The organism is Promicromonospora sukumoe (assembly GCF_014137995.1).
GTDB lineage: Bacteria > Actinomycetota > Actinomycetes > Actinomycetales > Cellulomonadaceae > Promicromonospora > Promicromonospora sukumoe.
This window is the reverse complement of sequence record NZ_JACGWV010000001.1, coordinates 1,880,839-1,938,509: the sequence shown is the minus strand read 5'-3', so window position 1 is coordinate 1,938,509 and position 57,671 is coordinate 1,880,839. Positions and strand designations below refer to the sequence as shown.

Here is a 57,671-nt window from a genome sequence, read left to right as displayed (position 1 = left end):
CCTGTTCGTGGTGGTGGCCTCCGTCCTGCTGGTCGTCCTGACCGACGTCGAGGACCGGGGCCTCGCGCTCATCGAGCCGGTACCCGCCGGCCTGCCGGACCTCAGCCCGCCGCTGTGGGACGCGATCCCAGGCCTGCTCCCCGCGGCGCTGGCGATCGCCGTCATGGCCTTCCTGGAGACCGTCCTGGTCGCCCGCGCGCAGCGGCAGCGGTCCGAGCCGACCGTCGACAGCGACCAGGAGCTGCTCGCGGTCGGCGTCGCCGCCCTGGGCGGCGGCCTCACGCAGTGCCTCCCGCCCGCGGGCGGGTTCTCGCAGAGCGCGGTCAACCTCGGGGCGGGCGCCCGCACCCAGGTGGCCGGCCTCACGACGGCGGCGCTCGCCGTACTCGTCGCGCTCTTCCTGGCGCCCGTGCTGAGCGACCTGCCGACGGCCACGCTCGGCGCCCTGGTACTGGTCGCGGTGGTCGGGCTGGTGTCGCCGGCCGAGTACATGCGGCTGTTCCGCATCGACCGCACGGAGTTCTGGGTCGCGCTGGCCACGACGGCGATCGGGCTCACCGCCGGCCTCCTGCCGGCCGTCGGGGCCGGCGTGGTCCTGACGCTGTTCCTGGTGCTGCGCACGGTCAGCCGCAGCGCCGTCCGCCCGCTGTACGCGGCGCCCGACGGCGGCTGGACGCCCACCCCGCCGGAGAGCCCCCCGCCGAGCCCTCCGGCAGGCGGCGACGCCGCGCCCGCCGGGGTGCTGCTGCTGCACCTCGACCATTCGATCTTCACGGGCAACGCGCGACCGACGCAGGACGACGTCCTCGCGGCCGCCCTCGGCCACCGGCCCACGCCGCACGCCCTGGTGCTGGAGGGCACGGCGGTCCTCCGAGCCACCATCCCGCTGCTCGACGCGCTCGAGGCGCTCGACGCGGACCTCTCCCGCGAGGGCACGACGCTCCTGCTCGCGGCGTTCCCCCCGGACGTCCGCCGCCAGGCGGCGGCGTCCCGCTGGTGGGCCGGTGCGGAGCGCGACGGGCGGGTGGTCCCCACGGTCGACGCCGCAGTGGCCGCCGCTGTGGCCGCCGCGAGCGCCCGGGAGGCCACGCCATGACCGTCCCGGACGATCTGGCAGCCACCGCACCCCGAGGTGACGCCGCCTCCCGCCGCCCACCCCGGTGGCTGCCCCGGGCGCTGGTCCTGGTCGTGCTCGCCGTCTACCTCGGGGCGTTCGGCTGGTACGCGATGGGTGCTCTGCGCGGCCTGGCGGTGAACGTCCTGATCGCGTTTTTCCTCGCCCTGGCGCTCGAACCGCCGGTGGTCTGGTGCGTGCGGCACGGGTGGCGCAGGGGCGCGGCCGCGGCCACGGCGCTCGGCGGTTCGATCGTCCTCGTGGCGGTGGTGCTGGGACTCTTCGGCAACCTCTTCGTCCAGCAGCTCATCCAGCTCCTCGACACCCTGCCCGACGTGTACGCGGCGATCCAGGACCGCATCGCGGAGCAGTTCGGCGTCGCGCTCCCCGACTCCGACGACCTGGTGCGCGAGGTCCTGACGAACTTCGGCAACGACGTCGCCTCCGGCGTGCTGCTGGCCGGAGCCTCCGTGATCGGCGCGCTGTTCGCCCTGCTGACGATCCTCCTGGTGACGTACTACCTGCTGGCCGCGGGCCCCCGGCTCCGCGTCGCTGTGTGCCGGTGGCTCACGCCGGCCCGCCAGCAGGAGGTGCTGACCCTGTGGGAGATCACGCAGGTGAAGGTCTCGGACTTCATCAGCTCCCGCATCGTGCTCGCGTCCCTGTCGGCCGCCTTCACCCTCGTCTTCCTGCTGATCGTCCGCACCCCGTACGCACTGCCGCTCGCGGTCTTCGTCGGCGTGGTGTCGCAGTTCGTCCCGACCATCGGCACCTACCTCGGCGGCGCGCTGCCCGTCGCCGTGGCGCTGACGTCCCAGGGCCTGCCCCAGGCGCTGGCCGTCCTCGCGTTCATCATCGGCTACCAGCAGCTCGAGAACCTCTACTTCTCCCCGAAGGTCTCCGCGCGGGCGCTGGAGATGAACCCCGCCGTGAGCTTCCTCGTGGTGCTCGGCTTCGGCGCCGTGTTCGGCGCGCTGGGGGCGTTCCTGGCGCTGCCGATCGCCGCGACCGTCCAGGCGACGGCCAACACCTACCTGCGGCGGCACGACCTCGTCGAGTCGCACATGCTGCGCGACCCGGACGGGTGGCGGGAGGTGAACGGCGGCAGCGGGAAGCGCCGGGAGCACGTGGAGCCGGAGGCCTGAACGCTCGGGCGCCGGACACCTAGACGATCTTCGGAAAGGCAGCCAGGAAGCCGATGCCGAGCAGCAGGAGAACCCCTGCACCGGCCAGCACGGTCCACGACCTCGCCCGCGAGTCGAACCGGTTGGCGAGCGCCCCGAAGAACAGGACGAGCGCGAACAGCACGGTGAGCAGCGTGTAGTTGTCCCCGCGGCGGTTGTCCGTGAGCGCATCCTCGAAATACGCGTCGGCGCGGGCGTCGGCCTCCTGCGCCTCGACCTGGCCGGGCGGCACGTACGAGTCCAGCGCGAAGGGGCTCGCCGGCGCGTCCGGGTTCTGCAGCGGACGCGCCGCGAGCCACTCGTCGAAGGCGGGCGTGAAGTGCTCGGTGAAGCGCTCACGGGAGAACTCGGCCAGCGCCTGGTCGTCCTCGGCGGTCGCCTGGAGCCAGATGCCGAACACCTGCAGGTCGACCGCCCGCGCCGCCTCCGCGGTCGTCGCCTGGCGGGTGGCCTCGATGCGCTGCGTGGACGCCCGGGAGAACGCGATGGACATCTCCCCGCTCCACTTGCTGGCCTCGAAGCCGCTCCAGGCGGTGAGCACCGCGGTGATCGCGAGCAGCGCCACGGCGACGTTCTCCACGGACCAGCGGCGCGCGCCGTCGTGACCCTGCTCGCTCATGCCCCCTCCTTCGTGTCCCGGGTCGGGCAGGCCGCGCCCGGATCGGCGAGGCCGTCAGCCCAGCAGCTTGGCCTTGGCGGTCACGAACTCGTCCTCCGTGAGCACTCCCTTGCCGTGCAGCTCGCCGAGCTGCGCGAGCTGGGTCAGGAGCGCGTCGTTCGCGCCGTCCGACGGCGGCGCAGCGGGTGCCTGCTGCGCCGGCTCGTACTGCGGTGGCGCGGCCTGCTGGGGCTGGTACTGCTGGTTCTCGTACCGCTGGGCCTCGTACTGCTGCTGTGCGCGGCCTGCCTGCCGCCGGCTGATCGCGCCTGCGGTGGCCTGGGCGGTGCCGGCGATGACTGCCGTGCGCGCTGCCGTGCCGATGAGGCCGGGGCGGCCGAAACGTCGTAGAGGTGCCATGTCGCTGCTCCGTTCGGTGATGGTGCTGCTCAGAGGGGGGATGCGGCGGTGTCCGCCAGCGCGGCGATCTCGTTGACCGTCAAGGCGGGCACCCGTTCGTGCAGGATCACGTCGGCCTCTGCGGCGACCGCCGCCGTGACCAGCTCGCGCGACCACGTGTGCTCGATCGCTAGGACGAGCACGGAGGTGCCCGGTTCGACCGCCGAGGCGATCTCTCGCAGGTCCTCGTCGCCGGTCAGGCCCGACGCGGGCAGCTCCACGGCGACGAGGTCGATCTCGTCGCCGAGGTCCTGCGCCTCCAGGATCTCGATGTCGCCGGCCTCGTCGCGGCGCACGACGGCGAGGTCGAGCAGCGTGACGGCGCCGGTCGCTCCGACGTCGAGCACGGCCTGGGCGACAGAGGGCGGGATGCGCGGCGTGTCGAAGGCGAGCGCGACGAGCTCTACGGGTCCGAACGAGGATTCCATGACTACCTCCAGGGCGAGAAGACAGGTGCGACAAACAGTTGCGGTCCGGCGGATGCCGTCGCGACCGTTCTCGCGGCTTGAGCCGGCCCCGTGACCATGCGCGGCCGAGCCGGGCGGCATCCTCACCCTTTGTGGGTGAAACGGAGCCTCACCGCGAGCCCGGCCACGCTCGTCAGTCCATCCGGGTGGCGAGCCGGAGTCGGTCCATGCCCGTGGTTCCGTCGGGGGCCCTGAAGTCGAACGTGACTGACGTCAGGGTCCCGGTGAACGGGAACAGCCCACGGTCCGCGTACTCGTCGCACACTGGCGAGACGCAGTCAGCGGGCGAAGCCCTCTCGTTCCGGTGTTGTCCGCCCGGGTCGGTCGGGACGGGTGCGTCCCGACCGACCGGCTGCTACAGCGGGTAGTACTCGTCGAATGCAGCCGAGTCGAGCTGCCAGCCGAACGAGCGGCTGATCTTGTCGTCGGTGATCTCGTAGACGTACAGCCGCGGGACCACCAGTTCGGACTTTCCGGTACGCGCGTGCTTCTCGTGAACCAGGAGCGCTACGACCGCGTCGCCGGCAACCAGGATGGTCGGTGGTGCGGCGAAGGTGATGTTTCCGCCGCTGAGCTCCTGGAGGCGGCGCATGACCTGCAACGACTCCTCGGGGCTGTGGGTCTCTCCCGAGAGCGCGGAGTTACCCGCGGTATAGGACGGCTTGTCCTTGGTGTAGAAGTTCGCCATGCGCTCCAGGCCCGCGGGCCCGCCATCTCCGTAGGCTGCGTAGTAGTCCGTCAGCAGCTGGTGGTTCTGGGTTGCAGTCGCCAATATCTGCTCCTTACCGGTTGTCTCGGATGTGGTTGGTCGCGCAATCCAGCGCGGGTCAGATGTGCAACCCGCCGCTCACGTCGATCACGGCCCCGGTGATGTAGCTGGCGGCGGGGCTGGCGAGGAATGCGACGGTGCCGGCGACCTCGTCGAGCGCCGCTACGCGTGGGAACGCCTGCATGCTCATGATGAAGTTACGCGGCGGGAGCTTGTCGCGTACTTCCTCGGCCATGTCCGTGGGGATGACGGCCGGCTGGATGATGTTCACCGTGATGTCGCGCGGCCCCAGGTCGCGCGCCGCGCCCTTCGCATATCCGACGAGCGCAGCCTTGGAGCCGGCGTAGTCCGCGACACCTCGGAAAGGCACGCGGGTGCCCAGCAAGGAACCGAGGAAGATGATCCTTCCCCCGTCAGTGATCCGGGGTGCGGCCGCGCGCGTCATGGCGACCGTGCCCAGGGTGTTGACCTGCCAGAGGCGGTTGTACGCAGCCTCGTCGAGGTCGGGGTCGTCCACCATCTCGCCTTGGACGGCGATTCCTGCGTTGTTCACGAGGATGTCGAGCTTTCCCAGCTCGTTGATCACTGCGTCGACCGCCGGCCTGGCGCTGGCCAGGTCCGCCAGGTCGCTGTGGATCGCCGTCGCCCGCACCCCGTTCGCCCGCAGTTCTTCCACCAGGGCCTGTGCCTTGTCGACCGAGGCCGAGTACGTGATGGCGACGTCGGCACCACGGTCGGCGAACAGCTTCGCCGTATGCGCCCCCAGACCACGGCCGCCACCGGTCACCAACACGGTCTTTCCCTCGAATTCCCTTGCCAAGAGAGCGTTCCTTTCGTGGGTCCTCCTGAAGGAGGACAGTCATTCCGACGGCGCACGGCAGGCTCGCCAGATACGCCGGGTTCGAACGCCTTCAGCAGACCCCGGCGAGCACGAACCTAGAAAGGCTCCTGCGAATGCCCGGTAATGGCGGTACCTGGTAGTCGTAGCAGGGGTACTGACAGGGACCCCCTACGGCCGGCCTGTGGCGTGCATGCTGGGTGGCATGGTCGACAACGCGAACCACCTGGGTGAGTATCTGCGCGCCCGCCGGGCTCTCATCCCGCCCGAGGCGGTCGGCATCACCGAGCTCGGCAGGAGGCGCGTGCCCGGACTACGGCGCGAAGAGGTCGCCATGCTGGCCGGCATCAGCGCCGAGTACTACCTCCGGTTGGAGCGTGGCCGAGACCGCAACCCGTCCACGCAGGTCCTGGAGTCCATCGCGCGCGTGCTCGGACTGGATGATGACGGCATGAGCCACCTGCTGAGCCTGGTGGTGGACAAACCTCGACGACGACGACCCAGACCGCGGGCCGAACGGGTGCCGGACAGCATCGGTTCGCTCCTACCCACCTTCGTGCATCCCGCGTTCATCGAGGGACGGTATTTCGACATCCTGGCCACCAACGCCATGGCGGGTGCTCTCTCCCCGAGCATGTCGGTCGGGCGCAACCAGCTGCTGGACGTGTTTCTGGACCCGCCGGAGGAGGCACTCCACCAAGACTGGGACGGCATCACGGAGTGCTATGCGTCGAGTCTTCGCCAGGCGGTCGGCACCGACACAGAGGACCCACGCTTCATCGAGCTCGTCGGCCAGCTGTCTCTGGCGAGCCCACGTTTTCGAAAGTTGTGGAGCCGCCACGACGTGGGCGTCCAGCGCGGCAGCCTGACGCGGTTCATCCATCCCGAGGTCGGCGCGCTCTCGTTGCACCGGGAGCGGCTCGCGATCAGCGGCACGGACGGGCTGACCCTGGTCCTGTATCACGCTGAGGCAGGCTCGGAGTCAGCGGAAAAACTCGCTCTCCTGGGGTCGTCCGTGGCTGCCCCGGCGCAGAACTCGAACGTACCCACCGCCGGATCTCGTCCTCACCCCGGTAAGGCCCAGTCATGATCCAGGCCACCATGCGAAGAGCAGTCAGTCGATCCTGCTCTCGTGCCTGAGCTCGTTCTGTGCACGAAGAGTCGCCGCCCAGGTCGCGAGCATCGCGAGTGAGTCTGCACTCGGAGAGCCGGGAACCGGCGCGTACGCCACCATCACCAGGCCGGGTTCGGCCGGCAGCTCGAAGCTCTCGAAGTTCAGCTCGAGCTCACCCACGACCGGGTGGCGCAGGCGCTTGACGCCGCTGCGGTACAAGAACACGTCGTGGGCCGCCCAACGGACCCGGAACTCTTCGCTCCGGGTCGAGAGCTCACCGATCAGCTGGGTCAGGGCGGGGTCGTGCGGGTTGCGCCCTGCCTCCTGCCGTAGCGCCGCCGCGGTGTCCGCGGCGTTCTTCTCCCAGTCGAGCAGGAACTGCCGGGCCGCCGGGTCCAGGAACGTGAAGCGCGCCGCGTTGGCCGGGCGCTGCGGGGTCGCGAGCACCGGCTGGTACAGGGCCCGCCCGAGCTCGTTCATGGCCAGGATGTCCTGCCGGCCGTTGCGGATCCAGGCCGGTGCGTCGGTGATGGCCTCCAGGATCCGCTGGACGACCGGGCGGACCTGCTGCGGGGCGGAGCGCCGACGCCGGGGCGCGCGCCGGGGCGCCGCACGGGCGAGGTCGAAGAGGTGGGCGTGCTCCGCCTCGTCGAGCTGCAGCGCGCGAGCCACCGCCTCGAGCACCGCGTCCGAGACGTTGCTCAGGTTCCCGCGCTCCATCCGGGCGTAGTACTCGACGCTCACCCCGGCGAGCAGGGCGACCTCCTCCCGGCGGAGCCCGGGGACGCGCCGGGTCGACCCGAAGCTTGGCAGGCCGCTCTGTTCCGGGCTCACACGTCCTCGGCGCGAGGCGAGGAATTCTCGGACGCCGAGGCGCTGATCGGTCATGGATTCGATGCTAGGCCGCCTGCCGAGGAGCAGGGAGGAACTGCCAGTACGCCTCACGACAGTTCCTTCCCCGGCCGCCCGTGGCCACGTTGACTCACGGTCGTGGCGGCCGACCCGCCGTCACAAAGACACGAACGATTCCTTGAGGAGACAGAGATGACCGCCGACCCAGCCCTTTCGAGCCCGACCGACCAGCCGAGCACCTCGCTGGCCCGCACTGCGATGGAAGAGATGTTCGCCGCGTGGGGCGCCGGGGCGACGCCGGAGGAACTGGCCGAACGCTTCCACGAGGATGTCGACTGCTTCATCCCCGGCGACACCGAGACCGTGCCCTGGATCGGCCGGAAGGTCGGCCGGGCGGGGATCGCCGAGCACTTCGCTCAGCTCGCCGAGGGCGTCACGACCGAAGCCTGGGAAGTCGACACGATCATGACCCACGGCAACCGTGCCGTGATGCTGGGCAGCTTCCGCCCCCGGGTGATCGCCACCGACCGCGTCATCGAGAGTGAGTACGCCGTCGATGTCGCGGTCGACGAGGCCGGACTCATCACCCGCTACCACATGCTCGAGGACAGCTGGGCCGTCTCGGAGGCGGCCCGGCCGTAACCTCGGCTGCCGACAGTTTCGGTCGAAACGGTCTCCGCGGCGCTCATGCCGCTGCGGAGGCCGTTTCGTCAGCGTCCGGCGCTGACGCCTGGACCGGATCGTGTCCGGGCCCACGACCGGAAACAGCAGGGGACGCGAGCTCTCGGCGTCGGACCAAGAGCTAACAGCACCTGACTTGAGGAGAGCACGAAGATGTCATCGCATTCCCCGTTTCGCTTCGGCGCCACCGTCACCCACATCGAGTCTCGAGCCACTCTGCAGGAGCAGGCGCGCCGGCTGGAGGGCGAGGGATGGTCGACGCTGCTGATGCGGGACCACGTCGGCGCACCGTCGATGTTCGCACCACTAATGTCTGCCGCTGCCGCCACCGTCGACCTCCGCGTAGGCACCCTGGTCGCGAACAACGGCCTGCATCATCCGGTACGCCTCGCCCAGGAGGCCGCGACCGTCGACCTGCTCGTCGACGGCCGCCTTGAGCTCGGTCTCGGCGCCGGGTGGAACAGGCGGGAGTCTGACCTCCTTGGGATCACCCACGAAGCGTCGCCACAGCGAGTAACCCGCCTTCACAACTCGATCGCGACGATGAAGTCCGCATGGGCGGGCGACCTTCGGCTGCCCGCGGCTGACGGAACCGAGGGCGAGCGAGCTGTGCTCCCCGGGGTTCAACGGCCCCACATACCGCTGCTCATCGGCGGCCACGGCGACGCCATTCTGGCCCTTGCGGCTCAGGAGGCGGACATCGTCGGGCTGAATGGCCTCACGGTGGCCGGATCGACTGCGAAGCCTACCGGTGTCGGGTACGACGCCATTGCTGATCGTGTCCAGTTCCTGAGGGCGCACGCCGGAGAACGCATGAACGTCATCGAACTGAGCACGCTCGCACTGGTCACCTCGATCGATGGCGACACCGAGAGCACAGTGCGCGTTGTCGCGTCGGGACTTCAGATAGCACCGACCGTTGTGCGCGACAGCCCGCTGGTACTTGTCGGTTCGACGTCCGAAGTAGTCGACAAGCTGGTAGCTGTCCGCGAACAGCTGGGCATCTCCTACATCGTGGTCCGCGACACGGCGATGCACGAGATGGGCCCAGTAGTCGCGGAACTCGCCGGCACCTGACGCGAGCACCCAGTGTGAGGTCACCGTCTCTTGCCCCGGGTGTAGAGAACGCGATCTGGACGATGGTGACTGCGCGGACGGGACCATCGCCGTCCCCGTGACGGTCTGCGTCTACCGGGGACGGCGATAGTGCCGTTACCGGGCGGCGGGCCGTTGCCTCAGCGCGCCGGTACCAGGGTGCGGAGCTCGTCCAGCATCTCGATCTGGACGTCGATCTCCTCCGTCGACGGGAACGCGAACGTTACCGCGTCGATGCCCCGTCCGCGCAGCATCTCGAGGTCCTCGGCGATCTGTCGCGGGGCGCCCCCGAGGAACGGGCGGTCACCCCTGACCGGCGCGGCCGTCATCGGGGTGTTCGACTGAGCCGTCACCGTCAAGGGGGTCGGGTCCCGATCGAGCCGTTCGGCGCCCGCGCGGAACCTGGCGGCCTGCGCCGTGACGGCGTCCAGCGACATGGCCACGGGCGTGATGCCGTCGGCGATACGGGCCGCGCGGTCGATCCCGGCATCGGTGAAGGCCCCGATGACGATGGGGATGGGGCCGCGGAACGGCTTGGGATTGATCTCGGAGGCCTCGATCGAGTAGAACCGGCCCTCGTACTCGACGGGGTCGGGGCCCCAGACCGCGCGGACCGCCGCGACCATGTCGTCCATGCCGGCCCCACGGCGCTTCCACGGCACGTTGGCGGTCGCGAACTCCTGGGGGATGGAGCCCTGCCCGAACCCGGCGATCACCCGGCCGCCGCTGAACTGGTCGAGCGTGGCCAGACGGCGGGCCAGCACGACAGGCGTGTGCAGGAGTGCGCTGAGGATGCTGGTCCCAAGAGTGATCCTGCTGGTGATCGCCGCGACGTGACTCAGCGTCTGCAGGGGTTCGTAGGTGGTGCGGTAGATCTCCGGGGCACGCTCGAGGGTCCCGTCGGGGCCGGGCCAGAGCGGAGCCATCGGGCGGAGCAGGCGTTCGTACGTCCACAGGGAGTCGTAGCCGAGGCGTTCGGCGGCCTGCGCCATGGTGGCGATGTTGGCCGGTGACGCGTGCGGCCCTGAGACGGGCAGCATGATTCCTAGCTTCACGAGGACTTCTCTTTCTGCTGGAGTGCGTCGATCGTAGGAACACTTCAAGCTTGAAGTCAATGGCCCCGCGTCCCCACTCCGGTGAAGCAAGCATGTACGGAAGCGCTACGGCGCGGCGCGCCCGGCGTTCGGCGGCCAGGAGCGCTGCGGATCGACCTGGACGGCGATCTGGCGGCCGATGTCGCGCAGGTCAGTCACCTGGTCGGCGCTGAGCGCGTCGAAGACGAACCGTCGCACCGTCTCGACATGACCGGGGGCGGCCTGTTCGACCACGGACATCCCGGCGTCGGTGAGCGTCGCCTCGGTGACGCGACCGTTGTCCGCCGCCGGCTCACGGACAAGCCAGCCGCGCTGCTCGAGGCGCTTGGCCACGTTGGAGAGCCGCGACAGAGACCCGTTGGCATACTCCGCCAGCGCCGTCATCGTCATCCGCCGACCGGGCGACATGGACAAGGAACCGAGAACGACGTACTCGAAGAAGGTGATGCCGCTGTCCCGCTGCAGCTGCGCGTCGATCTCACCCGGAAGCCTGATCATCAGCCAGGACAGGGACATCCAGGCGTCGTTCTCCTCCGGGGAGAGCCATCGCACCTCGTTCGCGCCGACCACGGCGCCCACCCTACCGACCGGCACCGTTGTGTCCGGCTCGTCGCAGTACGGGCTGTGGTGACCGGGCTCGACCTGACAGTCGCCGGACGCGACCCCGAACGCGTCAGCGAGCCGGCGGACACTCACCCGGACGCGGTCATGGGTAGACCTGCACCTCGCCGCCGTCCACGAACAGTTCGCTGCCGGTGATGAAGCTGGACTGGTCGGAGGCCAGGAAGAGGACGGCGTTGGCGATCTCGGCGGGATCAGCGGCACGGCCCAGGGGTGTGCTCCCGGCCATGCCGTCGAGCATCGCGTCCGCCTGTCCTGGGTTCTTGGCAAGTCCGCGGAGCCCGGGGGTGTCGGTGGGTCCGGGCACCACGGTGTTGACGCGTAAGCCGCGGGGCGCGAGCTCAGCGGCCCAGACCCGCCCGAACTGCCGCAGGGCCGCCTTCGTGGCGGAGTAGACACCAAAGCCGACGACGCCGCGGCTCGCCGAGCTGGAGCCCGTGAGCACGATGCTCCCGCCATCGTTCAGCAGCGGAAGCGCTTTCTGGACCGTGAAGGCGGTTCCTCGCACGTTGATCCCGAAGGTGTGGTCGAAGGCTTCAGGAGTGAGCGATTCCAGGGGCTGGTCAGCCTCGCCGCCGCCCGCGTTCGCGAAGAGGATGTCGAGCCGGTTCCCGTCGTCAGCGATCCGCCGGAACAGCCTGTCGAGGTCGTCGAGGTCAGAGACGTCGTTCTGGATCGCAATCGCCCTGTCGCCCAACGCCTGGACGGCAGCTTCAAGACTCTGCTTGCGGCGGCCGGTGAGGTAGACGCGCGCACCCTCGGCGATGAAGCGCTCGGCGGTGGCGAGCCCGATGCCCGTGCTCGCGCCGGTCACCAGGGCGGTCTTGCCGGTGAGCTGTCCCATGAGTGTTCATCCCTTGTCGTGTGATGGTTCTTGACCGGTCGGTCCACCATAGGCATGGTGGACCGACCGGTCAAGATTCGTTAGGTTGAGGGCATGGCGAGACCCCGACAGTTCGACGAGGAGGCAGTGCTGCGCGCGGTGTGCGACCAGTTCTGGGACGCGGGATACGCCGCGACCTCGCTGCAGGACCTCATGCGGGTCAGCGGCCTGGGCAAGGGCAGCATCTACGCCGCCTTCGGCGACAAGCACGAGCTGTTCCTCCGGGTGCTGCGCCGGTACGTGGCGTCGCTCGAGCGCACGCTGCGCCGGTCGGTCGACTTGACCCCGCGGGCGCTCGACGCACTGCGCTTCTTCGTGATGATGCCGGTCGGAGACCCCGAGGGCGTGGCCGCCCGACGTGGCTGCCTGCTCGCCAACAGCACCACAGAGCTGGCGTCCGCCGATCCCGTCGTCGCTGCCGAAGCGCGACAGGCGTACGAGGGCATGACGGCGGTGCTCGCCGACGGCGTGCGCAGCGCGCAGGCCCAGGGCGACCTGAGCCCCTCCGCCGACCCGGTCGGCACCGCCCGTGCACTCCTGGCAGCACAGCAAGGCCTGACCTTCATGGGACGCACCGGCATGGACGTCGGAACGCTGGCAGCGACTGCCCGTTCGCTCGCGGCCCAGCTCCTCCCCACCCCCGGAGACGGTCACAGGAGCTGAGTTCCGGCCGATCGCTCAGGCAAGCCTGCACACGAGGTGTGCCGTCCCCGAGCCCACGCGGCACGGGCAGCTTCAGCCGATGATCGGGGCGCTCTCCGGGAGCCGGTACAGGCGCCGGTGCGCCCGAAGTGCCAACGCGGTGCCCAGGGTGATCGGCCCGAGGCGCCCGATGAACATCAGGGCCACGAGCACGATCTGGTGGTACCAGGCGAGCTGCGCGGTGATGCCGGTGGACAGGCCGGTGGTGCTGAACGCCGAGGTCACCTCGAAGAGGATCTGGTCCACCGTGAACGGCGAGAGCGCGGTGATCCACAGCGTCGGCAGCACCACGATCGCCACCGAGAGCAGCGCCAGCGTGAGCGCCTGCCGCTGGGTGGCGACCGAGATACGGCGGTCGAAGACGGCCGCGTCGGGGTCGCCGCGCAGCTCGGACCAGATCACCACGGCCAGCACGGCGAACGTCGTGACCTTGATGCCGCCCGCGGTGCCTCCGGAACCGCCGCCGATGAACATCAGGATGACGGTCCCGAGCCAGGTCTCGGTATGCATCTCCCCGGTGTTCACCGAGTTGAACCCGGCAGTGCGCGCCTGAGCGGACTGGGTGAACGACGCCAAGATGCGACCGCCGGTGTCGAGGGTGCCCAGGGTCGCGGGGTTGTCCCACTCCGCCAGCAGGAAGAAGCCGGTACCTCCGACCAGGAGCAGCGCGGTCATGAGGAGCGTGATCTTGGTGTGCACGCTCCACCGGCGCGGACGATGGCGTTCGCGCAGCACCTCCAGGATCACCGGCAGGCCGAGCCCGCCGACGATCGTCGCGACACAGATCGGCACGCAGACCCAGGGGTCGGCCACGAAGTCGATCAGCGACAGGGAGAACAGGGCGAAGCCGGCGTTGTTGTAGGCGGACACGGCGTGGAAGACGCCCTGCCACAGGGCCTGGCCGAACGACTCGTCGTAGGCCACCGCGAACCGCACGGTCAGGACCAGCGCCACGACGGCCTCGACGGCCAGCGCGAGCACCACGACGCGCACCAGCAGCCGGCGCACGTCGCCGAGGCTCACCGCCCGGGTCGAGGCGGCCGCGACCAGCCGCGAGCTCAGGTCCAGGCGGCGCATGACCAGGACGCCGAGCAGGGACGCCACGGTCATCACCCCGAGGCCGCCGATCTGGATGAGCACCAGGATCACGGCCTGGCCGAACCCGGACCAGAACACCGGTGTGTCGGTGACGATCAGCCCGGTCACGCACACCGCCGAGGTGGCCGTGAACAGGGCCTCCATGAAGGTGGCGCTCTGACCGGCGGTCGAGATCGGCAGCAGGAGGAGCATCGTGCCCACCGCGATCGCACCGATGAACCCGGTGATCACGAGCTGGCCGGGACGACGGCGCAACGGTGCGCCGTGGCCCTCCTCGCGGCCCGCCGCGCTGCTGAACCGCATCTGGTCCTCGTTCGCCTTTCGCTCGCCCGGCGCCCGGTGGCGGGCACACGGCGCGCCTGTCGGGGCCCCGGGACCCTCGACGGTCACCGTAGCCCGTCGAGGAGGCAGGTGCGGTGCCGTGCCCGGGGCCCTTCAGCGGGCGGCGCCTCACACGTTCGTGAGCCGCCGCCATGCCTGGACGACGACCACCACGGCCAGCGGGCCGACCGCGGCGGCAAGGAGCAGGTGCGGAGGCCTGACGGCGGATGCCGCCGCGGAACCGCCCATCCCCGTCCACAGTGATGGGGCTGCGTAGGGGAACCAGGTTCCCCCGCCCAGGAGCACCACGATCTGGGTGAGTGCGACCATGCCGACCAGGGCGCCGACGGTGCCGAGCTGGCTGCGCGTCACGGTGGCGACCCAGGCGAACGGCAGGGCCAGGCCGCCTCCGAGGAGCCCCGCGAGCAGGGCGGTCCGCGCTCCGGCCCAAGCACCCGCGAAGGCCGCGCCCTGCGCGGTGGTGACGGCCGCCGAGACCGCGAGGGTCAGACCGACGGTCAGCAGCACGCACCCGGCGATCCAGGCCAGGGCGACCAGGCACTTGGCCAGAGCGACCACGCCCCGCGGAACGGCCAGCCCGAACAGCGCACCGGCGGTACCGCTCTCGAGCTCGCGCCCGAACGACCAGGCGACATAGAACCCGCCCGCGGCCAGTGCGGCGACGGACAGGACCTGGGCGCAGACCACCAGGTGGGTCGTGGCGGGGTCGCCGGTGGCGTAGTCGGCGAGCTTGGCAGCCGTCGGGCCGACAGCCTGCGGGGAACGCGCGAGCGCGACCACACCCATCGAACCGAGCGGCACCAGCACCACGAGGAGCGCCGTCGCCATGCGCGCGACGACGGAGCGGCGCAGCTTCAGCGTCTCGACGGCGAGGGCGGCGCGCAGCGCGGCGAGGCCGGTCATGAGTGGCTCCGAGGTTCGGCGATGCGCTCGACGCGTTCGGCGTCGGCGTCGGCGTCGGCGTCGAGCACCATGGCGAAGAACCGCTGCTCCAGGTCGGTGCCACCGGGTTCCAGGCGGCCGACATCGCGCCCGGCGTGCAGCACCACGATCTCGTCCGCGATCCGCGCGACCTCGTCCAGGTGATGGCTGGAGACGAGAACCCCGGCACCGTCGTCGGCCAGACCGCGCACCAGGGCACGCACGAGGACGACACCCTGCGGGTCCAGGGCGCTGGTGGGTTCGTCGAGCATCAGCGCGCCCGGCCGGTGCAGCGTCGCGCAGCCGATCCCGAGCCGCTGGCGGTTGCCCGCCGAGAGCGTCGCGGCGCGTGCGTGCCGCCACGGGTCCAGCCCGAGCCCGTCGACCGTCGCGTCCGCCGTCGCCGCGGCCGCGGGGCGGGCCAGGCCGTGCAGCCGGGCCGCGCAGCGCAGGTTCTCGGTGACGCTCAGCTCCGGATAGACCAGCGGGGCGTCGACCACGTGGCCGAAGCGCGCGGCCAGTGACCCGGACAGGTGAACCGGGTCGTGGCCCAGGACGCGGGCGGTGCCGTGTCCTGGGCGCAGCCGGCCGGCGAGCGCGCGCAGGGCGGTGGTCTTCCCTGCGCCGTTGAGGCCGATCAGGGCCACGACCCGCCCGGGGCGGACGATGAGCGTGAGCCGGTCGAGGGCGGGCCGGCCGCCGAAGGTGTGCGAGACGCCGTCGAGCATCAGGGCCGGAACCGTCATGACGGCGTTCCCGACGGGGCGAGCTGCGCCAGGGCGCGGCGGACGAGTTCGGCTAGCGTGACGTCGGCCGGGGCGGAACCCCACTCCAGCAGCGCCGCCGTGACGGCCGCGAGGCACACCGAGGCGGCGATGGTTGCCTCCAGCCGGTCGACGTCGTCGGCGAGCAGCCTTGCCGCGATCGCGTCCTGCGTGGCCTGCGTGCCCATCGCCACGGCGGCCCGCAGGGACGGCTCGCGCGCGACGAGCGCGACCCGGCGCCTGGCCGTGGCGTCCTCGGTGGGTGTGATGTCCCCGAGCGCGGCGAGCAGTCCGAGCCGCACCCGTTCCAGAGGTGGCAGCGTGGCTGGTTGCATGCCGACCGCCTCGGCGATGAGCGGGTCGTAGGGGTCGGTGACCAGCACCGCGTCCTTGGTCGGGAAGTGCCGGAAGAATGTCATCGGGGTGACGCCGGCGGCCTCGGCGATCTGGTTCACCGTGGTCGAGCCGTAACCCTGGCGCTCGAAGAGATCCAGTGCCGCGTCGAGGATGCGTGCCCGGGTGCGGAGCGTGCGAGGTGTGACCACCCTTGAATGTTAGTGACTAACATTCAAGGGTGGCAAGCACCGGCAGCGGCCTGCTTCAGTGGGTGTCGCGCGCCTCGTCACCGATGTGGTCGTGCACGTCGTCGTCGACGCCGTCGAGGTTCATGTCGGCGGCGCGGGCCTTGTGCGCGTCCCAGCGCAGCGAGACCGCACCGAGGATCGCGGCGAGCACGGACGCGCCGAGCACGGCGATCTTGGCGCCGTCGGCGTGCGCGGCGTCGCCGAACGAGAGCTCGCTGATCAGCAGCGACACCGTGAACCCGATGCCGGCCAGGAACCCGACGGGCAGCAAGTCGCGTACGCCGATCCCGGCCGGCAGGCGCAACGGTGTCAGGCGCGTGACCAGCGCGGTGGCACCCAGCACACCGGCGACCTTGCCCAGCACGAGGCCGGCAGCGATGGCCGCCACGACCGGCTGACCGAGCAGCGCACCGGCGCCGTCGCCGTCGAGCAGCGAGACCCCGGCGGCGAAGAAGGCGAACAACGGCAGCGCCAGCCCCTGGGAGACCGGGCGCATCAAGCCCTCGTAGGTGTGCGTGCGGGGCTCGACCTCGCCGTGCCGCGCGACGGCGGGCACCATGAAGCCCAGCAGCACACCCGCGATCGTGGCGTGCACGCCAGAGGAGTGCATCAGGGTCCACGCGACGAGCGCCACGGGCAGCAGCACGAACCAGCGCGGGGACCGCGACCGGACCTGCCACGCGAACAACGCCACGCAGGCCAGCGCGCCCAGCAGCGGCCACCAGCTGATCGTCTCGGTGTAGAACACGGCGATCACGATGATCGCCAGCAGGTCGTCCACCACGGCCAGGGTCAGCAAGAACGTCCGGATCGCGACCGGCAGGCCGCGCCCGAAGATCGCGAGCACCCCCAGGGCGAACGCGATGTCCGTGGCGGTCGGGATCGCCCACCCGTGCAACGCCGCCGGGTCACCCGCTGCGATCACCACGGCCACGTAGACCAGGGCGGGCACGGCCATGCCGCCCACCGCGGCGAGGATCGGGACCCCCGCCTCGCGCGGGCTGCGCAGGCTGCCGGCCACGAACTCGTGCTTGAGCTCGACCCCGACCACGAAGAAGAAGATCGCCAGAAGCCCGTCGGCCGCCCACGCGCTGAGCGACAGGTCGAGGTGCACGTGCCAGGGGCCGATATCAGCAGGGCCGACCACCGTCGCGGCCAGCGACTCGTACGCCTGCCGCCAGGGAGAGTTCGCCCAGAGCAACGCGACGAGCGCCGCGGCGATCAGGAGTGCCCCTCCCGTGGTCTCGCGGGAGGCCCAGGAACGCAGGCGGTGGACAGGAGAAAGGGAAAAGGTGCGGGGCACGAGGTCCTCTCGGGGACGAGCGGTCGTCTGGGAGAACCAGCCGTCGACTGGTCCACGCCGACCAGACTTCCCGGCACACCTTTACCGATATCTTACCCGATACAGGCCCCACCCCGAACGAATCGTGTTCCCCGTGGACAGTGCCGCCGGACCGAGGTGTATGGTCACCGCAGGTGTGCCGGGAAGCCTGGTCGGCGGCGCTGCCGCCCCGTCTCCGGGCGGCCCAGTGGTCCTCTCGGAGGAACTGCCGATGCACGCCCTGATCATGTCGTTCGGTACCCGCGGGGACATCCAGCCGTACGCCGCGCTCGCCGGTGCCCTCGCCCGGGCGGGCCACGACGTCACCCTCGCTGTGCCGGAGCCGTTCGCCGGTCTCGTGCCGTCCGGCGGCCCCGGCACCATCACCCACCACCCGGCCGGCACCACGATGCTGCGGCTGGTCCAGGACGTCATGCCGGAGCTGAGCGGACCGCGGGACGCGCTCCAGACCCTCGGCGTCATGACGTCCGCGATGCGTGAGCTGAACGCGGAGTGCTGGGCCGCCGCCCGAGCCGCCCGGCCCGACGTCGTGGTGCATCACCCCAAGACGCTGACCGGACCGCACATCGCCGAGGCCCTGGGCGTCCCGGGAGTGCTGTCCCTGCCACTGCCGTTGTTCACACCGACCCGCGAGTACGCCGTGCCACTGTTCGGCAGTCCTCGCCTCGGCGCGTGGGGTAACCGCGCGTCGTACGCGTTCAACCGGATGAGCGGAATCATGTACAGCCGGATGAACAACGACTTCCGCCGCGATCTCGGCCTGAGGCCGGTACGGCGCCTGGCCGACCCCCTGCGCAACCGCGACGGCAGCCCCGTCCACGTCCTGTACCCGTACAGCCGCCACGTCCTCCCGGTCCCCGCGGACTATCCCGCGTCCGCGCACGTGACCGGCTACTGGTTCCTGGACCAGGAGAACGGGACCACCTGGGAGCCTCCGGCCCGACTGCGTCAGTTCCTGGAGGCGGGAGACCCGCCGGTCTACGTCGGTTTCGGCTCGATGGGGTTCGGCAAGGGCGCCGACGAGCGGCGCGACGTCGTGGTGCGCGCGCTGCGGCACCACGGCCTGCGCGGGATCGTGGCCACCGGATGGGGCGGCATCACGCCAGTCGACGCCGACGCCGACGACATCCTGACCATCGAGGGCGCGCCCCACGACTGGCTCTTCGACCGGGTCAGCGCGGTGGTCCACCACGGCGGGGCCGGCTCGACCGCTGCCGGCCTGCGGGCAGGCAGACCGACACTCGTCGTGCCCTTCCTCGGCGACCAGCCGTTCTGGGGCGCACGCGTGCACACGACAGGGGCCGGACCCGCACCGCTCCCTCCACGCCGGCTCGCACAGGGCCTGGCCGAACGCCTCGGCGACCTCGTGGGAACCGCCGCCTACGCGGAGCGCGCCGCCGAGATCGGAACCGGTATCCGGTCGGAGGACGGGCTCGGCCGGGCGGTGCGGGTCCTGGAGCAGGTCACCGGAACCACGGAAGTCCCCGAGGCCGGTCGATGACGATCGTCGGCGGGTCGCTCAACGTCCTGGGCCGCGCCACAAAACAAAGAACGCCGAGACCTCTACGAGGTGCTCGGCGTTCGTCTACTCGGTAAACCCGCTGGTCACAGCGGGAAAAAAGTGTCCGGAGGGGGACTTGGCAGGTATCGTCACGCCCTTATCTACTTGCGAGGACGGCATGACCAGCGAGGTCGCGATGCGCCAGTCACAGCCCAGGCGGTCACGACCGCAGCTTCGACCGCGAAGCAGCAGAGGCCGCCGGGCCACTCGCTACGATGGCACTCAGCGACTTCGACAAGGTGTGGTGATAACGACCACGTAGGCCACGAGGCATCGGCCGGTGTACGTGTCGGGCGAGAAGCCTCAACGTTGACGTTGGACATCGTCCGCAACTCAGCTTGCCGTCATCGACCAAATTCCGACCAGGCCTTGGACACCGCCCGAATCTGCATCTTTGATCCGCCGGGTCATGTCCTGCGCGTATCTATCCCACGCAGCGGCTTGCTCTTCTGACGTACCAGCGAAGAGCCCATAATGCGCGGCCACGTTCCTAGCCGCCCCGGTGCATCTCGAGCACCATTCGCTCGCTATCACAGGGTCAGCCGACAGCGGCTCGCCGTAGAGGAACCATCCCCCGGGCCAGGACACCCCGTCCTGTCGCTCGTACTCGTAGTACTCACCTTGGTAGGCGCTGTTCCGGAGACACCCGTGCGGGCTGCCCCAGTGCTTCTTGGTGCCGCTGCTACCGACGACCGCAGCCGACGGCCGCGCCACGCAGTACCGGGTAGGACGTCCGAACGGGTCAGTCTCTATGAAGTGCATGGCCGACTGGCCGCCGCAGTCCATGCAGTCCGGTCGCGCAGCCAGGCTACGCCCGATACGTAGATCCTCGTCATTCGGGGACACACTCGGGTCTACGGCAGGCTCCCAGACGCCATAGATGCTGCTCCATCGGAGCCATCCGTGCTCCTCGGGCGACCACCGCAACCTGCCACCCAAGTGCCCGTGCAAAACAACGGCATAGAGACTGTCAAAGACGTTCAGATCCGGGTCGAGATCAGCAGACATGTCACCTTCATCGTGGCCGAACGGACAGGTAGCCACGCACTATCCTGGCTGACTCGTTGGCGAACGCCTAGGGGCAAGGCAATCGAGATGTCGTCGATCAGACGTTGAACTGTGCAAACCGGTCCTGATCTGGTGGCCTAGCCCCAGACGCGAGAGGCTGGACCTTCCCTGTGACTTGGGACCAATGGCAATTCAAAGTCGCCGGCCGAGTCGGCTGGCGCGACGAGGCTCCCCCGCGGGCTGATCGCCGATGTGCCCGGCAACTCCTGGGCACGTGCCCAGGAGTTGGCGCTGCCGCTCAGCTCGCTGGAAGGTACACGGGACACATTTCGCCGCTGACCTCGCAGCACCGGCCGCCCCGTCGCGACCCGCACGGTCCGAGCAGCGCTTGGCACGGTGAGGAGACTGACGATCAGGGGATCCCTTGTTAGGCGCCGTTTGGGATGCGGTCGGGAGGCTTTTGACGCCCTGGGCGCGCAGGACAAGACATGGCGCCCTTACGCACAGCCCCACAGCTACCGAGCTGGTCAACCTCATTCGTGAGGCGGTTTGATGACATTGGTCAGTTCGTAAAGGCGATCCGCCAGCGCACGGAGTTCGACGTTCGCCTGTCGCTCCATTTCAGGCGATGGACCGGAAAGGCGCATGTCCATCAGGCCGCCCATACCTAGGACGATCCGATGCAGGTCAGAAATCACCGATTTCCGCTCGAGCCCCCTGTCGCTCTCCAAGATTGCACGCCGACCCTCTAGCCATTCCACGGCGCGTGCGTCGTCGTAGCGGCCGAGCAGATCAATTAGCGATGACACGACAGCGACAATCTCCGAATCGCGGGCGGCACCATTACCCAAAAAAATCCAACTCGCTCATTGCAGCACCACCTTGATTGCAGATTGCTTGCCTACGAGCACAATTTCGCCTATACCCTGAACCCGCGCCTTAGAACTCGTAGCAGATATTCACACGCGTCACTTTCAGAAGTGAATTTTCTTTCCCTGGACCGCAGCCCCCTTTCCGAATAGTAGACGAACCAGGTTCCGTAGCTTTCACCGAGAACAAAGCTCTCGTCCCGGACATCACCGTCCAGCTCGTACGCGTCGTGCGGTATTCCTAGCTCGACGAGCAGACTACGAAGTTCGGACCTATTCACTTCACCTCCCGAAGAATCCCCTTGACGACAAGTTTGTCGACACTAGTGGGCAGTTCGTATTGAGTACCCAATCCGAGTTCACAAAAAGCGGGCGCAGCCTGCGATGACTGAACTTCAAACGGCTTCAAAACCTCGTAAGTTGTAAGTGGTTTCGATGACGATCCCGGAGGAAGCGCTCGCATCGCATACGGCGTCCCGGCCGGCGCAACGAACCTACCAAAAGGATGTCCGTATCGGTCGATCCGGGTGCCTGCGTAAAGGAACTCACGCGTGGTCTCGCCCAGCGCACCTCGGTTGGGTGGCCAGTACTCTGCCAGGCTCCTAGATTCTTCGCTGGCGCTGTCGGCGTCTGGCTCACACGCTGGCGAGCTCGTAGGAGGCTTGCTGCCGTCGGACCCCCCGGTGCCTGCCCCTTCTGGCTGGGGTGCGACCGGCGTCGGTGTGGTACCGGTTGCGTCGGACCCCGTGGCAGGTCCTGTAGAACCAGGCGCGCCCGGAGTGGCTGCTATCGCGGTGCACAGGCGTAAAGGAGCGTCCCATGGAGCACATCCGGTGGTCACCGTGGGAAGTGCCAGCATGCAGGACAGTAGGGTGCCGGACAGTCCGCACTGCCCGTCGTCTGCAGCCTGCGCGCTGGTCTTGACCTGTGCTGTTTGCGTCGGGGTGGTGTGGGAGGCGTCCACGCGGGTGGGGTCGACGACCTTGCCGAGCTGCTCCTTGATGACGTCGATCGTGTAGTGGCCGAGGAACGTCCGGACCCAGTCGTCCCAGTGCCCGTTGGACCAGATGTTCTGGGTGTATCGGTACTTGTCGGCCATCCAGGTGGTGGTGACCACCCGCATGCCGCCGACGTTGGAGAGCGTTACATCGCTGCTCTTGTTTTCCAGGTTGGTCCATGTCTTGACGTGGGTGATGGTCGGTGCCGGCGGGGGTGGCGGGTCGGCTTGTGGCGAGGTGACGCTGACCGAGCCGGTCTCGGTCCGGAGGTTTCCGCTGGTCGGAGTTCTGCCGGCACCCGGGGCAACGTGCGGTCGTCCTTGCGTGGTGGCCCAGTCGTAGAGCATGTAGGCGTCAGCGGCGAGGCTGATCCAGCCCAGTCCAGGGATGAGCTTGAGTCCGACGCGACCGGCGATCTTGGTGATTGCTCGCCCGGCGGGGCTGTTCAGGGCGCGTCCGGCGTTTCTGGCGTACTGGCCGGCGTCGCTGAGGTGATTGCCAGCGGACTTGGTGACGTTGTCGAGGTTCTTGTAGGCGTCGTCGACCATGTTGTCCAAGCCCGTGGACACGTCCCCGAACAAGTCAGGCAGCTTCAGGAAGCGACCTGTCGGGTCGAAGAACGTAGTCGGGTTCCCGCCTGCATAGGTGTATCGGTTGACGGCGTCGGTGGACGTCGGCGGGAGGCTGGTGCTGTCACGGGAGAGGAAGGTGCCCAGGGCTGGGTCGTACCAGCGGGCTCCCATGTTGACGGCGCCTGTGGCGGGGTTGGTCCAGTCGGACTGGAATCCGAACATGGACGCAGGGTGGGTGACGCTGCCAGGTGTGGCAGATCCGGTCCAGCGCTGGCCGAATGGGTCATAGCCGACCCGAGCCACGTGTTGTCCTGCCGCGCTACCTGAGAGTGCCAGGGCCCCGGTCATATCGGTGTGCGCGTCGGTCAGGGCAGTGCGTGTTGCGTAGGCGCCGGCAGCGGACGCGGTCGCGCTGGCAAGGATCTGTCCGTCTGCGTTGCGGGTAACGACCTCGCTCCGGGAGATGCCGCCGAGTCGGACGTTGGACACTGCGGCTGGGTCTGCGCTCAACCCGGCGTAGTCGAACGTTCCGCCTCCGATCGCTGCGTCCTGGGCATAAGCGAGCCGGCCGGTCGCGTCGTAGGAGTTGAACGTCGCTCCGGTTGCCGTGCTGTCGGTCGTGAGCTGGTCCAGGTGGTCGTATTCGAGCGCGCGGTCACCGATGTTGGTGATGTTGCCGCGGGGATCGACGTCGATCGGCGTGACGACCGGTTGTGCTCCGTCGGTCGTGGTGAGATCCACCAGCCGGTTGCGGTCGTCGTACTCCCATTCGCGTGCTGTTGTCCCGACCGTCTCGGCCAAGCGGTTGCCGGCGTCGTCCCAGTCATAGGTGTGTTCGGGATCTTGCCCTGTGGTTCCGTCGGCGGCGCGTGGTGCGAAGGTCGTGAGTCGGTTGGCCAGGTCGTAGGCGTATTCGCCGCCGAATGAGATGCCCTCGGACGATCGTTTGGAGGCGACGTTGCCGTTGGCGTCGTACTCGTAGCTGATGGTGTGGACGACATCGTGAAGGCTGTTGCTGGTGGTGATGTCCCTGGTGCGGCCGTACTGGTCGTAGGCCCAGTCGGTCCGCATCCCACCGGGTAGCCCGCGTAGCTGGAGGTCACCGGTCGCGTCGGCGTAGTGCGAGGTCCACGCCTGGGTGCCACGTGTGGACTGGTTCGTCGTACGGGTCACATCGCCGGCGTCGTCGCGCTCGTAGGTCGTTGTTCCGATCGCCGTGTTGCTAGCGGCGTCGCTGGTGAGCAGGCCGTCCGCGTCGTATCCGAAGCGATGGCTGGAGCCACCCGGTCCCTCTGACTCGGTCAGGCGGCCTAGGTCGTCCCACGCGAGCGCGACCTTCCCTGTCGGGCCGTTCGTCGCTTCGGCCAGGCGGCTTTCGAGGTCATAGGCGAACTGCGCGTCCTCATCTCCGTACGGGCCGCCCGCCTCCAGGCTCCGTACCCGGCTGAGCGCGTCGTACGCCGTCGTGACGACTACCCCGCCCGGCTTCGTCAGGGAGACAGGGTTGCCGCCGGCGTCGTAGGTCGTGGTCCAGGACCGGTCCGTCAATGCCGGATCACGCGGGGTCGGCGGTTCGATGACCTTCTCGGGCAGGCCCCACGAGTTGTACGTGGTCCAGGTGTCGTTGCCTTCGCCGTTGCGGATCCGGACCGGGTTGTCCGCGATGTCGTAGCCGACCTCGACGTCGATTTCTTCGGTGCTGGAGATCGGCTGGCTGATCTTCGTCGTCCGCCCGGCGGGATCGACCGTCGAGGTCGTGGTTGTCCCGCGGGGGTCGGTCACGGCGACGAGGTTGCTGGCTTCGTCGTACTCGAACGCCGTGGTCAACCGGCCACCGCTGGAGCCGACCTGTGTGCTTGAGGTGCGCCGCCCGGCAAGGTCGTAGACGTGCTCGACTCCCCGGTCGGCACCGTCGGTCGTGCTGGTGACCCGGCCGGCCAGGTCGTAGGTGTACCGGACAGGTTCGGTACGTCCGGGGTTGTGGACGGCGGTGATCTCGCCGGCCGCGTTGTGCTCGTACCGCGTGGTCCGGCCCTGCGGGGAGGTCGTCGCCGTCAGGTTGCCCACGGCGTCGTAGGCGTAGCTCGTGATGTGGTTGGTGGTGGGTGAGTCCGGGTCAGACGAATCGGTCCGCACGGCGACGGTCTGGGCAACCATCCGGCCCAGGGCGTCGTAGCCGAAGCTAGTCCTGACGCCTGATGGACTGGTCGTGCTGGTGAGCTGGTTCGCGACGTCGTAGGTGTAGGTCGTCGTAGGGCGTTGACCGTCGACCACAGGGCCTTGCTCGCGCACAAGGTTGCCTGACACGTCGTAGGCGTAGTCGGTGACCCCGCCGCGCGGGTCTGTCATCCGGGCCAGGTCGCCGGCAGGGTTGTACTCGTACCGGGTGACCGGCTCAATCGTTTCTCCGCCAGGTGTCTGGTAGGCGGGCTGGTGCTCGGCGGCGACGCGGCCGGCGGTGTCGTATTCGTAGCGCGTGGTCTGCCCGTTGGCGGCTTGCACAAGGCTGACCTGCCCGAACGGGTCGTGAGCGATCGTGTCCTGGCTGCGGCGCGTCGACTGCGTGAAGGCGGTGTATGCCCCCGAACCGGTCGTGGAGGTGGGGGTGTCGACGGTGACTTCGAACCCGGTGGTCTCGACGACACGGCCATGCGGGTCGGCAAACGCGTGAGACGTGTACTTCGCGGCCTGGGTCGGGTTGGCGACACCACGCGGGTCGACCACACGGACCGCGTTTCCCCAGACGTCCCGCTCGTACTGCGTGGTCAGCGCCGTGTCGTCATCCAGCCAGGCGTGGTCCGCGACGACGTACCCGGCCGCATTCAGGTCCTGGGTGTGACGTTCGGTGCGCGTGCCATCGGTGAGCTCGGTGCCGATTTCGCGGCCTGCTGCGTCTCGCTTGGTCGTGACCATTCGGTCCAGGCCGCCCGGGTCCAGGGTCGTGGACACCAGGCGTGACATCGCGTCGTACTCGTACTCGGTGGTGCGCTGCCCGCCGACGGTCTCGCGGATCACGTTGCCCGCACCGTCGTACTCGCGGTCCCACAACGTCACGGGCTGGTCTTCACCGTCGATCACCACGCTGGGGCGCAGCGCCGTGGTCGGGTACCCGTCACCGGTGTAGCCGTGGAACGTCCCGCCGAGCGTGTACTCGTAGTAGGTCGGCCGCTGCAGGGCATCCAGCTCTGACGACAGCTGCCCGGCGAGGTTGTAGGAGTAGCGCGCGATTTCCACCCGTGATGTCTGACCAGGCGGCCCCACGTCAGCCCGCACCACGCTCAGGCGCCCACGGATGTCGTAGCTGTACAGGGTGCGTCGGCCACGAGCGTCGGTCGTCGATGCGACCTGGTCGGGGTTGGACGCCGAGTAGGTGTACACCGTCACCCCGCCGCCGGAGTCCGTAACCTCGGACAGGCGCCCCTGGGGTGTGTACTCGTACTGGCTAGCCCGCGGTGGCAACACGTCGGTGTCCCAGTCGATGATCCCGGTGTGCGGGTTGAATGCCACCGCGCGTTCGGTCACGCCGGTGACGAGGCCGTCGGCGTCGTACTCGCGGTCCACGACCCGCACGCCCTGCTCATCCAAATCGCCCAGCCATGGATAGGTGTAGCCCTCGAGCTCGCGGGTCACCCGACCCAGCCGGTCACGGGTATAGGTGATCTCCGCTTCACCGTTGACCACTTCCCGGATCATGTATCCGGCGGCGTCGTAGTCTCGTCCGACCCTTCCGCCGCCGGCTTCCCGGGTCCAGGTCAGGTCCCCGGCTTCGTTGTACCCGTACGAGGTCGTACCGGCCGCGGTCGTCTCGGTGCGCAGCAGGCCAGCGGGCATCTTCTTCCCGGCGGTCTGGCTGCCGCCTGAGGTAACCGCGGTCTCAGTTCCCGTGGTGTACGTGTAGGAACGTTGCTCCCCGTCGGGAACGCCCGGGACGGTGGGCGCGTCCACCGCGATCAGCCGGCCCACGGAGTCGTAGGTGTACTGGTCGACGAACTCGCTACCCGGAACCGTTTGGCCGGCCTGGGTGGGTGTCACCGTCGCCCCGGTCAAACGTGGCGGCCCATCTGGGTCCTGATCGGTAGGCCGGTAGTAGCTCTGGCTGGTGACCTGGGTGCTGGGGTCTCGATACGCGTACGACGTGGTCAGGTTGCCCCAGCCGCCGTACCCGTACTCGACGATGTTGTTTTCTTCGTCGATGATCGCGCTCAGCCGGCCCGTCGTGGCGCTGTACAGCCAGCGCCGCGGGTTGCCCGTGCCCGACCCTGTTCCGTCTGGTCGGTTGGCCTTGACCCGTACCCTTCCCTGGACGTCGAACTCGAGCGTGTCGTAGGTGTCGAAGCAGTACTCCGCACTGCTCCGGATCTCGCGGGACGTGCAGTACATCGCCGTCACGCCGTTGAACGAGTTGTAGGCGTCGCGGTAATAGCCCTCGAACCCGGACAGCGGCCTCAGGAGTCGGAGTTTGCGGTTGGCCGAGCCAGGCTCGGACACCACGACCGAACGCTGCTGGAAGCTGGACGGCACCGTCTGCCACGAGCCGCTGGACGCCAGGCCACGAAGTGCTCGCCCTGCCGCGGTCGTCCCGGAGAAGACCGCCGATCCCCCGGTCGGTGTGCCCTGATGGGTGTAGACGGTGTTCCCGCCCTCGGCATCGTTGACGCGGTACAGCCGGTTGCACACGTAGAAGTACTCCCACGTCGCCGGAGCCTGGCCCTCACCCCGATCGACGCTCAGCGAGGACACGTACGGCTGAGTCGGGCGAACCGAAGCACCACAGTCCTGATACGCCGTATCCCACTCCACGTCGATCGACCGGCGTGAGGGCCACTGCGTGATCGACGAGACCAGGCCGTCCGCATAGGACAACCGCCACGACCCTGCCCCCTCGACCCGCACCTCTTCCAACCGCCCGGAGAACCAGTCGTACACCAACAGCTCCCCGGTGGACTGTTCGACCCGTATCTCCAGCGCCACGGTGTCCTCGACCACCTCAGTAGCCGAGCCATACACCGGGTTGGTCGCCCACTGTCCGTCAGCATCCTGGCCGAAGATCTCTTGCCGCCCGTCCGGGTAGGTGACCGTCATCGTCTCTGCGACTTCGTCACGGACCACCCGCGCGTCGAACAGCGACAGCCACCCACGACCAAAAGCACCTTCGGTACCCACCGCGCCCGAGGAGAACGTACGCTCCACCGCCAACGGCATCGCGCCACCGGGCAGCTGCGCGTCCGTCTCACGGTGCAGAAAGACCCCGTACGGCAGAACCACCCCGAAGACGTCCGCCAAGCCCAGACCGTTGCCGACCCGCCGCCAGTCGTCCGCCACCGGAACAACGACCGTGAACGACTGTGGAGTGCTCAGCCCGCTGGTCGTGGCGTGTCCGTCCCTGACCTGGACACCCCAGTAGTACTGGAGGTTCCACTGCAGATACGGCGTCTGCCACCGCGCCTGAGAAATCCATTGCGACGTCGAACAGCCGGTCGTCAAGGCCGCGTTGCGACAGACCTTGAACTGGTACTCCATCCCGCCCGCGGGCCACGCATCGGGGTCGGTCCCCCGCACGGTCAGGAACGGCGTACGTGTGGTGACCGTGCCCGGACTCGCCGGAGACCGGTAGGTGAACGACGGTGGCTGGTTGACCACCGTCAGCTCGAAGGTCGTGGCGCACGACCCTCGATCGGTCAACCAGCCCACACCCGGCACCCAGATGTCCCACGTCAACGACCATGTCGCCGGTGCGAGACGACGAACTGCCGCGTCGAACTCGACCCACCCACCGTTCGCCCCCACCGCGAGCGGCACGGAGGTCTCTGGGTAGTTACCCGGTACGAGATTCCCGCTGCTGTCCCACACTTGATAGCCGACACGCGCACCGGTGGGCCACGACTGCGTCCCGTAGTTCGTCACCCGCACGCGATAAGAACCATCACGGTTGTTCCACACCGGGCTGACCATCTGCTGGATTGCGACCCTGCCCTCGTACGGAACCCCGGGGATCGGCGCACAGTCGGCCGCGACCGCGGCGGCATCTGACGGCTCCGAACTCACCGGTGCTGGCGCAGCCGAAGCCCCGCCACCGTCCATGGCACCTCGGGTAGGACCGGCGCCGACGGGAGCCGTGGTGGACTTCGCGGAGGCGGGCGAGACGAGCTTGATGGTTCCGCTCTCGGCATTACGACCGGCCACGGGATCTGACGGTGCCGCCAGGTCCAGCTCGGTCATCCGGGCGCTCGCCCGTACGGCTTCGACGCCAGTGACCTGCTTGATGTCAGGCGCGGCGACCGGCTTGGCACGCACCCGGTCATCGGTAAGGCTGTCATCGACGGCAATGATCTGCTCCGCGATCTGCTTCTCCGCCTTCGCCAACGCCTTGCCCGCCTTCGACTCCTGTGGCGGACGCTCGGGCTCACGTGGTTCAGGAAGCTCTCGCTGGCTCTTCGGCTCCTGGTACACCGAGTCCGGCATCTCATTGACCGGTTCCGTAGACGCGGGACCAGACGTGGACGCATCCGCGGACGCGACCGCCGCAGGGATCAACAGGCCACCGACCAGGGAGGAAGCCGCCAGTGCGGCAACCAACCAAACGCGAGCACCGTGCATCACGACCACCCCTCGTACACCCAGGCGCCCACACAGGTAGGTCCCAGCCGGCTGTCTCAGTAGTCCCAGCATCCGAACAGGCCTCAGGCCGGCACAAGACGCTAGGTAGGCGCTTCACCCGGTCATAACGGAACATTTCGCTGACAGGACATCTCGGCATCCCCGACGCGTCACCTTGTTCACCCGCGCTTCGGATCGTGGCCGCAGCGTCACCACCTGGTCGATTGCGACCAGGTGCACCGAGCCGACGGCGGCTGCGACACGAGGGGCTAGCCGTGCGATAGCGCCGTTGCGTCGCTGTTGTGTCACGTCAGGGCGACCTGCACGGTAGGAAGGTGCAAGGCGACGAAACCGCGCCGACACATCTCACCGAACAGGAGACCGTCATGAGCGAGACGAATACCGCCAAGCCACCCATCGTGCTGATCCACGGGCTCTGGATGACCGCCCGCAGCTGGGACGACTGGGCCACCTACTACCGGGCAAAGGGGCACGAGGTCGTGGTGCCGTCGTACCCCGGCTTCGAGGTCGAGGTCGAGGTCCTGCGCGAGAGCCCCGACGTCATCGCCACCGTGAGCGTGCCGGACACCCTGAACCACCTCACCGCCGTGATCGAGGGCCTGGACAGCCCGCCGATCATCATGGCTCACTCGTTCGGCGGCACCCTCACCCAGGTCCTGGTCAACCAAGGGCTGGGCGCTGCCGCCGTACTGATCGACTCGGCACCGCCGGAAGGCGTACGCGTCAACCCGCCCTCCCAGATCAAGTCGCTGTTCCCGGTCCTGGCCAACCCGGCCAACCGGCACAGGGCAGTGGGCTACACGAAAGAGCAGTTCCACTACGTGTTCGCGAACACACTCAGCCGGGAGGAGTCCGACGCCGCGTTCGACCGCTTCCACATCCCCGCACCCGGGAACTGGGTCTGGGCCTACGGCCTGATCGCCAACTTCAAGCCCGGCCACCAGGAGACCTGGGTCGACTACGACCTCGACGAGCGCGCCCCGCTGCTGTTCATCACGGGCGGCGAGGACCACCTGATGCCACCCGCGGTGCAGTACTCGAACGCCAAGAAGTACCGCCACTCCTCAGCGCTCACCGAGACGTACGACTTCCCCGACCGCCCGCACCTCACCTGCGCCGCGCCCGGGTGGGAAGAGGTCGCCGACCACGCGCTCGAGTGGGCCGTGCGTCACGCACGAACCCAATCCAAGTAAACCGAACCAAGCCGGGCTGTCCGACAGCACTGGCCAGATCTGAAGGCGGACGCCGTGCCGCAGATTCCGGTGGAATCAACGATGTCCACGGCCGGACACCATCCCCGGCCATCTGGCCCCCTGCAATGACAGAACACGTCCACAAGCAGCGGCAGGTAGCGAACTGCTATCCGCCACGATGGGTTCTACCGCAATCCACCGAACGTGCACGTGTCCTGACGTCAGGACTAACGAGTGGCGGGCAGCGTGGGACTCCTGGCAGAGGAACGCAGCCTGCGGTAGCGCTAGCGTTGTCGGCGTGCAACATGTCCGCGAGAAGCAGTCCGTGTCGACGCGGAAGGGAAGTCAGACATGCGACTGATCATGACAGTCCGGGACTGGCTGAGAGTCGACGCAACGATGGACAACGTGCACTGGTCGGCGAATCAACGGGGCCAGCGCGAGGAAACATCTGCCGCGGCCGCGGTACGGCAGGCAGGATGGGACCAGGTCGCGACTCACGGTCCCGAGAACGGCGGCTGGCCCGTGTACGACCGCACGACGCAAGTCGAACTCTCCGCCGATCAGTGGCGATTCGTCGTCAAGTCACTCGAGAGCTGGATCCCGGACAACGACGGGGACACCGCGGAGGCACGTCACACCCTCCAAGTCATCGTGTTGATCAACTCTGCTCTATCAAACATCGCGAACTAGCGTCCCGATCTCCTGGCCTGCTCCGGTCATGCCTGCGGTGCGTCCTGGCGGAGCTGCAGCGCCATAGACCCGAACGAGATTCCAAATTTCTGGCCGGAGTTGGGCTTGGCGCCCCGCTGGAAATACGTTCTGGACGCTTACGGCATCCAGGTCCTTACCGGGACACACCTGGAACATGCCCGAGACCTATCAGGCTGGAACATCACCGAACTCGGCAACGACCGACACCTGGTCAGCCACCCCGACCCCGAAGCCTGGTACGCCGAGGACGTACCAGGAGCTGCGATCCTCGCCAGGGCGCGCCAGGACTTCGGCGGCCTCATCATCACCGACGAGAACTACCGGGCGTTCCGCGCAGAGGACCGTGCGCGCCGCCAGAAGATCTGATCGCTGAGGCCGACACACCGGGCAAATCCAATCTCGTGCCTCAGCACCCAATGGGAAGCACAGCTCGGTGCAGGGCGGGAGACTACCTGCTGACCGCCCAGGTTGCTCGCTGCTGGGAGGCCTTGTCACCTACTCGTGCAGCAGCCCCTCCGCCGAGACCCTGCGGGCGACCTGTCAGGACGACCCGGCTGGGCGGCTGCGCCCACACGAGCTCCCCGAGGCCGCCGAATGTAGGGGAATTGCAGGGTTTACCACCTGTCGGATCTGACAGCACTACATGTGCTCGCGTCCAAGGCGCCACCAAAGCGACCAGCGCACCGACGGGAACGCTTGGGGGGCCGGCCGAACGCCGCCACGTATCGACGTGAGTCGCAGCCGCGACCTGCCGACGCCGCTCGTGCTCCCCCAGGTGTACCGGCGGTCACTGCTGCGGAACGGGATCCTCCTCGGCATGTTCCGCGCACAGCGATCCGCGCGAGGAACGCGGCGCCCGAATTGGGTGGCGGCGTGCTCGCTGGCCACGGCGACGAAGATGTGCTCATCGCCGTCCGACCCCCTTGGAACGGCGAACGGTCAGCGCCAGGGCGTCGGTGATCGGGTCGGGCAGGCGGGCGCACTGATGCTCGTAGCCGATCGCGACGCAAGCGACGTTGATCGCGCGAATGAACAGTCCCGCGCGCGGAAACGAGCGTCTGTGGCGACCAGTTCACGTTCCGGACAGCACTCAGGCCCGGAGATCCGAGGATCTCCGGGCCCGGTCTTTGCAATGGGGGCAGGATTGGTACCCGCGACCGCTGGAACTCGCCGTGCCCGAGATGTCCCACTGCGGGCTACGACGGTCAGCGCCCTGGACTGATCGCCAGGGCTCAGCGCACCACGTTGATGTTGAACACTGGCGCGCCAACGGCCTGCAGTGTCATGAAGAACAACGGGATGTAGTGCTCCGGCCCGACAGCAGTCTCGATGCCGCCGAGGTCGAACTGGCTTGCCTCCGGCCAACCCAGGTCGCTCAGGAGCGACTTCACGACGTTTTTCGCATCGTCGTCATTGCCCGAGACATAGACCGTTGTGGCGCCGAGCGCAGTCGGGTCGGTCATTACTCCGTGGTACATCGTGCTCAGCGACTTCACAACCTTGGCGTCGGGGAAGCGTTCCTGCATGAGGCGTCCGACGCTGTCGTTGGGATAGGCGAGTGCGCCCTCGGGAGTGACGGCGTTCGAGACGTCGAGCACGATCTTGCCCGCGAGCACGTCGTCCCCGACAGCCTCAAGCGTCGAGATGGCCGCTGCGCCCGGCAGGGCCGTGAGGATCAGGTCGGCGGAGTCGGCGGCGATTGCTGTTGTCGTAACGGGCGCGGGCCGACCGTCCTTCTCTGGCGAGCGTGAGCCGTAGACCACGTCATGGCCCGCAGCGATGAAAGCGTTGCCGAGTGCGATGCCGACCGGGCCGGTGCCGAGGATGGCGATTCTCATGATGTTCTCCTTATGGTTTGGCTGGAATCTGTGGGTACGAGGCACCGGTGCCTTCTAACTCTTGCGGCCACCGACTCCGCCGCCGGCTCCCGACAGTGACGCTTGCGATGATCGCCGCCAGCGCCGCAAGACCGCCGCCGGTGAAGAAGGCGCCCTGGAGTCCCGGCACGAACTGGCCGGTGACCGAGCCCGTCGCGTAGACAGAGACGACGATGGCGATGCCCAGGGCGCCGCCTATTTGTTGGATCATCTGGAGCATTCCCGAGGCGGAGCCCGCGTCGCTGTCTGGTACGCCGTCCATGGCGAGCAGCGTGCCCGCGGTGAAGATGAGTGCGCAGCCGAACGCGTGGATGACCAACGGGATCACGACATGCCAGTAGGTGCTCGAGGTGTCGAGCCCGGACCAGCCCAGGAAGCTGGCGACGAGCAGTGCGCCGCCGACCAGGAGCAGTGGCCGCGATCCGAGACGGCCGGCCCAGCCCGGTACCCATCTGGTGACGATGAAGATCGTGGCGGTGAGCGGCAGGAAACCGACGCCCGCGAGCAACGGACTGAAATCGAGAACGCGCTGGAGATACTGCGCGATGAAGAACAGCATCGACGCCTGCGCTCCGAGAGTCAGCCCCATGTTGGCGAGCGCCCCGACCCGAGCGCGTTGCTTGAGCAGATGGATCGCGATGAGCGGGTTCACCGCACGCCGCTCCACGAGTACGAGCAAGGCAATGGAGACGAGAGCAGCGCCGAAGAACAACGGCGTGCCGGCCGAGGTCCATCCGTTGTCGCCGGCGTTGACGAAGCCCCAGACCAACGCGACGGAGCCGAGGGTCGCGAACGCTGCACCCGGCACGTCGAACTTACCTGTCGCGTGCGGTGCTCCGTCTCGGACGAGCTTTCTGACAACGATGATCACGACGATCCCGATGGGGACATTGATGAGAAGACCCCAGCGCCAGGACAGCAGGTCCGTGAGGACACCTCCCAGGACCAGGCCCGCGGAAGCACCCACTGCCGACACCACAGTGAAGGAAGCGAGCACCTTCCTCCGAGCGTTCTCGTCCTTGGCCATCGTGGAGACGAGCGCGAGCACTGCCGGAGCAGCTGTGGCCGATGCGACACCCTGCACGACTCGCGCGCCGATCAGAACCTCGGGAGAGCTCGACAGCCCACCCACGAGCGAGGCCACGACGAACAGACCGGTACCGAACAGGAAGACGCGCGCACGCCCGAAGGTGTCGCCGATCCGACCTCCCAGAAGGACCAAGCCTCCGAAAGCGATCGCGTAAGCGTTAGGAATCCACGAGAGCGCCGACGGGCTGAAGCCGAGCTCACGCTGGATGGCGGGCAGCGAGACGGTCATGACCTGCGCATCGACCGTGAGCATGAGCTGAAGTGTGAGCACCGCGGCTGTCGCGACGGCGGTGGCCCGCGATGACAGGGCAAGCGCCGCGGAAGTTCCGTCGGCGCTCATGCACTGAAGCCGCCGTCGATGTCGATCGACGCCCCGTTGATGAGCGAGGACTCCGGGCCGGCGAGGTAAGCGACCAGTGAGGCTATCTCGGTGACGGTGCCGTAGCGGCCGATCGGCATGAGAGACCGCTGAAGGTCCGAGGAAGGCCCGTCAGCGGGGTTGGCGTCCGTGTCGACAGGTCCTGGCTGGATGTTGTTGATGGTGATGCCCTGAGGTCGACCTCTGGCGCCAAGCACGCCGCGACGACGTCGAGCAGACGGCCTCAGGCCTGCAGCAGGCCGGGTACACGATCAGGTGGGCCAACCCCACCACCTAACCCACGCCGCACCCGGCACCTGCTGGGTACGGGCGCGAACGAGAGCACCGAGCAGCCCCGCCCGGCTCCTCTGGCCTGAATCAGGTGTTCGCTCGTCGAAGCTGTTCCAAATCGCGATGCAGCTGAGCCCGCCGCTGCGGCGTGAGGAAATCGAACTGGGTACGGCGAAGCTGCAGCGCCATCGGGGCATCGCAATCGAACAATGCCATGAGTGCCGCATCCGGATCACTGCTCTGCAACGCCCCGACGAATTCATCAAGCCGGTCGGGCAGATCGAGCACGATCGAGGTGTACTGCGCCGTCCACGGATCACGGCGCGCCTCATCCTCAGACCTGGCTGCCATCACAACTCCTCGTGAGGCCCGGGGCGAGACACCTGGACGCACGGCGTTGGTTCGCTATGCCAAGGCTAGCGTCGATCGAACTTTCCTGAGATCGCCCCGAGCTGCTCAAACCGGGGTCACTTCCGCAGAGCCCGAAGACGGAGCCGTCCGACGTCGGTGTGTAGAGACGCCAACCTGATACCGGGCCCGCCGAAAACGTATGGAATGCACCCGCCCTCGCACCCGAGGGACACACCCCCTGTGACCTTTGGATGCGAGGACGAGGCACCGCCAGTTGACCGCCCCGGAGTGCACTTGGCAAACGCTGTTGGTGCGAGGGGCGACGCGTGTCGGTCCGTCAGGCGCCTGGTTCCTCGAAGGCCATGGCATCGCGAGGGAGGCGGGCCCGCTACCGCCGCAGGTACCGGGCCCGCCTCCGGCTCATCAGCGCAGGGCGACGCTAAGCACTCTTCTCCACAGCCGCGGAAGGGCAGTGAGCAGCAGTCCGAGCAGCACGAGCGCGGCGGCGGCCATTGTGAGCGTGCCGGCGTCGAAGCCGGTGTTCGCCAAGTCACCGTCCCGTTCCGTCGTGACGTCTTCGCGCGACGGAGGTGAGGTCTCGGGATCGTCGTGAGGGTCGACGGCCGTGCCTGTCGCCACGTTCGTCAGGGGGCCGCCCGTCAGGTCGGCGGCGACGACCTCGTAGGTGGCGGTGCAGGTGATCGACTCGCCCGGGAGCAGGCGCACATCAGCGGGACACGTCACGGGTGAGAGAACGCCGCGTCCGGAGAACTCCTGCTCCTGCACGGTGGGGTTCGTCAGGGTCACGCTGCCGGTGTTCGTCAGGACGAACGAGTACGTGATGACCTGGCCAGGACGGGTGACCCGTTGGAGGTCAGCGGTCTTGAGAAGGCTGAGCCCAGCGACCGGCGCCTCGGTGATCCGGACGGCGGACGGGTCCGACTCGACCGGATCGCCCGAGGAGGGGGCGCCGGATGCGACGGCAGTGTTGTCGATGGACCCCGCGTCCACGTCGTCCTGCGTCACCCGGTAGGTGGCTGTGCAGTTCACGACATCGCCCGGAGCAAGCGATGCGGTCGTCTCGGGGCAGTCCACTGCGGAGAGCGCACCCGAGCCGGTGAACCGGGTCTCGGCAACGGTGACGTCCTGGAGTGGGACGTTGCCGGTGTTCGTGACCTTGAAGGTGTAGGTGATGGTGTCATCGACGCTCAGGCCGGTGCGGTCCGCGGCCTTCTCCAGAGCGATCGCCGGGTTGAGGATCCGCACGGACGCCGACGACTCGTTCGAACGGGGCGGGTCCACGCCTACGGGTGGCCGCGCCGTCGCCACAGCGGTGTTCTCGACGATCTCTGCGGTGCGGTCGGCGGCAGTCACGGTGTAGGAACCCGTGCAGTCGACGGATGCGCCGGGCGCCAACGGGCCCGTCGGGCAGCTCACATCGCTGAGCTCACCGGTGCCCGAGAACTCCGTCTCGTCGATGCGCGGGTCCGCGAGCGTCACGTTGCCGGTGTTCGTCACCCGGAAGACGTACTGGATCTGGTCGCCCTGCGAGGCCTGGGTCGGGTCGGCCGTCTTGACGAGACTGATGGCTGCCTGCTGCTCAGCGGTGATGGTGACGTCGCTCGGTGCGGTGCTGATCGGGTCGGTCGCGCCGGTGGGTGTCCCGGAGGCGGTCGCCGCGTTGTAGACGGTGCCCGCGTCGAGGTCTGCCTGCGTGATCTCGTAGGTGGCCGAACAGCTCATCGACGCACCGCCGCCGAGGGTCCGTGCGGGGCACACGACGTCGGCAAGTTCTCCGCTACCGGTGAACTGCGTGTCCTCGACCACGACGTCGTCCAGCGACCGGTTGCCGGTGTTGGTGACCTCGAAGGTGTAGGTGACGGTCTGCCCGATCTCCGTGTAGGTGCTTGTGTCGGCAGACTTGAGGATCGTGATGCCGGTGTTCGTCTCCGGGATCGTCACCCGGGCCGTGGACTCCTCAGAGACCGGTGGATCACCGGCGCTGGGTGTCGCGGTGGCTGTCGCGGCGTTGTCGACGACGCCGGCATCGACGTCGTCTTGGGTCAGCGTGTACAGGGCGGTGCAGTCCACGGCCGCCCCAGGCGGGAGCGGGCCGGCGGGGCAGCTCACGGTGGGCGCTTCACCGGTGCCCGTGAACGCGGTCTCGGTCACCTGCGGGTCGGTGAGCGTGATGTTGCCCTGGTTGATGACGTGGAAGGTGTACTCGACCGTCTCCCCCGCGGCGCGGGCCGTCTCAGGTTCGACCGACTTCTCCAGGCCGATCAGCGGGTCCGCCACGCCAGGGATCTCGGCACTGTCGTCGGCGCTCACCGGGTCACCACCCCCGACCGGCCTGCCGGTGGCCTGCGCCGTGTTCGTGACGCGTGTGGCGTCGATGTCGCCCTGGGTCAGCGTGTACGTGGCGGTGCAGGTCATCGAGCGGTCCGGCTCGAGCCGCGTCCCGGGGCAGTCGATGGCGGAGAGGTCGCCAGTGCCGGAGAACGCGGCCTCATCGACGGTCACGTCATCGAGCGGGACATTGCCGGTGTTGGTCACGACGAAGCTGTAGGCGATCTCTTGGTCCACCACGAACGACGCTTCGTCGTGCGGCGTCGCGATCTTCGTCAGGGCGATCGCCGGCTCGGCGGCGGTCAGCGGTGTCGTCGTGGAGGACTCGTTGGAGGTCACCGGGTCTTCGGTGCCTTCGGTGGTGCCGGAGGCCGTCGCGGTGTTGTCGACCGAGCCGTCCGCCTGGTCCTCAGCGGTCACGGTGTACAGCTCGTCGGCGGTGCAGGTCACCGTCTCCCCCAGCTCCAGCGTTCCCGCAGGGCACGTAACGGTGCCGATCTTCGGGTCGTCGACGGTGATCGCCTCGACAGGCAGGTCGCCGGTGTTGGTGACGTCGAACGTGTACCGGACGAGGTCACCGACGTCGGGCAGCCCGTTGACGTTCACGTCGTCCGGGTCACCAGACCGCTTCTGCAGCAGGAGGCTGGTGGGCTTGGCGGTGTTTGTGATCGTGCACGACACGAAGTCGCCGATGCCCAGGTGCACGTCGGCCGCGGGACCGACCTCGCGGCCGCTGGGCAGCGTCGGATCGTCCTGACCGTTGCGTGTGCACGACCAGGTCTCGTCGTACCGGTCGAGGGTGCCGCTGGTGGCTCGCTCGGAGAACCGGAAGGTGGCGCCCCGGTCCGTGGTGAGGACCGTCTGCTGCCCGGTGGTCGCCGAGGTCCCGGTGGGGCCGGTCGACGCATCGAACAGCCGGTTGCCCGCCTCGTCGCTGATGGCCACCTCGAAGGCGTCCCCGGTAAAACGGGAGCCGACTTCCTTGTCCAGCTCGATCCGCGACAGGAGCACACCGAAGGCGACGGCCTGACGGCCTCCTCCCACCATGCGCTGGCTGAAGGTGTCCGGAGCCTGGCTGGCGACGATCGCCGTGCCGGTCTTTCTGGCACTGCCCGCGCCGGAGCAGGTGACGGTGCGCGTGCCGAGCCCCGAGTACCCGCGAGCACACGCATTTCCGATACCCGCGCCGCCTGCCTCCGCAGTGAGCGAGTACAGGGGGTCGCTGGAATTCCAGGCGATCGATTCGTTCGCGTCCGTGCTCTCGGCGTCCGCGCCGACGAGCGAGAAAGCGGTGGACCGTTCGCCCCCGGCTGTCGTGAGAGCAATTCTGCTCAGGACGAGGTCCGAGGTGGTGCTATTCCCCGTTTGGTACAGGGCAGGGCGCCCGCCGACACCGGTGTAGGAGCCGTTACCGAGATATGCCGCTGAATATGTTGGGAAGGAATCTCCCCGGACCTGCCCGCCCGATGCCTTGAGAATGAACGTCAGTGTGGATCCACCGGGAAGGGCGACCGACACGTCCTGGCCTTCCGCGCTCATGGCTTGCGCCGGGTCATAGCCAGAGAAATCGAACCAGCACAAAGTCGACGCATAGCGGCCCGACCCTTCGTCCGCCGTCGAACAGTTCGCATTCGTCGCTGCCGCAGCAGGCGGTGCTGTTGAAAGGAGCGGCAAGAGGGAGCAGAGGAGAGCTGCCACCAGCAGGATCGCCCCGGACGCCCGAGTCCGACGGTTTCGGTTGAGTTGCCTCTGACGCATGCTTACGGTTCCCCCTACGCTCACGGACATTCCCCGCCGATATCTGCTCTACGGATTTCAGGCAAATAGCCGTTCTCCGGCCTGGCTGGGCGGTCCATTGCCCATTGCCACGCCGACACAACTCGTCTAGTTGTGAAATCTGTCGCGTCGATCGACATACCGCCGAGATGAATTCTGTGGGAACTGCTTCAGTCGGGCGACCGGAACCCGCAAAAGTCCCACCGACTCGACGCAACGCACCACTGCTGCAGGCGCGGCTGAGCCCAGATGCACCGCTCGGTGCACTGCCGCCGTCGCTCTGGTCAGGGAGGGTAGGGCGGACGGCCACACACCAGCAGAGCTCCACGATGGCCAGGGGTGAGGCCCGAGCGTCGTACGGCCTTGAGCAAGGCGAACGAATCGCCGCCGAGCGCGAAGAGGGTGTCGTGGATGCCAGGCTCGGGCACGTCGCGCGCCCGTCCGATCGGACAGCGGCGACCGGGAACGCACTGTCGGTGCGAGGCGCGACTCCCGCGCCCGTCTGCGCTGGGTCCACGCTTCGCGTCGGCTCAGCCTGATGACCTCGGCCGGTGCAGTACCTAAGACGCCAAGAGCCTTGTAGAAGATGGCCCGGCCATCAGTCCCCGGTCGCCGGATCTGTCTCGTCGGGCACGGTCGAGAACGTGCCGAAGAGCAGCTGCCAGATCTCGTCCAGGGTGGTCGTCGCGAGATCGATCCCGGGCAGGCCCTCGAGCCCGAGGCTGGCGAGCAGCTCGCTCAGCGCGGTCCCGACACCCGGTGTCGTCGCCGGGGGCTCCTCCGGGACCTCCGGCGGTTCCACCGGGGGCTCGGGATCGGTCGGCGGTTCCTCGGGCTGCTGAGGCTGCTCCGGTTCCTCCGGCGTGCCCGAGCCACCGCCCGGGTTCGACCCGGAGCCGGAGTCCGGGCCGGAGTCCCCGCCGGAACCGCCGGAACCGCCGGAACCGCCGGAGCCGCTGGGGGCCTCGGTGTCCGGAGCGGGTGCCGGCTCGGCCACCACGGGCGCCGCGTCGGCGGGCGTGGTCGTCCCGTCCTCCTTCGGCGTGGTGGCGGGACGCGGCTGCGGGTCGGCGGGCGGGATCGACGGCGGCTTCTCGTCCGTCGACGGATCCTCCGACGTGGACGGCGAGCCACCGGCGTCGCCGCCCCCGCCACCCGCGCCGGACCCGGCTCCGCCGCCTGCCCCGGAACCGTCACCGGCCGCGCCGGCATCCTCGACGGCCTGGATCGGCGGGTCGCCGAGCTGGTTCACGATCAGGGCCGCGGCCCCGCTGCCGATGGCGAGCGCGGCCAGCACGCCCGCCGCGACGGCGGTCTCCTTCTTGCCGAACGAGCGCGGCTTCGCGGCGCCCGCCGCGCCCGCGGCCCCGGCAGCGGCGCCGGTGCTGAGCAGCCCGCCGGCGATGAGGTGCTGTCCCAGGTCGCGGAGCATCCAGGACACCTCGCGCACGTCGATGAACGCCCGGGTGCACTCGGTGCAGCCGTCCATGTGGACCTCCAGGCGCCGCTGCCTGCGCGGCAGGAGGCGGCCCTTGAGGTAGTCGTGCATGGCGGCACGGGTGGTGCGGCACTCGGGCTCGTTGACGGCCTGGGCGTGGGCGGCGGCGAACGCGCCGGCGAGGCGTTCCTCGGCCCGGCGCAGCCGCATCGTCACCGCGTGCGGGCGTACGCCGAGGTCGCCCGCGATGTCGGTGACCGCCATGTCGTGGACGTGGCGGTCGAGCAGGATCTTGCGGTCGTCGTCGGCCAGGTCGGACAGCGCCGAGCGGAGCATGCTGACGTCCGCCTCGCGTTCGGCGTCGAGCTCGGCGCCCTGCACGGGAGGCGTGAGTCCGTCGAGGGTGTCGTCCTCGACGGGTCGGGCGCGGCCCGCCTCACGGGTCATCGAGATGGCCTCGTTGACGGCGGCCCTGCGCCAGTAGGGGGCGGGGTCGTCGATGGTGCCGCCGGTGGAGACGATGCGGACCATCTTCTCCAGGGCTCGGCTGGTGGCCTCCTCGGCGTCGATACCGGGCACGCGGGCCGCGACGGAGCGCACCACGTTCGGCCGGTGCACCACCCAGTCGTCGATCCGGGCATCACCAGTGCCCACGCTGAACCGTCCCCTCCCCGCGCAGAACTGTCCGATTTCGACACGCTCGATAATAATCACACTACTTCTACCGATTTATGAATGGCGCGGGAATGTTCACCCGCATCCGGATGTCCAGGACGGCGGGGCTCCGTCTGTGAGGCCCGCAGGGCGGCCAGTTCCCGGACTCGTGGTCGCCGGAGCCCGCACACTCGGTCCCGCCTGGGCATGCTGTGCCGCAGCGCAGCCGACCGGCACGGGTTCTTCTTGGCTCTCGCGATGGAGGTTTCGGCCAGCGCTGAACACGGCAATCTGTTTCGTCAGGTGAAATCCACCTGCGTTCAGGAACGCGACCGGCCTGTTTCAGCGAGAGAGGCCGGCGACTCGCCGATACGCTCGTTCCAGTTCAAGCGTCAAGATTCACCCTGGCCACCCGATGCGGAAGCATACGCGGCCCACGGTTCGAGCGGCGAGCATCCCTGCTTCCCGAGATGCGGATGCACCACTGGCCAGTCCTGGACTGGCGCGAACTGGCCGTCCTTGAGAGCAGAGCACGATGACAGCGCACCACGACACGACAGCCCCCAATCCGCTGTTGCGCGAACTACACGCCGCGCATTCTCTGATCCTGCGCGACCTTCAGGCATGCAGATCGCTGGTGGACTCGGCCGGAAGCGTCACCGCCGACAGCCCCCTACCGCGTCTGGCGGCGCTGCGACGGATGAGCTTGCTCATCCGAACTCGGCAGGACCTGCTGGTTCTGTGCCGCCTGCTTCGTGAGCACCACGATCTGGAGGACACGATCGTGCTGCCGCCGGTGCGCGTTGCAGCCCCTCACCTGACCAGCCTTGTCGAGCACCTGCATGCGGACCATCAGGAACTAGACGGAATGCTCGAACGCATCGAGACCACGCTGCTCGCCGCGGGCAGTCCGGGCGATGCTTCGATAGCGCTCGCACGCCTCGCCGTGGCACTCGACGACCTGGGCACATGGCTACGGCAACACTTCGAGCGCGAGGAAATGGTGCTCGGCCCCGTCATCGAGGCCTGGCCATCCTGGCCTCGACCAGCCCTGCCGGAAACCTAGGCGACACGCCAGACTCGACTAGCGCGGTATCGCGCGTGAACGATCGCTCAGCCCCATGGGGTCCCCCTGCCAGTGCATACGCCAGTACTCCTGGTTCTCCGGCCGGGCTCCGCGACCGCCAGGCGCGCAAATCACCCGCACCGGCCGGCGATGTGGTCTCGGATGAATGCCACGCTGAGTTGCCATGAACGTTGATCTGCAAGCGCTGGCGAGCGCTGACAGTCCCTCCGCTACGGCGTTGGTCTGGATCAACCGCGTGGTCGAATCTGATGACTCGCAGTCGTGGTACGAGCTGAGCATGACGCTGCGGCGCTGGTTCGTGCAGCGCTGGATCTCCTCCGCCCCGGACACGCTCAACGAGCCAGTGGCGGAGTCATTGACGCGGGACGAACTGGTCGACTTTCTCGTCGGCCCGGTCGGGGACGACAACGCCCTCTTCCCGCACATGTGGAGCATGACGCGTCGCTTCGTCGTCGAGGCGCTCGGTGCGCTCCTCGGGGAAGAGCTCGCCGCTGAGTCTCGGCCTCGCACCGTCGCACCAGGCATCGAGGCCGTACCCATCCTCCGCGCAGCCGACCTCCTGGGCGACGGCAGCTTGCATCATTCCCGCCTCGGTGCAGCGGGCCGCCCACTCGTGCTGCTGCTCAGCCACGAGCAAGAGATGTGGTTCATTGCCTCGGTCGGACCGTGGCTGCCGGTCCTCGGGTGGCCGCCGCAAGTGCAGAAGCTACCGGCGCCAGCGATCGACTAGCCGCCACCCGTGCCACGGTGAGGGCGTGTGAAGCATGACCTGGCACGCGCGGATCGAGGGCTGGGCACAGGGCCGCTTCGGTCGTCAGATCTGGTCGAGCTCCACGCTGGGACCGGCATCTTGGGCCTGGAGCTTCTGGCGGTGTCGAAGCTTGCGCGCCATCTGCCGGGCTCGCTGCCCCGGGTTGCTCTCGTCGGCCCGTCCGTGGTCGGCGGCATCCTGGCCGCTGTCGAACAGCGGCACGTCCGTCGTGTAGTCCAGGAGCTGCTGGTGCTCGTCGGGCGTGAGCTGGCCGTCCAGGACCGCGACGCGAGCGGCCAGGTTGTGGTCCATGTCGTGGCAGCCGGCCCAGCCCGCGCAGATCCGCCCGTCCTGCTGATGGCACAAGAACAGCCGGGCTGGCTGGTCTGTCGTCGCCGCGTCGTACCGGGGCAGCTTTTCGTACTCCGAGGCGTCCCACACCCCCGAGGGCACATTGCGCCGGTAAGGGCACGACCCGCACGGATTGTTCGCGGGCAGCGGCGCAGACAGGTTGCTCATCGAACTCCTCCTCACGGCCGGTCCAGGACGCGACCAAGGATGTCAGGACCGCGGCGAACTGGACGCAGCGGGGACGGTCCGCGGCTCGACCCGACCAGGCCCCAAGCGGAATTTCACCCCCTCTGGATCGGGTGAAAGATCCCGGATCGAAGCGTGATCGAGATGTCCTTCTGGTGAGGTGGACCAAACCGACCGGAGTGGACACCACCGATGAACCACACAACCTCCTACACCCTGGACGCAACTCGCTGGGCTAGCGCGTTCCCCTGGCTCGAACTGGCACCAGAGGAACGCGCGGCCCTGGGCCGTCTCAGCGCCCCAGAGGTGAACCAGCTCTCGGTCTCGATAGCGCGCCGTGCGATCGAGCAGCAGGTCACCACACCGTTGTATCTGTTGTTCCCGACGCTGCCGCCGTCGTTCGAGCTGGAGTCTCTGACCTGGCCGGCTCGGCACCGCAACGTCCTGCGCCGCCACCAGCTCGTCATCGCCGCCGACCTGGGCACGATCACGGCTGCGCACCTGCTGGCCACCTGGTCGGTCAGCACCGTGACCACCGAAGCGATCCTCGCCCGCTTGGCTCGCGCAGCCATGAACTACGAGCCTCGTCGTGACCTGAAGCCCTAGAACCGTCCTGCCGGTTCAACGACAGGGCGCGGCGTTCGGCGACAGTGGGTCGCCACGATTGCGGCGCCCAGTCAACGCGTGCCTCGGGTCATCAGGGAGGTGTTGCCCCACAGTCTGCCGGACTTGGTGGTTCTTCTCGGTTCAGGTTCGGCCGCAGCGGCCCGGGTCGGCTGCGCGCGTGTCAGGCCTGTTCGGTGGGGCGGATGACGATCTCGTTGACCGCGACGTGGCGCGGGTTGGTGACGATGTAGGCCACGGCCTCGGCGATGTTCTCGGGCTGGAGGTACTCGATCTGCCCGAACATGGCGGTGAAGCCCTCCGCCTCGCCCTCGTGGTGATCGAACAGCTCGGTTTCTACCCGGCCGGGCTCGACGACCGAGGCGCGCAGGTGGCGCTTGGCGTACTCCTGCCGCAGCGCCTCGGTGAACGCGGTCACTCCGAACTTGGTCGCGTTGTAGCCCGCGGTGCCCACGGCGGCGAACCGCCCGGCGACTGAAGAGATGTTCACCAGGTCGGCGACCTTCCGGGGGCTGGTCCCGGTGGCGGCCAACAGGTGGCCGATCGCGGGCTTGGTCACGTTCAGCAGGCCACGCAGGTTGATGTCGACCATGCGGTCCCAGTCGTCCAGCGACAGTTCTTCGGTGGGGCCGTTGATCATGAGGCCGGCCGCGTTCACGACCGTGTCGAGGCGGCCCAGCTCGGTCACGGTGCGCTCGACCGCCGCCGCGGCCGCGACCGGATCGGTCAGGTCCGCGCCGATGGTCAGCGCGGTGCCGCCTTCGGTGCGGATCTGCGCGGCCAGGTCTTCGAGCCGGTCCTTGCGGCGGGCGACCAGGGCGACGGCGGCGCCAGACGCTGCCAGGTGCCGGGCGGTTGCGTGGCCGATACCGCTGGACGCGCCGGTGACCAGTGCGACCGTGCCGGTCAGGTTCTCTGCCATGGGGTGTCCCTCTCGTTGTGATGGCGTCCTACTGATCACAACAGCGCCACGCCTTCCCTGGAACGAGTTAGCGCGCACCGAGGCAACTGGTACTCGCAGTGCCCGCTAGCCGCACTCCCTCGTGGACCGGCTCGCCACGGCAAGCGGGACCTTCCGGCAGACATGGGCAGCTAGGGCGTCAAGGATCCCGACCACACCACCAAGCTGCTGTACCACCACGAGGTCGGCACGGTACAGCTGCGATTCGAGAATCTGGCACTGCCCTAGGACCCCGAAGTGCCGCTGGTCTTGTTCACGCCGAGTCCCGCAGCGGCGACTAGCACGACCACCCCACCGCGCACGATCTGGGCTGGTACAGGTCAGACACGAGCCCGAAGTGGCACTGGCGGTGCGTGCTAAGGGCATCCATTTCGCTGCTCTCGCGCGCACAATGAGGGGATGACCACATCGAACGGGCTGCGCGAATTCCTCACCTCGCGCCGCGCGCAGATCGATCCGGCCATGGTCGGGCTACCGCCCTCACCCATCCCCCGCCGCGGCCGCGGCCTGCGCCGCGAAGAGGTCGCCGCGCTGGCCGGGGTCAGCGTCGACTACTACGCACGCCTGGAGCAAGGTCGGATCGGGAACGTCTCCGACCAAGTCCTGACCGCCGTCGAGAACGCACTCCAGCTCGACCCACTTGAGCGCGAGCACTTGCGCACCCTCATCGGTAGCGCACCCACCAGTCCGCAACCGGCCAGTCCCACACAGAGGCCGAAAGTCCGGATAGGCCTGAGAACCTTCATCGACGCGATCGACCCCGTGCCCGCGATGCTGCAGGGACCGCGCATGGACGTACTTGCGTGGAACCGGGCGGCGACCGTCCTGCTGGCCGACTTCGGCGCCATGAAACCAGCCGACCGCAACATCGCCCGGTGGCTGTTCCTGGACCCTACGACCCGCACCCGCTACCCGGACTGGGAGTCGATCGCGGCGCCCACGGTCGCCGCCTTGCGCGCCGCGTACAACCCCGGAAAGCCGGACGCGGCGCTGGAGAAGCTGGTCGGGGAGTTGTCGGTGGCCTCCGAGGAGTTCGCCCGGTACTGGGCCGACTACCGGCTGTTCAAGCACGCCCACGGCACCAAACGGATCTTCCATCCCACCGTCGGAGTGATGTCGCTGAACTACGAGACACTGCACCTCCCCGACTCCGGGGGCTTGTTTCTGTCCGCCTACACCGCCGACGTCGGCTCACCCTCGCAGGAGAAGCTGGACATCCTCATGAGCTGGGGCGACGACCCCGTGGACGCCGAGCATGCCACCGACGAACGCTCCCAGCGTGACTGAACCCGCATTCCACCGGACGCAAGCACCTCACCAGCAGCGACGCCACGATATCTGCTCTCGTCCAGGCCCGGCCGGACCACGACTCCCGGCCGTCCACTATTGCCATCCGCGCCTCCAGATCCAGGCAAAGGCCTCCGGATCAGCACGGCCCGAGGTGATTCCGACGTCGTCAGGGCGCCGATCGCTCGGAAGGAGCGCCGCCAGCACGAGACGCTGCCGAAGCTGTCGACCTGACCGGCGCACACTTCGGGTCACACTGGAACGTAACTGGTAAGCACCACGACCGGTCATCAGGCCTGTCGAGGCGTGTGACTGCATGAGCGCCACCACACCACGAGGCGAATCCGTGCAGCGCCGAAGTAGCGGCCCGCCGGTGCGGGAGGCAACGGGTGAGAGTCGAAGGCCCGTCGGCGACGGACCTGGACCGTCAGGTCAGCTTGAAGAAACCCACGCTTGGGGTACATCGAGCCGGGCGACCGCTCCGCCGATGGTCACCGCGCTGCCACGGCCGGGCCGAATGACAGCCTTCCTCACACGTTTCCGCCTCGACAAGGCACTCGCTGCGGATTCTCCCATCACGCGCGCAATATCCCTTAAGCGGTGAGATCTGCCTATTGTTCGTGCAGGCTGAGTTTGCTTCCGCGGTTCACGGGACCATTGTGAGGGGCTGTTCAACAAGATGCCATTGATCGACCACTTCACCTTCGGGATCGTGACGCCCATCCTGGCGTTCGCGATCTCGTGCACCGGCGCAGCGACGGGTCTTGCGTGCACGTCCCGGGCCCGAGCGGCCTCCGGCGGCGCACGCGCGGCGTGGCTCGTCTTCGGTGCCGTCGCCCTCGGCGGTACCGGGATCTGGGTGATGCATTTTGTCGCCATGCTCGGCTTCTCCGCCTCCGGCGTGACCATTCGGTACAACATCCCCGAAACCCTCCTCAGCGCCGCCATCGCGATCGTCGTGGTCGGCGCAGGCCTGTTCATCACCGAGCTGGGCAAGCGCAAGCTGCCGGCGATGCTCGTCGGCGGCGCACTGGCCGGGGCCGGCGTCGCGGCCATGCACTACATGGGCATGGAAGCCATGGAGATGTCCGCGCAGATCGTCTACAACCCGGTCTACGTCATCGCCTCGGTCGTCATCGCGATCGTGGCCGCCACCGCGGCGCTGTGGTGCACGGTCCACATCCGCGGCACGCTCGCGACCATCGTCGCGACCCTGGTCATGGGGATCGCGGTGACCGGTATGCACTACACCGGCATGGCCGGCGTCTCCGTCGTCAACCCCATAGCCGAAATCCCTGCAGGCACCTCAGCAATGCAGTTGCTCGTTCCAGTCGTCATGGCCGTCAGCGTCGTGACCTTCCTCCTCATCCTCGCAATCGGCCTATGGCCTTCCGAGGACGAGTTCCGGACTCAGGCCGAGTTCGAGAACCGGCTCAAGATGGAGCGCGAGCACCGGCGCATGGTGAGCCTCACCAGCACGCCACCAACGAGCGTGGCACAGCTCGAGCACCTGGACCGCCGGCGGTAGGCCGCCACCCCGCGCAGCCAACCATGCAGACCATGCATCCCGGATCCCCCAAAGCTGGTCGGCGAGTCAGGTCCCAACGAAATACGCCAGCAGGTCGAGGGTTGCTGACCAGGGCCCGACAATCATCGAAGTCCCCCGTCGGCATCAGCCTTCGTGACGTCCACCAGATAGCCGGCTCGTCCCGTTGACGTCACCCGCAGGGCGCGACTTGAGTCAAGGTCGAGAGTCTCTTCCCGCGGAGCTGCCTCTGAGAGAGCGAAGACTTCTTCCGACCGAGGACCCAGCCACAGCAACGCATCCTGGTGCTGGTGCAGGACATAGACGGTGATGGATCAGCAGCGGATGAGCGCGGCCTTGGGCCGTTGGCTGTGGTCATCGGTGATCCGACGATGGCCGTCGTCGTGACGAGTTCATCTTCGTCCTAAGGCGTCGCGCAGAGACCCTGGTCCGCCCGCCTCGACTGACGGAATCTACCGGCAAGGAGTGTCCGTTCGTCGCGGCGGGCGGCAGTTTCCACCTTCGCACAGGGTGACCGCAGCACGCATCCTCCGTCTTGAGGCGCACGTCGATTGTGCAGCCATCCGCCCTGGGAACTGACCGCTGGGTCAGGCTGGTGTGGGCGATGGAGCACTGGTGCACAGTTCGACACGACAACCCGGCAGTCGTGGCACTGCGGAGGTGCGTGGACATGGCCCGGGCCTCCGCCATGTAACCAGACACGCCCTCCTCCGAGATTTCCAGGGCCCGAGCGTTCGCCCGGACTGCCGCGGTTGCCGCCAACTACCTCCGGGCCTGCGATCTGCACCGTTGTGGCTCCGCGGCAGTGCGGGACCGGTCATGCCTTCGTGAGGACGAAGAACAGGAAGCACAGGAACTTGCCCGACTCCTTCTGGGCGAAGACCTCAGGGAACCGTTCGCGGGCGCCCGGTGCCGGAGGCGGTTCGCTGATGACGTCGATCCGGAAGCCCGCTGCGGTGAACGCGTCGGTGATTGCGTGCAGCGGTCGGTCCCAGAAGGTCATCAGGTTTTTCGTGCCGCCGAGTTCCCACCACTGGGAGGCGGGGCGGGTGGCGAAGTAGTCGGTTCCGGGCGGCGCCGTCAGGTGGCTGACGAAGGGGTGGTGGACGGACCCGATGAGGCGACCGCCAGGCTTCAGCACGCGGCGCAGCTCGGCCAGCGCGGTCGTCCAGTCCTCCAGGTAGTGCAGGACCAGGGAAGCGACGACGTCGTCGAAGCCGGCGTCGGGGAACGGCAGCGGCCCGCCCAGCTCGGCCTGTTCCAGCACCACGCCGTCGCCGAGCCGCCGCCGGGCCAGCGCCAGCATCGCGGCGCTGGAGTCGAAGCCGGCCACGACGGCGCCGCGCTCGCGCAGGTCCGCAGCCACCGGGCCGGCGCCGCAGCCGGCGTCGAGGATCCGCCGGCCCACGACATCGCCGGCCAGGTCCACGATCGCGGGTCTCGCGTAGTAGGCATTCAGGAGGCTGGTCTCATTCTCGGCCGCGTAAGCCTCCGCGAAACTGTCGTAGTCGTTGACCCCCTCCCTGGGCCCGGGGGGAGCTTCGACAGGGCTGACCCAAGACACCGCCTCCTCGTCCGGCGGGGCAACCGCCTGGTGTTCGGGGATCTCAGGAGCGGCGGTCCCGTCGGTCGTTCCGGGCTGGTTCGGCATGGTTGACCTCGATTGCTCGGGCCACGGCGGGCGTGGCGGGAGATCCGCGGATCCCTGGAAGACGAAGCGCACGACGACATCCTGAGCAAGTGATTGGGATTTGTCAATCACTTGTGGTCCGGTCCTGCGACGGGCACCTCGGTCTTCAGTAGGCTGCCGATCATGACCGAACGCCGGCCGGCGACCGACGCGGAAGCCAGGGCACTCGCCTCCTCCCTCCGCCTGCGCATCCTGCGGATTTGCGTGCGGCAGCCGCACACGAACAAGGAGATCGCGGCCATCCTCGGCCGGGACCCAGCCAGCGTGCTGCACCACACCAGAACGCTGGTCCGCACCGGGTTCCTGGAGGCGCAAGAAGAACGGCGCGGCGCACGCGGCGCACGCGAGATCCCTTATCTGGCAACACACAAGAGCTGGCACCTCGACGGGCCCTCACTGGACAAGTCGATGCTCGACGCATTCCTGGAGGAGCTCGCCCTGGTGCCGGCGACCGAGGCCGAGGGCATCAGGATGGCGCTGCGCTTGCCACCGCCGCAGATGGACGAGTTCCGCACCCGGCTCAAGGACCTGCTGGACGAGTTCGCCGCCCGCCCGGATGACCCGGCCGCGCCGGCCTGGTCGCTGTTCATGGTGGTGCACTCCGACCCGAACCGGCCCTGACACCGTCCGATGCTTACCCCGGCCCAGGCACAGCCCAGCAAGCCTGCCACCAGACAGCCACAGAATCCTCCGGGCGACCGAGACCCGTCTCCGCCCCAGCGATCGTCACAAAGATGCGAAACGTTGTGCTGCAGGCACGACGACGCTGCCGTAACGCCTACCAGACCGGCACACACCTCATGACACACTGAAAGGGAGCCGGTAAGCACTGCGATCCGGTCACCGGGCATCTCAATCGCGACCAGGGCGAGGCCGCGGTTGAGATGCCTGATCGCGGTCAAGTGCGTGCCGACGACCCATGGATCTAACAGCTCGGGCCCCAAGCCCGAGAGACGGCGGCCCCGCCGAGGGCGCATGACCGTGGCGGTGATCTGGGCGAGGCCGTCCAGCTTCCTTGCTCGTAGATCTCTCGTCCCACAAGCAGCACCCATGACGCCCGTGCTCGGCACACGACGCCCGTACCTCTGCGGCTTCGAACAGCTTCCCATGAGACCAAGAGACTGGACGCCCGAGCGGACCGGCGGACCGCTGCGGGCACCCGGTCGCCAGGAGCGACAACGGCCCCACGGCACCTATGCACCTCGCTGCCCTCGCTCGTACCGGGAAGTCGAGGTTCGTCGACGACCGCCAGGTCTGCTCCTCGCTCGTCGTCCCCTCGGTAGCACGGTCGTCTTCGCCCGCGCTTCCCGCAGATCGACGCCGGAGCGCTCTCTGCCCTGGTCCCCGACGTGTTTTCCTGTTCGGTCGACATGGTGCAAAAGCCCTTCGTGCTTCGGCTGCCAGCTCGCCCATGTCTTCGACCAGCCACCGCGCAGAGCCAACGTCACCATCAACGGAGCGCGACCCCGGCCCTCAGCGCCGGGCCATTCACGGCAAGAATCCAAGTCAGGCATGCCGGTTTCGCGCCGGTGAGCGAGTGCGTTCGGGAGTGCGTATGGTGCAGACGCCCGACATCGAGGAGGTTCGATGATCACCTGGACGGGCCCCGAACTTGACTCGCTCGGCCGCGCCCGCGTGGTGCGCATGGCAGGTCGTCGCAGTGACGGATGGCTTCACACCCTCGTACAGGTTTGGCACGTCGTGGTCGACGGCGGCCTCTACGTCCGCTCCGCCAGCGGTGCCGAGGACCTGTGGTACCGCGGGGCGTCCGCGCATGCCGATGGTGCGATCCGGTGGGATGGTCTCGTCCGCGAGGTCACCTACACGCTCGATGTTGACCACTCGGCGCAGATCAGCGCCGCCTACGAGGCGAAGTACGGTACGGGCCCGGAGGCACCCACAGCGCCTGGTCGGTGTGACACGGTTCGGATCCAACCACGCTGATGCCACGGCGCTGACCGGTCGCTCGACCGGCGAAGCTTTCGCCTGGTCGGTGGGCCCGCGGCGGGGCCTGCAGGTCAAGCAGATGACGTCGCAGTCACCCGGAACGCGCGCGGAGACGGGCTGGCGAGTGTTGCAGGTTTCCCCGCCGGGCCCAGCACGACGTGTTAACCGCTGAACTGGCCTGTGGGAACTCCCCTGGTGCTCACACTTGTGCGCCTCGGAGCGTGTCGTTCCGCGGCCTGGTACCTGGTGTCCTTGGATGTTTCGCTGGCTCAGTCACGCCCCAGGGTAGGGACCACCGCGGCCTCGACGAGCCACTGGCGTGCGCCCGCGTCCTCGAGCCATGCGGTGCGCTCGCCGGACAGGCTCGCCGCCACCGAGCCGCCCGGGTAGCGGGCGAGGTCCGGGCCGTCGTAGCCGGATGCGGACGCCGTGGCACGGTACAAATAGGACGTGTCCGCGGGGTTATCGGACGCGGTGTCCGTGCTGGTCCAGGAGAGCAGGCTGCCCGAGGCGCGCAGGTCGTCAACGACGCCGCCGTCGAGCCGCACGACGCTGTCACCGTCACCGGTGCGATCCAGGGCGTAGAGGGTGCCACCGGTACGGGCGTCGGCGGGTACGACCGTCCATGCGACGACGTCATCCGAGACAGCGGCGGCGGCGACCTCGGCGGAAGGGTCGTGTTCGATCTCGACCAGCACGGTCCCCGTGACGTCCGCGCCCGTGAGGTCGTCGAACACCCGGATCGTGGTCGTGCTGGTCCCGCCGCCCCCTGGGTTCCGGACCGCGGCAATCACCTCGTCCTCATCGGCAGCGAGCGCAGTAACCCCGGCCGCGAGTTCGGCCGGGGTGCCGTCGCCGTCGAGCGTGGTGGCGAACAGGCGGGTGTCGTCGGCCGTGGGTCCGGCGGTCCACAGGGCGTGCTCCCGGGTGGTCGCGATCAGCCATAGTCGTTCCTCCGTGGTGGCCAGGGGGTCGACCACTGTGGTCAGAAATCCGCGGGAGTCGATCAAGGTGCGCACGAAGCTCGCGCGGGGCGAGGTGTTCTTGGCCGCGTACTCGCTCCAGACCACCCTGTTGCCGGTGACGGTGAGATCGGTCGGGGTCACCGTGGCGCCCTGGTACGACGTCAAGCTGGAACTCGAACTGCTTGTGCCCAATGCCCAGGAGTTTTGCACGATGCTTGGGCTGCCGGTCTCGCGGTTCTCGCCGAACTGCCAGAGCAGGCCCGCATCGGTCAGCCCACGGGGCTCGGGCAGCGATTCCCCGTCAGCGGAGACCGGCACCCCCGACTGGTCGCGATAACCGGGCGTCGACGGTTCAACGTCGACGTCGTAGCAGCTCAGAGAGCGCGCGTCAGCGGCGTCGACCACGACGGGATCGCGCAACGGGCCGACATCCTCGCCGGCCTCCGGAGCACGGGTCGGCGTGGGCCCGGGCAGCTCCTCAGGACAGACGACAGGTGCGTTCCCCGTCGGGTCCAGGTCGGGCCCGGGGATGCGGCCGTCCAGCAGTCGGGCGATGAGTTCCCCGCCCGGGAGCACCACCGGGCCGACCCAGGGCAGCGTGACCGGCCCACGCGTCAACACCCCGAGCACCAGCAGGACCGCCACGCACACGGTCCCGACGGCCTGCCGCGTCCGGCGTCGCCGTAGCGCGGCCCGGCTCCGGTCGAGCACGGCCTTCTCGTCGACGACGACCGGTTCGACCACCTCGGCCTGCGCCACCAGCAGGTCTCGCAGGCGGGCCAGCCCGCGCGAGTTCGCCGCCTTGACCGTGCCGACTGCGATACCGAGCTCGCGAGCGACCTCCGCCTCGGGCAGGTCCAGCAGGTGCCGCAGCACCACCACCCGCCGCTGGTTGAGCGGCAGCCGGGCCAGGCCGCGGACCAGCTCGTCGCGCAGCACCACGTGCCCGGCATGGTCCGACGTGGGTGGGATGGGGATGTTGTCGTCGCCCGGGAACGACTCTCGGTGTGCGTGGCGCCAGGCGTCGATGCGCAGGTTGACCAGGATCCGCCGGGCGTAAGCACGCTCCGTGCCCGGCTTGACCTTGGCCCAGGTGCGGTAGACCCGCTCGAACGTCGACTGCACCAGCTCCTCCGCCCGGTGCCGGTCCCCGCACAGCAGGTAGGCCGTGCGGTGGAGGTACGCGCTGGAGTCCCGCACGAACTCGGTGAACTCCGCGTCACGGGTCCGCGGCACCTCGACGCTCACGTCGCGCGCCACGCCAGGGTCCTCCGGTCCGCTCGCCCCGTGTCTGCCCATGGTCGCCCTGCTCTCTGGCCTCACGTCTCGTGCCCCATGCCACCCACTACGGAGAGTCTCGACCAATGGTTGGCCTGGTGTCGCAAGTCGCAGGCCGAGTCACGTGCCTCTCGACTGGCGCGAAGCAGGACCGGCTCACGCTGCCGACCGCCTACACGGCCGACCGATGGTCACATCCTGGCCACACCGGGCTGCCCATCCCAAGCGGCCACCGGACCGGACCGGACCGCCGGGAGGCCAGAGGATGCCGGTCGACTGTTCCTGAAGACCCCACCACGGAGATCATCTCTATCGGGGCGCGTCTGTCGCCCGAGCTCTCGCACCTGCTTGATGATGCGGCCGAGCCGATGTTCACGACCTGACGGTGCTGCTGGACGCGTGCACGTCCTCCTGGGAGTGACCGACGCGCACCCCGCGGAGATCTCATCATTCGCCACCGCCGACTGCTCCCCGCAGACGGAACTCCTCGTACAGGCAAGCATGCTCCATGGCGACGCTCACGCCGGCGGCCAGCGCCTCCAGCAGCCGCTGATCCTCCTCGGTGAAGACACGACCGTCCTCGACCTCAGTGAGATACAGGTTGCCGGTGTGTCAGCCTGGACGGGACACGGCACACGGTCCAGATCAAGAGCCGTACATGAGCCAGCCGCACCGCATCGGCCGACCCCGTTGGGTACGGCGCCTACCAGGGGAAGTAGCAGCCGGCTCTGGGAGCGACGACCAGGAGGCCACACCAAAATTACCTAGCCATCTTGCGTGGTGCTGCGAGGCTGGTCGGATGACTGCTGCACGCTCGCTGCCCGGCTGCTTGCTGATCACCGGGACGCCAGGAGCCGGGAAGAGCACCGTGTCGCGACTGGTCGCCGAACGGTTGCCGTATGCCGCCCACGTGGACGGTGACGTGTTCGGGATCATGCTCGCCAGCGGTCGGGCACAGATGCTCGACGCGCAGGGCAGGTGGAACCCCGGGCCTGTGGGACAGCGTCAGCTGCGGTTGCGGATGATCAACATCTGCTCCGTGAGCAACAACTTCGCCGCGGAGGGAATCACTCCCGTGATCGACACCGTGGTCGAGACCCAAGAAGAGCTGCGTTTCATCGCCGACCGGTTGGTGGCACGCCCGTTGATGCTGGTGGTGTTGTGCCCTCCGCTAGATGTCACTCGTCACCGGAACGCGACCCGGACGCCCGAGACACGCACGACGTACGACGTCGCGCCGCTGGCCCGTAACCAGCGGCTGGAACTCGGCGATATCGGCTGGTGGCTCGACTCAGGAGACCTCAGTGCACCGCAGACAGCAGACCAGATCGTGGCCGACCTGCTCGACGAGCAACCCCGATGAAGCCACGAGCACTGGCTGACCATGCAGCGGCCCGTGAGCCCGACCAGGCCCATCCAGCACGTGGACGACTGGCGTCGCGTCCAGGATGCCCTGGTCACGGTTGGTATCACAGCGGACAGGTGCCACCTCTTGTCGTGCAGGGATCTGTCCTGGCAAGCAGGAGAGCCCCCGGCGCGCAGGAAGGGTGGTCTCGTTTGGCAACGCTGAACCGCCGTTGGGCAACCGTTTCAGCCCTCCGATCTGCGCTCGACGCCGTCGGAAACGGGCGACCGAACCCCGGCGATCAGCGGCACCGAGTGATCCCACCCGAGTGCCGCGCTACCCGTGCCGCCCTGTCCGACTACCTTCATGGGCTTCTCCTGCCTCGTCGCCAGCACAACCTGGAAGCGCACCTGTATGCCTGCCCCGGGTGCATCCGTGCCTTCACTGACGTTCGCACGACCGTCTGGGTCCTCAAGAGGCTGAGCAGCGCTCTCGTTGCCACAGGTCATCAGGGTGGGCGACACCGTCGCCCAGAGCGCTGACGCAATACCGAACCGCAGACGGCCGCTCCGTGACACAGCCGCCCGTCCACGAGGCGTCCTTGGCAGAATGGTTTCAGCAACTGCTAAAGTGGCTCGATGGACGCGCAGCCCCTCTATGCGATCAAGGCGGAACTCTTCAAGAGTCTGGCTCATCCCGCGCGGATCCAGGTGCTCGAGGTGCTCGCAGCCGCCCCGGACCTGACCGCACCGGTCTCCCGCCTGCTGAAGGTGACCGGCGCAGAACCGTCTGCGCTGTCCCAGCACCTCGCGGTCCTCAAGCGAGCGGGAGTGGTCGCCTCGACGCGTTCGGGCAACGCCGTGGAGTACCGGCTCGCCGAACCCCTGGTCGCGGAGCTGCTCCTGGTCGCGCGCGCCTTCCTGCTACGGCGGCTGGTCGGCCTGGACCACGACGAACGGCTCGCCATCGCGCGCCGCCTACCCACCCTGCCCGGGGCGAGCGCCCGGGCGGTCCTGGAGGTGGCTCTTGCCGAGGCCGCCCCGACCGAGACGGCACAGTGATGACAGTCCGCGACGCCCTGGCCCGGCTGGACGTACGCGACCTGCTCCCCCGGCGGGGTGACTACGACCTACGGCCCCGGACGATCGGAGCCGACCTGCTCGCCGGACTGACCGTGGGTGTCGTCGCGCTGCCCCTCGCGCTCGCCTTCGGCGTCAGTTCCGGTGTCGGGGCGGCTGCCGGGCTGGTCACGGCTGTCATCGCGGGCATGGTCGCGGCGGTGTTCGGCGGTTCCCGGTTCCAGGTCTCCGGCCCGACCGGCGCCATGGCCGTCGTGCTCGCGCCGATCGTCATCGAGCATGGACTCGCCTCGGTCGCGCTGGTCACCGTGCTTGGCGGGCTGCTCGTGGTGATGGCGGGACTGCTGCGGCTCGGGCGAGTGGTCACGTTCATCCCGTGGCCGGTGGTGGAGGGGTTCACGCTCGGTATCGCAGCGATCATCTTCCTGCAGCAGGTCCCCGCCGCCGTCGGGCAAGACGCAGCCGTCGGAGGAAACACCCTGGTCACGGCGGTGCGTGCGATCACAGACGCGGCCCTGGCCCTCGACTCACTTGCTCTGGATGCGACCACGCTCTGGTCGCTCGCGGTCGTGGCACTGGTCGCCACGATGATGATGGTCCTACCCCGCCTGCACAACGCGATCCCCGCCTCCCTGGTGGCCGTTGTGGTCGCGACCGTGCTTGTCGAGGCCATGGGCGCGCCGATCGCCCGCATCGGTACCCTGCCGGACACCCTCCCGGTCCCGGTCCTGCCCGGCATCAGTTCGTCCGCCGTTGGAGACCTGCTGAGTGCGGCCGTCGCGATCGCGGCGCTGGCCGCTATCGAGTCGCTGCTGTCCGCGCGCGTCGCCGCGTCGATGGCGCCAGGCGGCTCGGTCTACGAACCCGACCGCGAGCTGGTCGGGCAGGGTCTCGCCTCTGTCGCGTCCGGCTTGTTCGGCGGCATGCCCGCCACCGGCGCGATCGCTCGCACCGCGGTCAACGTCCGCTCCGGAGCCCGCACCCGCCTGTCCGCCGTCGTGCACGCGTTGGTCATCCTCGCAGTGATCTACCTCGCCACCGGACCCGTGGGGCGCATACCGCTCGCGGCGCTGGCAGGCGTGCTCATGGTGACGTCGTTCCGCATGATCGGTGCCGGAACCATCCGGTCCGTCCTGCGCTCGACCCGGTCCGACGCCGCCACCTTCGTCGTCACGGCCGTCATCACCGTCGGGCTCGATCTCATCGAGGCCGTGCAGATCGGGCTGGTCGTCGCGGCCTTCTTCGCGCTGCAGCGTCTGGCGCGCGCCTCGTCCGTGCACCGCGAGCCGCTACCGGGCGTCGCGCACGAGGGCGACGAGCACGTTGCGCTGTTCCG

General features: G+C 68.4%; 47 protein-coding genes (2 of these 47 only partly in view). 21 read left to right on the top strand and 26 right to left on the bottom strand.

Going from position 1 to position 57,671, the window contains the following annotated elements; genetic code table 11:
• Together FHX71_RS08535 and FHX71_RS08530 are read left to right on the top strand one after the other, a co-directional pair.
• On the top strand, positions 1-1,096 hold the 3' portion of the coding sequence (locus tag FHX71_RS08535; protein WP_312876971.1) for a SulP family inorganic anion transporter. 626 nt of this gene lie to the left of the window's left edge; 1,096 of the gene's 1,722 nt are visible here — the last part of the coding sequence; its start codon lies beyond the left edge, outside the window; it ends in the stop codon at positions 1,094-1,096.
• A complete protein-coding gene (locus tag FHX71_RS08530) occupies positions 1,093-2,259 on the top strand; it encodes an AI-2E family transporter (RefSeq protein ID WP_182615317.1) in 1,167 nt (388 codons plus the stop codon). The genes FHX71_RS08535 and FHX71_RS08530 overlap by 4 nt, the downstream gene beginning before the upstream one ends.
• Positions 2,260-2,278: 19 nt before the next feature.
• Here the strand turns inward: FHX71_RS08530 and FHX71_RS08525 are convergent, their stop codons facing one another.
• From FHX71_RS08525 to FHX71_RS08505, 5 genes are all read right to left on the bottom strand, one after another.
• Complete coding sequence (locus FHX71_RS08525; protein WP_182615315.1) at positions 2,279-2,917, bottom strand: hypothetical protein; 639 nt, start codon at positions 2,915-2,917, stop codon at positions 2,279-2,281.
• Between the two features lie 54 nt (positions 2,918-2,971).
• Positions 2,972-3,316, bottom strand: coding sequence for an SHOCT domain-containing protein (locus tag FHX71_RS08520; protein ID WP_182615313.1), 345 nt, complete (start codon positions 3,314-3,316; stop codon positions 2,972-2,974).
• A 29-nt stretch (positions 3,317-3,345) separates the two neighbouring features.
• Positions 3,346-3,783 (bottom strand): DUF6325 family protein, encoded by a 438-nt coding sequence (locus tag FHX71_RS08515; RefSeq protein ID WP_182615311.1) that lies wholly within the window; start codon positions 3,781-3,783, stop codon positions 3,346-3,348.
• A gap of 394 nt (positions 3,784-4,177) precedes the next feature.
• A complete protein-coding gene (locus FHX71_RS08510; protein ID WP_182615309.1) occupies positions 4,178-4,594 on the bottom strand; it encodes a nuclear transport factor 2 family protein in 417 nt (138 codons plus the stop codon).
• Positions 4,595-4,649: 55 nt separating this feature from the next.
• A complete protein-coding gene (locus FHX71_RS08505) occupies positions 4,650-5,411 on the bottom strand; it encodes an SDR family NAD(P)-dependent oxidoreductase (protein ID WP_182615306.1) in 762 nt (253 codons plus the stop codon).
• Between the two features lie 223 nt (positions 5,412-5,634).
• Between FHX71_RS08505 and FHX71_RS08500 the strand changes: the two genes are divergently transcribed.
• A complete protein-coding gene (locus FHX71_RS08500; protein ID WP_182615304.1) occupies positions 5,635-6,519 on the top strand; it encodes a helix-turn-helix domain-containing protein in 885 nt (294 codons plus the stop codon).
• Between the two features lie 24 nt (positions 6,520-6,543).
• Here FHX71_RS08500 and FHX71_RS08495 read toward each other — a convergent pair whose 3' ends face one another.
• Positions 6,544-7,431: a helix-turn-helix domain-containing protein gene (locus FHX71_RS08495; RefSeq protein WP_182615302.1), complete on the bottom strand. Its 888-nt coding sequence runs from the start codon at positions 7,429-7,431 to the stop codon at positions 6,544-6,546.
• A gap of 156 nt (positions 7,432-7,587) precedes the next feature.
• Between FHX71_RS08495 and FHX71_RS08490 the strand changes: the two genes are divergently transcribed.
• Both FHX71_RS08490 and FHX71_RS08485 read left to right on the top strand, forming a co-directional pair.
• Positions 7,588-8,037, top strand: a complete 450-nt coding sequence (locus FHX71_RS08490; RefSeq protein WP_182615300.1) for a nuclear transport factor 2 family protein — start codon at positions 7,588-7,590, stop codon at positions 8,035-8,037.
• A 192-nt stretch (positions 8,038-8,229) separates the two neighbouring features.
• Positions 8,230-9,153, top strand: coding sequence for a TIGR03621 family F420-dependent LLM class oxidoreductase (locus FHX71_RS08485; protein WP_182615298.1), 924 nt, complete (start codon positions 8,230-8,232; stop codon positions 9,151-9,153).
• 158 nt (positions 9,154-9,311) lie between these two features.
• Here FHX71_RS08485 and FHX71_RS08480 read toward each other — a convergent pair whose 3' ends face one another.
• From FHX71_RS08480 to FHX71_RS08470, 3 genes are all read right to left on the bottom strand, one after another.
• On the bottom strand, positions 9,312-10,211 hold the full coding sequence (locus tag FHX71_RS08480; RefSeq protein ID WP_182615296.1) for a TIGR03619 family F420-dependent LLM class oxidoreductase: 900 nt from the start codon (positions 10,209-10,211) through the stop codon (positions 9,312-9,314).
• Positions 10,212-10,331: 120 nt separating this feature from the next.
• Entirely contained in the window at positions 10,332-10,835 is a 504-nt protein-coding gene (locus FHX71_RS29175; RefSeq protein WP_220489571.1) for a MarR family winged helix-turn-helix transcriptional regulator, read from the bottom strand.
• Between the two features lie 136 nt (positions 10,836-10,971).
• Positions 10,972-11,730 carry an SDR family NAD(P)-dependent oxidoreductase gene (locus FHX71_RS08470; RefSeq protein ID WP_182615294.1) on the bottom strand — a complete coding sequence of 253 codons (759 nt, stop codon included), beginning with the start codon at positions 11,728-11,730 and terminating at the stop codon, positions 10,972-10,974.
• A gap of 93 nt (positions 11,731-11,823) precedes the next feature.
• On the opposite strand from FHX71_RS08470, the gene FHX71_RS08465 reads away from it, so the two are divergent.
• Entirely contained in the window at positions 11,824-12,432 is a 609-nt protein-coding gene (locus FHX71_RS08465) for a TetR/AcrR family transcriptional regulator (RefSeq protein WP_182615292.1), read from the top strand.
• Positions 12,433-12,504: 72 nt separating this feature from the next.
• On the opposite strand, the gene FHX71_RS08460 is transcribed toward FHX71_RS08465, so the two are convergent.
• The 5 genes from FHX71_RS08460 to nhaA all read right to left on the bottom strand — a co-directional run bounded on the left by FHX71_RS08460 (position 12,505) and on the right by nhaA (position 17,483).
• The gene (locus tag FHX71_RS08460; RefSeq protein ID WP_182615290.1) at positions 12,505-13,872 is read right to left on the bottom strand and encodes a TrkH family potassium uptake protein; all 1,368 of its coding nucleotides are present in this window, start codon (positions 13,870-13,872) and stop codon (positions 12,505-12,507) included.
• A 147-nt stretch (positions 13,873-14,019) separates the two neighbouring features.
• Complete coding sequence (locus FHX71_RS08455) at positions 14,020-14,814, bottom strand: ABC transporter permease (protein ID WP_182615288.1); 795 nt, start codon at positions 14,812-14,814, stop codon at positions 14,020-14,022.
• Complete coding sequence (locus tag FHX71_RS08450; protein WP_182615286.1) at positions 14,811-15,578, bottom strand: ABC transporter ATP-binding protein; 768 nt, start codon at positions 15,576-15,578, stop codon at positions 14,811-14,813. The genes FHX71_RS08455 and FHX71_RS08450 overlap by 4 nt, the downstream gene beginning before the upstream one ends.
• Positions 15,575-16,141: a TetR/AcrR family transcriptional regulator gene (locus FHX71_RS08445; protein WP_182615284.1), complete on the bottom strand. Its 567-nt coding sequence runs from the start codon at positions 16,139-16,141 to the stop codon at positions 15,575-15,577. The genes FHX71_RS08450 and FHX71_RS08445 overlap by 4 nt, the downstream gene beginning before the upstream one ends.
• 55 nt (positions 16,142-16,196) lie before the next feature.
• Positions 16,197-17,483, bottom strand: a complete 1,287-nt coding sequence (nhaA, locus tag FHX71_RS08440) for a Na+/H+ antiporter NhaA (protein ID WP_182615282.1) — start codon at positions 17,481-17,483, stop codon at positions 16,197-16,199.
• 250 nt (positions 17,484-17,733) lie between these two features.
• Here nhaA and FHX71_RS08435 point away from each other — a divergent pair, with 250 nt between their 5' ends.
• A complete protein-coding gene (locus tag FHX71_RS08435; protein ID WP_182615280.1) occupies positions 17,734-19,023 on the top strand; it encodes a glycosyltransferase in 1,290 nt (429 codons plus the stop codon).
• Between the two features lie 1,601 nt (positions 19,024-20,624).
• Here FHX71_RS08435 and FHX71_RS08430 read toward each other — a convergent pair.
• Together FHX71_RS08430 and FHX71_RS08425 are read right to left on the bottom strand one after the other, a co-directional pair.
• Entirely contained in the window at positions 20,625-20,900 is a 276-nt protein-coding gene (locus tag FHX71_RS08430) for a hypothetical protein (protein WP_182615278.1), read from the bottom strand.
• Positions 20,901-21,237: 337 nt separating this feature from the next.
• The gene (locus FHX71_RS08425; protein ID WP_182615270.1) at positions 21,238-28,992 is read right to left on the bottom strand and encodes a glycohydrolase toxin TNT-related protein; all 7,755 of its coding nucleotides are present in this window, start codon (positions 28,990-28,992) and stop codon (positions 21,238-21,240) included.
• Between the two features lie 521 nt (positions 28,993-29,513).
• Here FHX71_RS08425 and FHX71_RS08420 point away from each other — a divergent pair.
• The 3 genes from FHX71_RS08420 to FHX71_RS08410 all read left to right on the top strand — a co-directional run bounded on the left by FHX71_RS08420 (position 29,514) and on the right by FHX71_RS08410 (position 31,421).
• Positions 29,514-30,341 (top strand): alpha/beta hydrolase, encoded by an 828-nt coding sequence (locus tag FHX71_RS08420; RefSeq protein ID WP_182615269.1) that lies wholly within the window; start codon positions 29,514-29,516, stop codon positions 30,339-30,341.
• Positions 30,342-30,692: 351 nt separating this feature from the next.
• A complete protein-coding gene (locus FHX71_RS08415; RefSeq protein ID WP_182615268.1) occupies positions 30,693-31,034 on the top strand; it encodes a hypothetical protein in 342 nt (113 codons plus the stop codon).
• A 105-nt stretch (positions 31,035-31,139) separates the two neighbouring features.
• Positions 31,140-31,421, top strand: coding sequence for a hypothetical protein (locus FHX71_RS08410; RefSeq protein ID WP_182615267.1), 282 nt, complete (start codon positions 31,140-31,142; stop codon positions 31,419-31,421).
• Between the two features lie 866 nt (positions 31,422-32,287).
• Here FHX71_RS08410 and FHX71_RS08405 read toward each other — a convergent pair.
• The 6 genes from FHX71_RS08405 to FHX71_RS29165 all read right to left on the bottom strand — a co-directional run bounded on the left by FHX71_RS08405 (position 32,288) and on the right by FHX71_RS29165 (position 41,238).
• Positions 32,288-32,893, bottom strand: coding sequence for an NADPH-dependent F420 reductase (locus FHX71_RS08405; protein ID WP_182615266.1), 606 nt, complete (start codon positions 32,891-32,893; stop codon positions 32,288-32,290).
• A 10-nt stretch (positions 32,894-32,903) separates the two neighbouring features.
• Positions 32,904-34,361 (bottom strand): MFS transporter, encoded by a 1,458-nt coding sequence (locus FHX71_RS08400; protein WP_182615265.1) that lies wholly within the window; start codon positions 34,359-34,361, stop codon positions 32,904-32,906.
• On the bottom strand, positions 34,358-34,597 hold the full coding sequence (locus tag FHX71_RS08395) for an SDR family oxidoreductase (protein ID WP_220489569.1): 240 nt from the start codon (positions 34,595-34,597) through the stop codon (positions 34,358-34,360). Before FHX71_RS08395 ends, FHX71_RS08400 begins: the two co-directional genes overlap by 4 nt.
• Positions 34,598-34,757: 160 nt before the next feature.
• A complete protein-coding gene (locus FHX71_RS08390; RefSeq protein WP_182615264.1) occupies positions 34,758-35,021 on the bottom strand; it encodes a hypothetical protein in 264 nt (87 codons plus the stop codon).
• Between the two features lie 423 nt (positions 35,022-35,444).
• A complete protein-coding gene (locus FHX71_RS08385; protein ID WP_182615263.1) occupies positions 35,445-39,158 on the bottom strand; it encodes a CshA/CshB family fibrillar adhesin-related protein in 3,714 nt (1,237 codons plus the stop codon).
• Between the two features lie 586 nt (positions 39,159-39,744).
• Positions 39,745-41,238 (bottom strand): RNA polymerase sigma factor, encoded by a 1,494-nt coding sequence (locus FHX71_RS29165; protein ID WP_182615262.1) that lies wholly within the window; start codon positions 41,236-41,238, stop codon positions 39,745-39,747.
• A 535-nt stretch (positions 41,239-41,773) separates the two neighbouring features.
• Between FHX71_RS29165 and FHX71_RS08375 the strand changes: the two genes are divergently transcribed.
• Together FHX71_RS08375 and FHX71_RS08370 are read left to right on the top strand one after the other, a co-directional pair.
• Entirely contained in the window at positions 41,774-42,304 is a 531-nt protein-coding gene (locus tag FHX71_RS08375; protein ID WP_182615261.1) for a hemerythrin domain-containing protein, read from the top strand.
• A gap of 184 nt (positions 42,305-42,488) precedes the next feature.
• Complete coding sequence (locus FHX71_RS08370) at positions 42,489-43,055, top strand: hypothetical protein (protein ID WP_182615260.1); 567 nt, start codon at positions 42,489-42,491, stop codon at positions 43,053-43,055.
• 84 nt (positions 43,056-43,139) lie between these two features.
• On the opposite strand, the gene FHX71_RS08365 is transcribed toward FHX71_RS08370, so the two are convergent.
• On the bottom strand, positions 43,140-43,595 hold the full coding sequence (locus FHX71_RS08365; RefSeq protein ID WP_182615259.1) for a DUF6283 family protein: 456 nt from the start codon (positions 43,593-43,595) through the stop codon (positions 43,140-43,142).
• Positions 43,596-43,805: 210 nt separating this feature from the next.
• On the opposite strand from FHX71_RS08365, the gene FHX71_RS08360 reads away from it, so the two are divergent.
• Positions 43,806-44,219: a hypothetical protein gene (locus FHX71_RS08360; RefSeq protein WP_182615258.1), complete on the top strand. Its 414-nt coding sequence runs from the start codon at positions 43,806-43,808 to the stop codon at positions 44,217-44,219.
• A 181-nt stretch (positions 44,220-44,400) separates the two neighbouring features.
• Here the strand turns inward: FHX71_RS08360 and FHX71_RS08355 are convergent, their stop codons facing one another.
• Positions 44,401-45,159, bottom strand: coding sequence for an SDR family NAD(P)-dependent oxidoreductase (locus FHX71_RS08355; RefSeq protein ID WP_182615257.1), 759 nt, complete (start codon positions 45,157-45,159; stop codon positions 44,401-44,403).
• A gap of 438 nt (positions 45,160-45,597) precedes the next feature.
• Here FHX71_RS08355 and FHX71_RS08350 point away from each other — a divergent pair, with 438 nt between their 5' ends.
• Both FHX71_RS08350 and FHX71_RS08345 read left to right on the top strand, forming a co-directional pair.
• Positions 45,598-46,485 (top strand): helix-turn-helix transcriptional regulator, encoded by an 888-nt coding sequence (locus tag FHX71_RS08350; protein ID WP_182615256.1) that lies wholly within the window; start codon positions 45,598-45,600, stop codon positions 46,483-46,485.
• Between the two features lie 679 nt (positions 46,486-47,164).
• On the top strand, positions 47,165-48,013 hold the full coding sequence (locus FHX71_RS08345) for an MHYT domain-containing protein (protein WP_246402377.1): 849 nt from the start codon (positions 47,165-47,167) through the stop codon (positions 48,011-48,013).
• An 835-nt stretch (positions 48,014-48,848) separates the two neighbouring features.
• Here the strand turns inward: FHX71_RS08345 and FHX71_RS08340 are convergent.
• Positions 48,849-49,754 carry a class I SAM-dependent methyltransferase gene (locus FHX71_RS08340; RefSeq protein ID WP_312876970.1) on the bottom strand — a complete coding sequence of 302 codons (906 nt, stop codon included), beginning with the start codon at positions 49,752-49,754 and terminating at the stop codon, positions 48,849-48,851.
• Positions 49,755-49,844: 90 nt separating this feature from the next.
• On the opposite strand from FHX71_RS08340, the gene FHX71_RS08335 reads away from it, so the two are divergent.
• Together FHX71_RS08335 and FHX71_RS08330 are read left to right on the top strand one after the other, a co-directional pair.
• Positions 49,845-50,342, top strand: a complete 498-nt coding sequence (locus tag FHX71_RS08335; RefSeq protein WP_182615255.1) for an ArsR/SmtB family transcription factor — start codon at positions 49,845-49,847, stop codon at positions 50,340-50,342.
• Positions 50,343-51,308: 966 nt separating this feature from the next.
• A complete protein-coding gene (locus tag FHX71_RS08330; protein ID WP_182615254.1) occupies positions 51,309-51,665 on the top strand; it encodes a DUF2255 family protein in 357 nt (118 codons plus the stop codon).
• Between the two features lie 272 nt (positions 51,666-51,937).
• Here FHX71_RS08330 and FHX71_RS08325 read toward each other — a convergent pair whose 3' ends face one another.
• Complete coding sequence (locus FHX71_RS08325) at positions 51,938-53,893, bottom strand: SigE family RNA polymerase sigma factor (RefSeq protein ID WP_312876969.1); 1,956 nt, start codon at positions 53,891-53,893, stop codon at positions 51,938-51,940.
• Positions 53,894-54,710: 817 nt separating this feature from the next.
• Between FHX71_RS08325 and FHX71_RS08320 the strand changes: the two genes are divergently transcribed.
• The 4 genes from FHX71_RS08320 to FHX71_RS08305 form a co-directional block, all read left to right on the top strand.
• Positions 54,711-55,274 carry an AAA family ATPase gene (locus tag FHX71_RS08320; protein ID WP_182615252.1) on the top strand — a complete coding sequence of 188 codons (564 nt, stop codon included), beginning with the start codon at positions 54,711-54,713 and terminating at the stop codon, positions 55,272-55,274.
• Entirely contained in the window at positions 55,271-55,798 is a 528-nt protein-coding gene (locus FHX71_RS30285) for a zf-HC2 domain-containing protein (RefSeq protein WP_376770125.1), read from the top strand. The genes FHX71_RS08320 and FHX71_RS30285 overlap by 4 nt, the downstream gene beginning before the upstream one ends.
• A 96-nt stretch (positions 55,799-55,894) precedes the next feature.
• Positions 55,895-56,317, top strand: a complete 423-nt coding sequence (locus FHX71_RS08310; RefSeq protein WP_182615250.1) for an ArsR/SmtB family transcription factor — start codon at positions 55,895-55,897, stop codon at positions 56,315-56,317.
• A protein-coding gene (locus FHX71_RS08305) for a SulP family inorganic anion transporter (RefSeq protein ID WP_182615249.1) crosses the window boundary here: on the top strand, positions 56,317-57,671 show its 5' portion. Its footprint extends 364 nt past the window's final position; the window shows 1,355 of its 1,719 coding nt (coding positions 1-1,355); its start codon is at positions 56,317-56,319; its stop codon lies beyond the right edge, outside the window. The genes FHX71_RS08310 and FHX71_RS08305 overlap by 1 nt, the downstream gene beginning before the upstream one ends.

What these genes read in the sequence shown, in the direction of transcription:
- FHX71_RS08470 (WP_182615294.1), bottom strand. Translation starts at nt 11,730, where the DNA reads ATGGGACAGCTCACCGGCAAGACCGCCCTGGTGACCGGCGCGAGCACG.
- FHX71_RS08450 (WP_182615286.1), bottom strand. Translation starts at nt 15,578, where the DNA reads ATGACGGTTCCGGCCCTGATGCTCGACGGCGTCTCGCACACCTTCGGC.
- FHX71_RS08420 (WP_182615269.1), top strand. Translation starts at nt 29,514, where the DNA reads ATGAGCGAGACGAATACCGCCAAGCCACCCATCGTGCTGATCCACGGG.
- FHX71_RS08405 (WP_182615266.1), bottom strand. Translation starts at nt 32,893, where the DNA reads ATGAGAATCGCCATCCTCGGCACCGGCCCGGTCGGCATCGCACTCGGC.
- FHX71_RS08500 (WP_182615304.1), top strand. Translation starts at nt 5,635, where the DNA reads ATGGTCGACAACGCGAACCACCTGGGTGAGTATCTGCGCGCCCGCCGG.
- FHX71_RS08385 (WP_182615263.1), bottom strand. Translation starts at nt 39,158, where the DNA reads ATGTCCGTGAGCGTAGGGGGAACCGTAAGCATGCGTCAGAGGCAACTC.
- FHX71_RS08375 (WP_182615261.1), top strand. Translation starts at nt 41,774, where the DNA reads ATGACAGCGCACCACGACACGACAGCCCCCAATCCGCTGTTGCGCGAA.
- FHX71_RS08400 (WP_182615265.1), bottom strand. Translation starts at nt 34,361, where the DNA reads ATGAGCGCCGACGGAACTTCCGCGGCGCTTGCCCTGTCATCGCGGGCC.
- FHX71_RS08390 (WP_182615264.1), bottom strand. Translation starts at nt 35,021, where the DNA reads ATGGCAGCCAGGTCTGAGGATGAGGCGCGCCGTGATCCGTGGACGGCG.
- FHX71_RS08365 (WP_182615259.1), bottom strand. Translation starts at nt 43,595, where the DNA reads ATGAGCAACCTGTCTGCGCCGCTGCCCGCGAACAATCCGTGCGGGTCG.
- FHX71_RS08360 (WP_182615258.1), top strand. Translation starts at nt 43,806, where the DNA reads ATGAACCACACAACCTCCTACACCCTGGACGCAACTCGCTGGGCTAGC.
- FHX71_RS08520 (WP_182615313.1), bottom strand. Translation starts at nt 3,316, where the DNA reads ATGGCACCTCTACGACGTTTCGGCCGCCCCGGCCTCATCGGCACGGCA.
- FHX71_RS08525 (WP_182615315.1), bottom strand. Translation starts at nt 2,917, where the DNA reads ATGAGCGAGCAGGGTCACGACGGCGCGCGCCGCTGGTCCGTGGAGAAC.
- FHX71_RS08425 (WP_182615270.1), bottom strand. Translation starts at nt 28,992, where the DNA reads ATGCCGGACTCGGTGTACCAGGAGCCGAAGAGCCAGCGAGAGCTTCCT.
- FHX71_RS08370 (WP_182615260.1), top strand. Translation starts at nt 42,489, where the DNA reads ATGAACGTTGATCTGCAAGCGCTGGCGAGCGCTGACAGTCCCTCCGCT.
- FHX71_RS08355 (WP_182615257.1), bottom strand. Translation starts at nt 45,159, where the DNA reads ATGGCAGAGAACCTGACCGGCACGGTCGCACTGGTCACCGGCGCGTCC.
- FHX71_RS08310 (WP_182615250.1), top strand. Translation starts at nt 55,895, where the DNA reads ATGGACGCGCAGCCCCTCTATGCGATCAAGGCGGAACTCTTCAAGAGT.
- FHX71_RS08515 (WP_182615311.1), bottom strand. Translation starts at nt 3,783, where the DNA reads ATGGAATCCTCGTTCGGACCCGTAGAGCTCGTCGCGCTCGCCTTCGAC.
- FHX71_RS08415 (WP_182615268.1), top strand. Translation starts at nt 30,693, where the DNA reads ATGCGACTGATCATGACAGTCCGGGACTGGCTGAGAGTCGACGCAACG.
- FHX71_RS08435 (WP_182615280.1), top strand. Translation starts at nt 17,734, where the DNA reads ATGCACGCCCTGATCATGTCGTTCGGTACCCGCGGGGACATCCAGCCG.
- FHX71_RS08335 (WP_182615255.1), top strand. Translation starts at nt 49,845, where the DNA reads ATGACCGAACGCCGGCCGGCGACCGACGCGGAAGCCAGGGCACTCGCC.
- FHX71_RS08330 (WP_182615254.1), top strand. Translation starts at nt 51,309, where the DNA reads ATGATCACCTGGACGGGCCCCGAACTTGACTCGCTCGGCCGCGCCCGC.
- FHX71_RS08480 (WP_182615296.1), bottom strand. Translation starts at nt 10,211, where the DNA reads ATGCTGCCCGTCTCAGGGCCGCACGCGTCACCGGCCAACATCGCCACC.
- FHX71_RS08465 (WP_182615292.1), top strand. Translation starts at nt 11,824, where the DNA reads ATGGCGAGACCCCGACAGTTCGACGAGGAGGCAGTGCTGCGCGCGGTG.
- FHX71_RS08460 (WP_182615290.1), bottom strand. Translation starts at nt 13,872, where the DNA reads ATGCGGTTCAGCAGCGCGGCGGGCCGCGAGGAGGGCCACGGCGCACCG.
- FHX71_RS30285 (WP_376770125.1), top strand. Translation starts at nt 55,271, where the DNA reads ATGAAGCCACGAGCACTGGCTGACCATGCAGCGGCCCGTGAGCCCGAC.
- FHX71_RS08485 (WP_182615298.1), top strand. Translation starts at nt 8,230, where the DNA reads ATGTCATCGCATTCCCCGTTTCGCTTCGGCGCCACCGTCACCCACATC.
- FHX71_RS08320 (WP_182615252.1), top strand. Translation starts at nt 54,711, where the DNA reads ATGACTGCTGCACGCTCGCTGCCCGGCTGCTTGCTGATCACCGGGACG.
- FHX71_RS08350 (WP_182615256.1), top strand. Translation starts at nt 45,598, where the DNA reads ATGACCACATCGAACGGGCTGCGCGAATTCCTCACCTCGCGCCGCGCG.
- FHX71_RS08455 (WP_182615288.1), bottom strand. Translation starts at nt 14,814, where the DNA reads ATGACCGGCCTCGCCGCGCTGCGCGCCGCCCTCGCCGTCGAGACGCTG.
- FHX71_RS08490 (WP_182615300.1), top strand. Translation starts at nt 7,588, where the DNA reads ATGACCGCCGACCCAGCCCTTTCGAGCCCGACCGACCAGCCGAGCACC.
- FHX71_RS08495 (WP_182615302.1), bottom strand. Translation starts at nt 7,431, where the DNA reads ATGACCGATCAGCGCCTCGGCGTCCGAGAATTCCTCGCCTCGCGCCGA.
- FHX71_RS08530 (WP_182615317.1), top strand. Translation starts at nt 1,093, where the DNA reads ATGACCGTCCCGGACGATCTGGCAGCCACCGCACCCCGAGGTGACGCC.
- FHX71_RS08345 (WP_246402377.1), top strand. Translation starts at nt 47,165, where the DNA reads ATGCCATTGATCGACCACTTCACCTTCGGGATCGTGACGCCCATCCTG.